Annotated in this window: 52 protein-coding genes, 1 tRNA gene, 2 pseudogenes and 1 riboswitch (3 of these 56 running past the window's edge); of the genes and pseudogenes, 22 read left to right on the top strand and 33 right to left on the bottom strand. The window is 65.1% G+C overall.

The genetic code is table 11. From position 1 onward, the window contains the following. Positions 1-3: the 3' end of an STAS domain-containing protein gene (locus ACIQCN_RS04065; protein WP_400609518.1), read on the top strand. It extends 330 nt beyond the left edge of the window; the window shows 3 of its 333 coding nt (coding positions 331-333); the start codon falls outside the window, past its left edge; it ends in the stop codon at positions 1-3. Further along, positions 1-415, top strand: partial view of an ATP-binding protein gene (locus ACIQCN_RS04060; protein ID WP_400609516.1) — the 3' portion only. It extends 5 nt beyond the left edge of the window; only the last 415 of its 420 coding nucleotides appear in the window; its start codon lies off the left edge, out of view; it ends in the stop codon at positions 413-415. Before ACIQCN_RS04065 ends, ACIQCN_RS04060 begins: the two co-directional genes overlap by 8 nt. A 119-nt stretch (positions 416-534) precedes the next feature. After that, a complete protein-coding gene (locus ACIQCN_RS04055) occupies positions 535-1731 on the top strand; it encodes a glycosyl hydrolase (RefSeq protein ID WP_400604019.1) in 1197 nt (398 codons plus the stop codon). 13 nt (positions 1732-1744) lie between these two features. Here ACIQCN_RS04055 and ACIQCN_RS04050 read toward each other — a convergent pair whose 3' ends face one another. Together ACIQCN_RS04050 and ACIQCN_RS04045 are read right to left on the bottom strand one after the other, a co-directional pair. After that, on the bottom strand, positions 1745-2989 hold the full coding sequence (locus ACIQCN_RS04050) for an ATP-binding protein (protein WP_400609837.1): 1245 nt from the start codon (positions 2987-2989) through the stop codon (positions 1745-1747). A gap of 182 nt (positions 2990-3171) precedes the next feature. Next, positions 3172-3435, bottom strand: coding sequence for a hypothetical protein (locus ACIQCN_RS04045; RefSeq protein ID WP_400609514.1), 264 nt, complete (start codon positions 3433-3435; stop codon positions 3172-3174). Between the two features lie 596 nt (positions 3436-4031). Between ACIQCN_RS04045 and ACIQCN_RS04040 the strand changes: the two genes are divergently transcribed. From ACIQCN_RS04040 to ACIQCN_RS03995, 10 genes are all read left to right on the top strand, one after another. Continuing rightward, positions 4032-4676, top strand: a complete 645-nt coding sequence (locus tag ACIQCN_RS04040; protein ID WP_400609512.1) for a TetR/AcrR family transcriptional regulator — start codon at positions 4032-4034, stop codon at positions 4674-4676. Between the two features lies 1 nt (position 4677). Next, on the top strand, positions 4678-5361 hold the full coding sequence (locus ACIQCN_RS04035; protein WP_400609510.1) for a type 1 glutamine amidotransferase domain-containing protein: 684 nt from the start codon (positions 4678-4680) through the stop codon (positions 5359-5361). A 152-nt stretch (positions 5362-5513) separates the two neighbouring features. Further along, the gene (locus ACIQCN_RS04030) at positions 5514-6671 is read left to right on the top strand and encodes a PucR family transcriptional regulator (RefSeq protein ID WP_400604028.1); all 1158 of its coding nucleotides are present in this window, start codon (positions 5514-5516) and stop codon (positions 6669-6671) included. A gap of 171 nt (positions 6672-6842) precedes the next feature. After that, positions 6843-8147, top strand: a complete 1305-nt coding sequence (locus tag ACIQCN_RS04025) for an MFS transporter (protein ID WP_400609508.1) — start codon at positions 6843-6845, stop codon at positions 8145-8147. Continuing rightward, positions 8144-9724: a class I adenylate-forming enzyme family protein gene (locus tag ACIQCN_RS04020; protein ID WP_400609506.1), complete on the top strand. Its 1581-nt coding sequence runs from the start codon at positions 8144-8146 to the stop codon at positions 9722-9724. The genes ACIQCN_RS04025 and ACIQCN_RS04020 overlap by 4 nt, the downstream gene beginning before the upstream one ends. An 11-nt stretch (positions 9725-9735) precedes the next feature. Continuing rightward, complete coding sequence (locus tag ACIQCN_RS04015; protein ID WP_400609504.1) at positions 9736-10539, top strand: SDR family NAD(P)-dependent oxidoreductase; 804 nt, start codon at positions 9736-9738, stop codon at positions 10537-10539. 64 nt (positions 10540-10603) lie between these two features. Beyond that, complete coding sequence (locus tag ACIQCN_RS04010) at positions 10604-11440, top strand: aminotransferase class I/II-fold pyridoxal phosphate-dependent enzyme (RefSeq protein WP_400609502.1); 837 nt, start codon at positions 10604-10606, stop codon at positions 11438-11440. Further along, entirely contained in the window at positions 11421-11819 is a 399-nt protein-coding gene (locus tag ACIQCN_RS04005; protein WP_400609501.1) for a hypothetical protein, read from the top strand. The genes ACIQCN_RS04010 and ACIQCN_RS04005 overlap by 20 nt, the downstream gene beginning before the upstream one ends. Beyond that, entirely contained in the window at positions 11816-14713 is a 2898-nt protein-coding gene (locus ACIQCN_RS04000; protein WP_400609499.1) for a hypothetical protein, read from the top strand. Before ACIQCN_RS04005 ends, ACIQCN_RS04000 begins: the two co-directional genes overlap by 4 nt. Continuing rightward, a complete protein-coding gene (locus ACIQCN_RS03995; protein WP_400609497.1) occupies positions 14713-15975 on the top strand; it encodes a hypothetical protein in 1263 nt (420 codons plus the stop codon). Before ACIQCN_RS04000 ends, ACIQCN_RS03995 begins: the two co-directional genes overlap by 1 nt. 447 nt (positions 15976-16422) lie before the next feature. Here ACIQCN_RS03995 and ACIQCN_RS03990 read toward each other — a convergent pair whose 3' ends face one another. Beyond that, entirely contained in the window at positions 16423-16623 is a 201-nt protein-coding gene (locus tag ACIQCN_RS03990) for a ribbon-helix-helix protein, CopG family (protein WP_400609495.1), read from the bottom strand. A 278-nt stretch (positions 16624-16901) separates the two neighbouring features. Here ACIQCN_RS03990 and ACIQCN_RS03985 point away from each other — a divergent pair, with 278 nt between their 5' ends. Then, complete coding sequence (locus tag ACIQCN_RS03985; RefSeq protein WP_400609493.1) at positions 16902-17213, top strand: 4a-hydroxytetrahydrobiopterin dehydratase; 312 nt, start codon at positions 16902-16904, stop codon at positions 17211-17213. A gap of 782 nt (positions 17214-17995) precedes the next feature. Here ACIQCN_RS03985 and ACIQCN_RS03980 read toward each other — a convergent pair. Next, positions 17996-18160 carry a hypothetical protein gene (locus tag ACIQCN_RS03980; RefSeq protein WP_400604046.1) on the bottom strand — a complete coding sequence of 55 codons (165 nt, stop codon included), beginning with the start codon at positions 18158-18160 and terminating at the stop codon, positions 17996-17998. A gap of 283 nt (positions 18161-18443) precedes the next feature. Between ACIQCN_RS03980 and ACIQCN_RS03975 the strand changes: the two genes are divergently transcribed. After that, on the top strand, positions 18444-20105 hold the full coding sequence (locus ACIQCN_RS03975) for a phosphodiester glycosidase family protein (protein WP_400609491.1): 1662 nt from the start codon (positions 18444-18446) through the stop codon (positions 20103-20105). A gap of 104 nt (positions 20106-20209) precedes the next feature. Here ACIQCN_RS03975 and ACIQCN_RS03970 read toward each other — a convergent pair whose 3' ends face one another. Further along, on the bottom strand, positions 20210-20509 hold the full coding sequence (locus ACIQCN_RS03970) for a three-helix bundle dimerization domain-containing protein (RefSeq protein WP_400609835.1): 300 nt from the start codon (positions 20507-20509) through the stop codon (positions 20210-20212). Between the two features lie 21 nt (positions 20510-20530). Between ACIQCN_RS03970 and ACIQCN_RS03965 the strand changes: the two genes are divergently transcribed. The 3 genes from ACIQCN_RS03965 to ACIQCN_RS03955 all read left to right on the top strand — a co-directional run bounded on the left by ACIQCN_RS03965 (position 20531) and on the right by ACIQCN_RS03955 (position 24480). Continuing rightward, a complete protein-coding gene (locus ACIQCN_RS03965) occupies positions 20531-21901 on the top strand; it encodes an NAD(P)/FAD-dependent oxidoreductase (RefSeq protein ID WP_400609489.1) in 1371 nt (456 codons plus the stop codon). Positions 21902-21913: 12 nt separating this feature from the next. Continuing rightward, the gene (locus ACIQCN_RS03960) at positions 21914-23032 is read left to right on the top strand and encodes a hypothetical protein (RefSeq protein ID WP_400609488.1); all 1119 of its coding nucleotides are present in this window, start codon (positions 21914-21916) and stop codon (positions 23030-23032) included. A gap of 287 nt (positions 23033-23319) precedes the next feature. Then, a complete protein-coding gene (locus ACIQCN_RS03955) occupies positions 23320-24480 on the top strand; it encodes a low temperature requirement protein A (protein WP_400609486.1) in 1161 nt (386 codons plus the stop codon). 441 nt (positions 24481-24921) lie between these two features. Here the strand turns inward: ACIQCN_RS03955 and ACIQCN_RS03950 are convergent, their stop codons facing one another. The 5 genes and pseudogenes from ACIQCN_RS03950 to ACIQCN_RS03930 form a co-directional block, all read right to left on the bottom strand. Next, entirely contained in the window at positions 24922-25557 is a 636-nt protein-coding gene (locus tag ACIQCN_RS03950; RefSeq protein WP_400604058.1) for a TMEM175 family protein, read from the bottom strand. Positions 25558-25730: 173 nt separating this feature from the next. Next, entirely contained in the window at positions 25731-26042 is a 312-nt protein-coding gene (locus tag ACIQCN_RS03945) for a putative quinol monooxygenase (protein WP_400604060.1), read from the bottom strand. A 1200-nt stretch (positions 26043-27242) separates the two neighbouring features. Then, positions 27243-27773, bottom strand: coding sequence for a YbhB/YbcL family Raf kinase inhibitor-like protein (locus tag ACIQCN_RS03940; protein ID WP_400609485.1), 531 nt, complete (start codon positions 27771-27773; stop codon positions 27243-27245). Between the two features lie 128 nt (positions 27774-27901). Next, positions 27902-28906, bottom strand: a pseudogene (locus ACIQCN_RS03935) (IS481 family transposase). 165 nt (positions 28907-29071) lie between these two features. After that, positions 29072-29218, bottom strand: a complete 147-nt coding sequence (locus ACIQCN_RS03930) for a hypothetical protein (protein WP_400604064.1) — start codon at positions 29216-29218, stop codon at positions 29072-29074. Positions 29219-29309: 91 nt separating this feature from the next. Between ACIQCN_RS03930 and ACIQCN_RS03925 the strand changes: the two genes are divergently transcribed. Beyond that, positions 29310-30155, top strand: coding sequence for a hypothetical protein (locus tag ACIQCN_RS03925; protein ID WP_400609484.1), 846 nt, complete (start codon positions 29310-29312; stop codon positions 30153-30155). Positions 30156-30487: 332 nt separating this feature from the next. Continuing rightward, positions 30488-30583: pseudogene (locus ACIQCN_RS03920) on the top strand (recombinase family protein); the annotation flags it as partial. A gap of 556 nt (positions 30584-31139) precedes the next feature. Here ACIQCN_RS03920 and ACIQCN_RS03915 read toward each other — a convergent pair. Then, positions 31140-31221 (bottom strand) — tRNA-Leu (locus ACIQCN_RS03915). A gap of 205 nt (positions 31222-31426) precedes the next feature. Between ACIQCN_RS03915 and ACIQCN_RS03910 the strand changes: the two genes are divergently transcribed. Further along, positions 31427-32032, top strand: coding sequence for an ANTAR domain-containing response regulator (locus ACIQCN_RS03910; RefSeq protein ID WP_131134321.1), 606 nt, complete (start codon positions 31427-31429; stop codon positions 32030-32032). 72 nt (positions 32033-32104) lie between these two features. Here ACIQCN_RS03910 and pyk read toward each other — a convergent pair whose 3' ends face one another. From pyk to hisI, 11 genes are all read right to left on the bottom strand, one after another. Next, positions 32105-33589 (bottom strand): pyruvate kinase, encoded by a 1485-nt coding sequence (gene pyk, locus ACIQCN_RS03905; RefSeq protein WP_400604087.1) that lies wholly within the window; start codon positions 33587-33589, stop codon positions 32105-32107. Between the two features lie 64 nt (positions 33590-33653). Next, positions 33654-35111, bottom strand: a complete 1458-nt coding sequence (locus ACIQCN_RS03900) for a glutamate synthase subunit beta (RefSeq protein ID WP_400604089.1) — start codon at positions 35109-35111, stop codon at positions 33654-33656. Next, positions 35104-39717 (bottom strand): glutamate synthase large subunit, encoded by a 4614-nt coding sequence (gene gltB, locus ACIQCN_RS03895; RefSeq protein WP_400604091.1) that lies wholly within the window; start codon positions 39715-39717, stop codon positions 35104-35106. The genes ACIQCN_RS03900 and gltB overlap by 8 nt, the downstream gene beginning before the upstream one ends. A gap of 256 nt (positions 39718-39973) precedes the next feature. Continuing rightward, complete coding sequence (lgt, locus tag ACIQCN_RS03890) at positions 39974-41128, bottom strand: prolipoprotein diacylglyceryl transferase (RefSeq protein ID WP_400609482.1); 1155 nt, start codon at positions 41126-41128, stop codon at positions 39974-39976. A gap of 2 nt (positions 41129-41130) precedes the next feature. Beyond that, complete coding sequence (gene trpA / locus ACIQCN_RS03885) at positions 41131-41928, bottom strand: tryptophan synthase subunit alpha (protein WP_400604307.1); 798 nt, start codon at positions 41926-41928, stop codon at positions 41131-41133. Positions 41929-41957: 29 nt separating this feature from the next. Continuing rightward, positions 41958-43289 (bottom strand): tryptophan synthase subunit beta, encoded by a 1332-nt coding sequence (gene trpB / locus ACIQCN_RS03880; RefSeq protein ID WP_400604094.1) that lies wholly within the window; start codon positions 43287-43289, stop codon positions 41958-41960. A gap of 105 nt (positions 43290-43394) precedes the next feature. Beyond that, positions 43395-44216 carry an indole-3-glycerol phosphate synthase TrpC gene (trpC, locus tag ACIQCN_RS03875; protein ID WP_400604096.1) on the bottom strand — a complete coding sequence of 274 codons (822 nt, stop codon included), beginning with the start codon at positions 44214-44216 and terminating at the stop codon, positions 43395-43397. Then, on the bottom strand, positions 44216-44503 hold the full coding sequence (locus tag ACIQCN_RS03870) for an HGxxPAAW family protein (RefSeq protein ID WP_400604098.1): 288 nt from the start codon (positions 44501-44503) through the stop codon (positions 44216-44218). Before ACIQCN_RS03870 ends, trpC begins: the two co-directional genes overlap by 1 nt. Positions 44504-44606: 103 nt before the next feature. Next, positions 44607-45185, bottom strand: coding sequence for a Trp biosynthesis-associated membrane protein (locus ACIQCN_RS03865; protein ID WP_400609480.1), 579 nt, complete (start codon positions 45183-45185; stop codon positions 44607-44609). Next, complete coding sequence (locus tag ACIQCN_RS03860; RefSeq protein ID WP_400609478.1) at positions 45185-46747, bottom strand: anthranilate synthase component I; 1563 nt, start codon at positions 46745-46747, stop codon at positions 45185-45187. Before ACIQCN_RS03860 ends, ACIQCN_RS03865 begins: the two co-directional genes overlap by 1 nt. Before the next feature lie 2 nt (positions 46748-46749). After that, complete coding sequence (hisI, locus tag ACIQCN_RS03855; RefSeq protein WP_400609476.1) at positions 46750-47169, bottom strand: phosphoribosyl-AMP cyclohydrolase; 420 nt, start codon at positions 47167-47169, stop codon at positions 46750-46752. A gap of 111 nt (positions 47170-47280) precedes the next feature. Between hisI and ACIQCN_RS03850 the strand changes: the two genes are divergently transcribed. Then, complete coding sequence (locus ACIQCN_RS03850; RefSeq protein ID WP_400604105.1) at positions 47281-47925, top strand: TIGR03085 family metal-binding protein; 645 nt, start codon at positions 47281-47283, stop codon at positions 47923-47925. Between the two features lie 89 nt (positions 47926-48014). On the opposite strand, the gene hisF is transcribed toward ACIQCN_RS03850, so the two are convergent. The 11 genes from hisF to fmt form a co-directional block, all read right to left on the bottom strand. Continuing rightward, positions 48015-48791, bottom strand: coding sequence for an imidazole glycerol phosphate synthase subunit HisF (gene hisF / locus ACIQCN_RS03845; protein ID WP_400604106.1), 777 nt, complete (start codon positions 48789-48791; stop codon positions 48015-48017). Between the two features lie 42 nt (positions 48792-48833). Beyond that, on the bottom strand, positions 48834-49691 hold the full coding sequence (hisG, locus tag ACIQCN_RS03840) for an ATP phosphoribosyltransferase (protein WP_400604108.1): 858 nt from the start codon (positions 49689-49691) through the stop codon (positions 48834-48836). A gap of 90 nt (positions 49692-49781) precedes the next feature. Then, a complete protein-coding gene (locus ACIQCN_RS03835) occupies positions 49782-50045 on the bottom strand; it encodes a phosphoribosyl-ATP diphosphatase (protein WP_400604109.1) in 264 nt (87 codons plus the stop codon). A 105-nt stretch (positions 50046-50150) separates the two neighbouring features. Continuing rightward, positions 50151-50633 (bottom strand): 6,7-dimethyl-8-ribityllumazine synthase, encoded by a 483-nt coding sequence (gene ribH, locus ACIQCN_RS03830; protein WP_400604111.1) that lies wholly within the window; start codon positions 50631-50633, stop codon positions 50151-50153. Between the two features lie 16 nt (positions 50634-50649). After that, positions 50650-51348, bottom strand: a complete 699-nt coding sequence (gene ribA, locus ACIQCN_RS03825; protein WP_400604113.1) for a GTP cyclohydrolase II — start codon at positions 51346-51348, stop codon at positions 50650-50652. Further along, complete coding sequence (gene ribB / locus ACIQCN_RS03820; protein WP_400604115.1) at positions 51345-52064, bottom strand: 3,4-dihydroxy-2-butanone-4-phosphate synthase; 720 nt, start codon at positions 52062-52064, stop codon at positions 51345-51347. Before ribB ends, ribA begins: the two co-directional genes overlap by 4 nt. Next, positions 52061-52690 (bottom strand): riboflavin synthase, encoded by a 630-nt coding sequence (locus ACIQCN_RS03815; RefSeq protein WP_400609474.1) that lies wholly within the window; start codon positions 52688-52690, stop codon positions 52061-52063. The genes ribB and ACIQCN_RS03815 overlap by 4 nt, the downstream gene beginning before the upstream one ends. Beyond that, positions 52690-53841, bottom strand: coding sequence for a bifunctional diaminohydroxyphosphoribosylaminopyrimidine deaminase/5-amino-6-(5-phosphoribosylamino)uracil reductase RibD (gene ribD / locus ACIQCN_RS03810; RefSeq protein WP_400609472.1), 1152 nt, complete (start codon positions 53839-53841; stop codon positions 52690-52692). Before ribD ends, ACIQCN_RS03815 begins: the two co-directional genes overlap by 1 nt. A 91-nt stretch (positions 53842-53932) precedes the next feature. After that, positions 53933-54082, bottom strand: a riboswitch (FMN riboswitch). Between the two features lie 39 nt (positions 54083-54121). Next, entirely contained in the window at positions 54122-54802 is a 681-nt protein-coding gene (gene rpe / locus ACIQCN_RS03805) for a ribulose-phosphate 3-epimerase (protein WP_400609470.1), read from the bottom strand. 41 nt (positions 54803-54843) lie between these two features. Next, positions 54844-56358, bottom strand: a complete 1515-nt coding sequence (locus ACIQCN_RS03800) for an RsmB/NOP family class I SAM-dependent RNA methyltransferase (RefSeq protein WP_400609468.1) — start codon at positions 56356-56358, stop codon at positions 54844-54846. Further along, a protein-coding gene (fmt, locus tag ACIQCN_RS03795) for a methionyl-tRNA formyltransferase (protein ID WP_400604124.1) crosses the window boundary here: on the bottom strand, positions 56355-56916 show its 3' portion. It continues 359 nt past the right edge of the window; the window shows 562 of its 921 coding nt (coding positions 360-921); the start codon falls outside the window, past its right edge; its stop codon occupies positions 56355-56357. The genes ACIQCN_RS03800 and fmt overlap by 4 nt, the downstream gene beginning before the upstream one ends.

Here is a 56916-nt window from a genome sequence, read left to right as displayed (position 1 = left end):
TGATGTAGTCGCCTCCAGCAGTTTCCGCGGATTGGCCGCTGCGTCCGCTGTCGAGTGCGTCCACGATGACCTGGAGGGGCTGTGGCGTGAGGCCCCCTTCGTGGGCGGCGTAGACCAGATGACCTTTTCGACTGCGGTCATCGAGTCGGTGTCGAACGTGGTGCAGCACGCGGAACCGGCGGGATCGGAACCGGTGGAGCTGGCCGTGGAAATCACGGTAAAGCCCGCCCGCCTTCAGGCCCGTATCAGCGCCCTGCATGCCGAGCCGCCGTTCGGCCTCATGGAGCCGAAAGCGCCCGCTGATGACGACGAGTCCGGCCGCGGGTTGCGACTGATCCAGGCGCTGGTTACCACCGTGACGTTCGAGCGGCAGGACAGTACCAACACTTGGGTGCTGACCCGCCATTCCCATTAGCCGACCCGGGAGGTCCTGTGCCAGTAGCAGGGCCGTTTCTGTTCGCTCATATTGTCTTGCCAACACTGCCGGTACGCTGTCCGCAGAACTCACAGGAGGGTCCTTTGAAGCCGCTACGTTTGTTCCTTTCCATTCTGGCGCTGCTCGCGTGCTGCGGGGTGTGGATAGCCACGCCCGCGCAGGCAGCCTCAGCCATGATTCAGCTAAGCCCCGGCAGCGGACCCGCCGGTACCAAGGTGACCGTCACCGGGACTGCCTTCCCCAAGAAGACCTCGGGCACCGTCAGTGCGGGCAGCACAAGCGTGGCTTTTAAGACCAGTGCCTCCGGCTACTTCACCGCCGATGTGGTTATGCCCGAAGCCGTCGATCCGGTGATAGCGGTGCGGGCAGTCTCCGGGTCTGTGAGCGCTTCGGCGTCGTTTGCTCTGACCTCCAGTTCGCCGTCCGGCACGCCGGACCCTTCGCCGCTGCAGTTCGGGGTCGGCACAGCAGGGGGTCCGCTGGCAGGGGCGGAAATCGACGAGGTCACGGCGCTTGCCGGTGAGGCACCGTCGATCATTCTCTCCTACAAGGACTTTAACCAAGCACCGCCCATCGCCGAGCTCGAGGCCGTTCGCGGCCGCGGGGCGAAGACCCTCCTGACATGGGAACCCTGGTCCTGGGGCGGCGGTGCGGAGCAGCCGAGATATTCCCTGGACCGCATCGTGGCCGGTGACTTTGACCCTTACCTGCGCGAATGGGGCCAGTCGCTGGCTGCCTGGGGGCACCCAGTTCTGCTCCGGTTCGGCCACGAAATGAACGGGAACTGGTATCCGTGGTCTGAGCAGGTCAACGGGAACGGTGCAGGTGACTACGCTGCTGCCTGGCGCCACGTCCATGACGTAGTTCAGTCCACCGGGGCCACGAACATTGCCTGGGTGTGGAACCCCAACGTCCCCTATTGGGGATCGGCACCCCTTGCCGGCCTCTACCCGGGGTCTACATACGTGGACGTGGTAGCCCTTGACGGCTATAACTGGGGAACCTCGGCATCGTGGAGTACCTGGCAGTCTCCAACCCAGCTTTTCGGCGATGGGCTGTCGCAGCTGCGAACTCTGGCGCCCGGCAAGCAGATCCTGATTGCCGAAACAGCCTCAGCAGAACAAGGCGGTTCCAAAGCCGAGTGGAACACCTCCCTCATCAGCTACCTGTCGGCGCAGACTGACGTCGCCGCCGTCATTTGGTTCCACTTCAACAAAGAAACTGACTGGCGCATCAACAGCAGCGTCTCCTCCGCGCAGGCCCTCGCCGCGGCCCTCGCAGGCCGCCCAAAGTAGCTCCTGCCGGGCGCTATGTGTCCAAGGCGGGAAAAGTCATGGACACGGTGGTGCCGCCACCAGGGGTATCGCTGATGACCAGTTGACCGCCGTGGGCCTGGGCGATGCGGCTGCAGGTGGCCAGGCCCAGCCCGGTTCCGGGTCCGTCGCCTGGCTGGTTCAGGCGGCCCAGCGGCTCAAGTGCCTTTTCCCGGTCGGCTGCCGGGATTCCCTTGCCGTTATCTGCAACGGAAAGGGTAATGCCCTGCGGACCAGCGGTGGCTGTGACCTCCACATGCAATGGACGCCAGGGGCTCTGGTAGTTGATCGAGTTGGCCAGCAGATTCTGCAGCAGAGTCCGCACTTGGCCCCTGTCTGCGACAAACACGGCGTCCTCGCAAAAGATACCGGTGACTGGGCCCAGGTCTCTCCCCAGGTCTTGTGCCGCCTCCGCAGTGACGGCCAGCAAAGAAACCGGCTGCTGTTTGAGGGTGCCGCCGGCCCGGGCATAATCCAAGACATCGTCAAGCACTTCAAGCATCCGGCGTCCGCCCCTGCCGATAAGGCGCAGGTACTCGGCCGACGGATGGTCTGACGCGCTGTCTGGATCGTCCTCGGCAAATTCCACATAGCCCAAGATGGTGGTCAGAGGGGTGCGGAGATCGTGGCTGACGCGGCTCGCAAATTCGGCGAGCATCGCGTTGCTCCGCTCCAACTCATCCAAGGCGTCATTGAGCTGAAGGGTGCGGTGCTGAAGCTCTAAAATTTCGACAACCTGGTGTCCAAGAAATGTCAGCAGGCTGAGCTGTTCCTCGTCCGGCATCTCCGCCTTCTCCGAGAAGACACACAAAGAACCCAGGACAAGCCCCGACGAGGTTTCCAGGGGTACGGACGCGTAGAACCGGACGTTGCCCAACTCCCCGATGACAAACGGGCTGGACGCAAACCGTGGGTCCACAGAAGCGTCCGCAACAATGGTCGCTTCTCCCCTGAGAAAGACCCGAGCGCACATCGAGTCATCGCGCGCACAGACGCCCGCGTCAAGACCGAAGGCGGCGATCTGCAACTGCTGATCCGCGGTAATGACGTTGACCACGGCGTACGGGACCCCGCAAACCCTGGCCGCCAGCCGGACCAAGTTGTCCAGTGATCTAAGCGCACTGCCATCAAGCGCCACCGGCACACGGCTGTCCGCGCCCACGGCCAGCCCATACTCACGCAACCCCAAATTGCGCGTCTCATTCCCTTCGGTCAGCATCTGCTTAGCCGTCCCGTCCATATTCATTTTATTTCCGTCAGTACACCCAATCATGGCGTTCTTCGGTCGATAGTATCGGGAAAAAGCGCCTCCGCCGTTTCCGCGCAGCGTGGACCGCTTTTCACCAAACCTGACGAGCGCGGATGCTATCGCCCCGCGGACAACACCCTAGATGTCAGCCACTCCCCTGGCTCTATAGAATCTCAATTACCGCCGATCGAAAAAGTGGGTTGTGAGTCCGTACCCAAGGTCCTGATTGGCGTCAGGGATGTGCCCGCACGCCGTGCAGCGTCGGCTTCCTGGTTTATGGTGGCGAGTCCATCGCGATAGCCGGTTACCCTGAAGTCCGGGAACTGCGCGGTGGACTTGGTTGAGTCAAAGATGTTGTGCTGCCCGTAGCGGGGCAGGAGCTCCGTGAGCTCGCGTACGGGTTTTGAGAAGAGGCCGGCGGCATTGACAAGGACCACGGCAATACGCTGTAGCCGGCGTTACTGCCAAAGGCTTCGCTGGCCATGAGCGCGAATTCCCGGTAGGTGGGGTGGTCCTTGGCGGCCGGAAGATGCCAGGTCTGTCCGATGCGTCGGCCGTGCTGCCCAGAAGGGCCAGTGCCCGGCTCGCGTCGAGGGTCCAGATGAGAGTCCGCCTCGAACTTCGCCCCGGCCGTCCGGGATGCGTCAATCGCGTTCCTCAGCATCCTGGGGAATTGCGCTTCCCACAGCTGCGTATCGGCCGGCAACCCGGCCGTGAAATACACGATGTCACTGCCGGCAACGGCTGCATCCGGCTGTGCAGTGTCGAGCAGGTTGGCCGGCATCAGGGTGTCGGTGTCGTTGACCCCAACCGGGTTGCGGCTCGCGAGCCAGCTTCATTGGTATACCCGCTCCTCAGTTCCCGGGCCAGTTCCACAGGGACCTGGCCGTTTGCGCCCAATACTGTCTGCAAAGTCAACCTTGGATTCCCCCAGGCAGAGATCCCACGCGTGGCTTCATGTGCGCGGGTGACATGGCTTCCTTTGTGCGATATGTTTGCGGTGCTTACATCAGCGGAGGAGGCAAAGTTAGCGGTGTCAACATCGCAAAAGAACTATCACCACGGCGACCTTCGCAGTGCCTTGCTCGCAGCCGCGATCGAAAGCCTGGAGGCCGGCGAGCCATTCTCGCTGCGCGCTGCGGCCCGGAAAGCGGGGGTTTCCCCTACCGCCCCCTACAGGCACTTCGCGGACCGGAAAGCCCTTGACAGCGCGGTTGCCATAGAGGGATTTAAGGATCTCCGAGCGGACCTGACGGCGGCGCTGGCCGGCCAGGCGGAACCGCGAGCGCCGGAGGAGGTGTTCACGGCGCTGGGAGTCGCTTATGTGGCGTTCGCGTTGCGGCGGCCGGCCGTATTCCGCCTGATGTTCGGAAACGAGTGCGACGACGCGGACAGTGAACGGGTTCAGGCCGCTGGGGACCTCCACCAGGTACTGACCCGCGCCATCGAGGGCCTCTTCCCCGACGCGAACGTGCCGGGCCTGTCGACCGCGTTGTGGAGCATGGCGCACGGGCTGGCATTCCTCCATCTCGATGGCAAGTTCCGCCCAGACCCCAATGACGAAGTCGCCGCCCGGGTGCAGTCTGTTGCAGCAGCGGTGTTCGCAGTTGGTCGCCAAACATCACACCCTTCGGGCGGTCGGACGCCCCCGGCTCGATCTGAAACCAAGGAGAATTAACATGCCCAGGCGCATCCTTCACGTTGTCACCAACGTCGGACACTACGCCGGCTCGTCTCATCCCACCGGCCTGTGGCTGTCTGAACTGGCTCATGCCTGGGAGGTCTTCGAGGCACACGGGTTCGAACAAGTCCTCATCAGCCCGAAAGGCGGCCGGTCCCCTTTGGAGCCGCGATCACTGAAATTTCCCAGCAATGACAAGGCAACCAGGTCCTGGCGTGCAGACCCGGCGCGTATGGCCCTCCTTGAGAACACGGCCAGCCCGGATGAGATCAACCCGGCGAACTTTGACGGCATCTATTTCACTGGGGGCCACGCAGTGATGTACGACTTTCCTGACAGCGAAGGCCTGCAACAGATCGCCCGTGCGATCTGGGAGCAAGGTGGAATCGTTTCCTCTGTCTGCCATGGATACTGCGCCTTGCTCAATATCAGGCTTTCCGACGGCAGTCTCCTCGTGGACGGCCGCAAGGTCACCGGCTTCGCCTGGCAGGAAGAGGTCCTTGCCGGGGTCCACAAACTCGTGCCCTACAACACCGAAGAAGAGATCAAGACCCGCGGCGCACGCTACGAAAAAGCCCTGCTCCCATTCCTTCCCTACGCCATTGCCGACGGCAGGCTTGTCACAGGACAAAACCCCGGCTCCGCCAAAAAAACCGCCCGGAAAGTCGCTGCACTCCTATAACCCCCGCCGCGTATCGCGTTCCGGACCTCAACGGAGCGGAAATGCACTCACGGCCGCCTCTCCCCTGCTCCGAAAAGGAGCCCCGCATATTTACGAAAGCGCGAAGGAGCCATCGCATGAGCCTCAAAAAAATGCCTGGTACAAGGTCGCCCGTGGCTAAATACAGTATTGAGTACGTGGCTGATCTGCTGATCAGGGATCTGCAATACCTCAAAACACGCAGCGTGGAGCGCTGTGTCACCGAGGTGGCCGGATACCAGGGGGTAGCGGAAGCGGACATCAGCTCCTCCGTCGAGCAAAACCTGCGAATGGCCATCCAAGCCGTGAAATCCGGGGTCGTCCCGGAGTCGTCGCAGCTGGCACCCGAAGCCAGGGTGGCCCAGGTCCGCTTCCACCAGGGCCTGCGGATTGAGGACGTAATGCGCGGCTACCGCCTGTCCATGGCCGTGATCCAGGACCGCTTCATCGACATCTCCCAAGAGGTTCAGCTCGGCGACCGTGAGGTCCTCGCCGCGCACCGGGTGCTCTGGGGTGTCAGCGACTCCTACACCGCCGCCCTTGTGAATTCATACCGGGAGAGCAGCGTCCAGCAGGCTGTGCGTGATCACGAACTGCGCCAGGGCTACCTGCGCGCGGTACTGGCTGGCACTCTGGCAGGCCCAGAGTTGGTATCCCGGTCCGCCGACTTCGGCATTGATCCGCGGCGCCAGTTCCGCGCCCTGCGCGCCCGCCCCCGCGCCGGGACCTCCCCGGATGAACTCCTCAGCGGGCTGGAAACACAGCTGCGGAGCGGCGACGGTGTTCTCACCCTACAGGTGGGTGACGTCGTCGGCTTCGTTACCGCCAGGCCCCCGGCCAGCCGGGAGACCGCCACAATTGCCGTCGGACCCGCCCGCCCGCTGGCAGAGCTGCCGCAGTCAGACGCCGTTGTCGACCGCGTCTTCGAGGCCGCCTGGCGGCGTCCTGAAGGTGGCTCGTTCTGCCTGGAGGACCTGACCTGGCGCACCGCGGCCGCCGACCCGTATGTCACAGCGGTGTTGCGCGAGCGCTACCTGGCGCCGTTTGCCGACGACGCCGAGTTCGGCCGGATAGTGCTGGACTCGGTCCGGCGCTACCTGGCCAACGACCGCCGGATATCCGTGGCAGCCAAGGCCTTGTCTGTGCACGAAAACACGCTGCGCTACCGGCTGCAGAAGTTTGAGCAGCTCACCGGCACCCGGCTGGATGCAACGGACACCCTTGTGGAGCTCTGCTGGGTCTTCGAAAGCTGCCGGGACGTGCCCGGAATGACCGACGGCGGCTCATTGTAGAAATCCACAAACGCCTGCAGGTTCCCTTTGATCTGACTCCATGTTCGGCACGCGCAGGCCTCCGTAGCGTGGTATGCATCACAGCCGGACGAACTGCTGACCGCCGCGCCCCGGGGCCCGGACCGATGCGGGTCACTAAGTCCGGGCCCATCGGATCTGGGAGTCAACCGGATGAGCGTCATCACCGCAGCACCACCTGTCAGCAGGACCCGCCAACTCGCGGCCGCGACAGTGGGCAACATCGTCGAATGGTTCGACTGGTACGTCTATTCCATGCTGGCGTTGTACTTCTCCAGCCAATTCTTCCCCAAGACCGGCGACCCCGTGGTTCCGCTGCTCAGCGCCATGGCGATCTTCGCCGTCGGCTTCTTCATGCGGCCTCTCGGCGGCCTGCTGGGCGGCATGGTGGCCGACCGCCTCGGGCGCAAGAAGGCACTGACCGCCACCGTCATGCTGATGGGCGTCGGAAGCCTACTGATTGCCGTCGCCCCGACGTACGACCAGGTCGGCGTGCTGTCACCGGTCCTGCTGGTGCTGGCCCGGCTCCTGCAGGGCCTGTCCACCGGCGGCGAATTCGCGGCGTCCTCGACCTTCCTGGTCGAGTCAGCGCCGGAGGGACGCCGGGGCTTCTTCTCCAGCTTCCTCTACATCGGCGCAACCCTCGGAAATTTGGCGGCGATCGCCTCCGTCGCGTTCCTCGTCGCCGTGCTGCCCGACGGTGCAATGCACGAGTGGGGCTGGCGCGTACCGTTTGCCATCGGCACGCTCGGAGCGGTGGCTGGTCTGTTCATCCGCCGCTTCGCCGAAGAAACGCTCGCCCTCAACGACCCCGCTGATCCGTCCGCACCTGCCGGCAACGCCAAGACCGCCCGGCCCTCTGCTTTCGAGTTCATGCGCACCCACCCGAAGGAATGCCTGCTGGTGTTTGCCATCAACGCGGCGCCCACACTGTACTTTTACGTGTTCTCCTCCTACCTGCCCACCTACGCACACATCACGGTCGGATTTGAGATGAAGAACGCCCTCTTCGTCGGCCTGATTTCGCTGACCTACTTCGCCATCCTGCAGCCACTGATGGGCGTCCTTTCCGACCGCATCGGCCGCAAGCCGCTGCTGCTGGCCTTCGGCGGCGGATTCACGCTGCTGACCATTCCCCTTCTCAACGCACTGCAGAACAGCTTCCTGTCCCTGCTGCTGGTGCAAATGGCCGCACTGACGCTGCTCGCCTGCTACACATCCATAACCTCGGCCGTCATGTGCGAGCTCTTCCCGGCCCGCATCAGGGCCGCCGGCATCGGCCTGCCGTACGCCCTGGGCGTGGCCCTGGTCGGCGGCACCGGGCCCTACGTGGCGACCTGGCTGGCAGACGCCAAGATGATCGACGCCTTCGGCTGGTACCTGACCATCCTCGCGGCGATCACCACTGCGGCCTTCCTGCGCCTTAAGGAAAGCTACAAGACGGGACTGCCCCAGTGAGCGCGATTGGATTCTTTGACCGCGGCTGGAACTGCAACCCGCACGGCCTCGCCTACGTGCAGGAAGACACTACCTTCACCTTCACCGAAGCCGGCGAACTGTCCTGCCGCATCGCCAACGCACTGCTGGACGCGGGCCTCTCGTCCGTGGCCAAGGTGGCCGTGCTGTCCCCGAATGACCCTCTTGCCTGGATCTGCGTGCTCGGGATCTGGCGGTCCGGGCTTACCTGGATCCCGGCCAACCCGGCGAGCCCCATGGGCGAAACCGCACAGCTTCTGGCCGGATTCGACGCCGAATTGGTGATCTTCCACGCCGGCCTCGACGACACGGCACGACAGCTTCACGACCGGCTGCCCGGCGTCCGGCAGTGGATCCGGTTTGGCGCAACCACAGAAGGCACCGCCACGGCGCCGTCGTTAGCCGCCCTCCCGTTCAGCCAGTGGATTGCGGACCAACCGGCCACCAAGCCCGACGTCAACGCCGCCCCCGAAGACGTGGTCTCCCTGGCCCCGACCGGCGGCACGACCGGCCTGCCCAAAGGCGTGATGAACACGAACCGCAGCCTGTCCGCCTTCGTGACACACCTGATGATGGCCGCCCACTACGGCTCCGAGGACACCGTGGTGAACCTCGCCGCCGCGCCCATGACGCACACTGCGGGCCTGCTAAGCCTGGCCGCGACGGCCAGGGGCGGGACAGTGGTGGTGCTTCCAAAGGCCCACCCGCACGCCGTCCTCGACGCGATCGAGCAGTACGCGGTAACGGACCTGTTCCTGCCTCCTACCGTGATCTACCGTCTTCTCGAGGTGCTCAAGGAACAGCGGAGGGACCTCTCCTCGCTGCACTACCTGATCTATGGGGCGGCCCCGATGTCCGTCGAAAAGCTGCGCCAGGCGCTGACCACCATCGGGCCGGTCATGATGGAGCTTTACGGACAAATGGAGGCCCCCGCATCGGTGACCTTCCTGCGCCCGGACGAGCACTTCGTGGGCGGCGAAATCGCTCCCGATTCCCGGCTCTCCTCCTGCGGCCGGCCCTATCCGCTGGTCCAGGTCGAGATCCGCGACGAGGACGGCCGGGCTCTTCCAGCGGGGACGCCTGGCGAGATCTGCGTCCGCGGCGACCTGGTCATGAAGGGCTACTACAAGAACCCGGAACAGACCGCGCAGGCGCTGCAGGACGGCTGGCTGCACACCGGCGACATCGGGGTCCTTGACGAGGAAGGCTACCTGCACCTGACTGACCGGCGGCGGGACCTCATTATTTCCGGTGGTTTCAATGTCTACCCCAGCGAAGTAGAACAGGTCATCTGGGGCCACCCGGCGGTGCGCGATTGCGCCGTGGTCGGCTCCCCGCACCCTGACTGGGGCGAGGCGGTGACCGCCGTCCTCGAACTGAATGAGGGCTGCACGGTCACGGAAGCCGAAGTGATCGCCCTGTGCAAGCAGGAACTGGGGAGCATCCGGGCACCCAAGGCCGTCCACCTGGTCCCCGCGCTGCCGCGCAGCGTGAACGGGAAAGTCCTGAAGAAAAACATCCGCGAATCCTTTTGGCGCAACGAAAAATCGAAGATCTAGGGAGAACATCTATGTCGAACCGACTGCACGGAAAAATCGCCCTCGTGGTGGGAGCCGGCTCCAGCGGCCCGGGGATGGGCAACGGCAAAGCCACCGCCCTCGCTTTCGCCCGCGAAGGCGCCACTGTTGTTTGCACCGATGTCAATGAGGCTGCGGCCAAGGAAACCAGCGACCTCATCATGGCTGAGGGTGGCCAAACACGGCATTTGGCCTTCGATATCGCGGATTCCGCGGGCGTAAGCAGCGCCGTGGCGTCGGTAATCGATGAATTCGGCCGCATCGACGTTCTTGATAACAACGTCGGCATCGCCAAGGTGGGCGGCGTTGTTGAACTCGAGGAGACGGAGTGGGACCGGGTGCACGCCATCAACCTCAAAGGCCCCTTCCTGACCATGAAGCATGTCATCCCGCACATGGTTGCCCAAGGTGGCGGGTCCATCATCAACATCTCGTCGCTGGCGGGCATCCGCTGGACCGGGGTGCCCTATTCCACCTACTACTCCTCCAAGGCGGCGCTGAATCACCTGACCCGAACAACAGCCGCGGAGTACGCTGCAAGGAAAGTCCGGATCAACGCCATCCTCCCGGGCTTGATGGAAACGCCGTTTGTCACCGAGTCAGTTGAACTGGCAGGCGCCTACGCTGCCGGGCAACGGGAAGAGATGCTCAGGAAGCGGCACGCCCAAGTGCCGATGGGACACATGGGCACCGCCTGGGATGTAGCCAACGCTGCGGTCTTCCTGGCCAGCGACGAGTCCTCCTACATCACCGGCATTGAACTTCGGGTCGACGGCGGCATTTCGCTGGGCTTCTAATTCAAACTATTCAAAACCGGGGTTAGCTGGGGCCCATTTGGGGGGAGGGCCACCTTGATCAAAGTTGTGCGGCGAAGAGCAACACCCGCAGGTAGCCAGCCCAGGCCCTAAAGCCTACGGTGGGACTCCCGGTGATCACCCGGATCATCACCCATCGCAACGCCTCCACGCCGAAACCAATCCCGGGGTCGAGGACCCGGGCTATCCGACGGCACGCCGAGTCATGAGGGCGGCCGGCACGCAACTGCAGACAGTCCCGGTCGACGAAGACGGCGTGAGAAGTTCGCAACTGGAGGCCATTACGGGCATCCCTGACGCCGTTCTGATTACACCCAGCCACCAGTACCCGCTGGGTGGAAGGATTGCCGTTCAGGAACGGCTGGGGCTCCTGAAGTGGGCAGACCAGCATGGGGTGCTCATTCTTGAAGATGACTACGACAGCGAATTCCGTCACAGCAGAATGCCCCTGCCGGCAGTTGCTTCCCTTCCCGCCAGCGCTGAGGTAGTGCTGCTCGGAACCTTCTCTAAGAACCTCAGCCCGTGGCTGCGGTGCGGGTACCTGGTGGTTCGACGTGAAGCAGGATGCAGGCTCAAAGCTGTACGCGAGGCTCTGGATACTCCAGTCGCCGGGCTGCTCCAGTCCGCGCTGGCGCATTACTTCCAGGCAGGGGGGCTCTCCCGCCACATCCAATTGAAAGTCTCGGCCTCAACGAGCGTGCCTTGCTGTTGGCGGCTCTTCGGAGCCGTGCTCACTCGTGGTGACCGGGATCGTGATCTCACCCGGCGGGCTTTTCCGATGCCCGCTCCGGTCCTAGACAACGCTGATGCGCAGGAGGAGGATTCGTCAGGTAAGACCGACTCTAGGGGCAAGGTTGCGGGGTATGGCGGCATGGATTCATGACAATCAAGACGTTCGTGAAGACATCCTCTCCCAAGGACTAAAGAGGGGCGCCCACCGGCTAACGGGGGGTGTGCTGCACGCAATGGCTGGCGACCCCGGACCGCTTGTGGATTTCGGCAATGAGGTCGCGGTTGAAGCCATCAGGCGCGATGCCCCAGTTCTCGTCGCCGAAGAACTCTTGGCCGTATCCCGTCGTATGGCGACGGGCGAGCTTGCGCTGACTCCTTACATCCATTCCGCTCTCGACGGGCTTCGCGGGTTGCATGATGAATCCGAGATGGTGCCGGCGCTAGAACGTGCGGTTCCGGTGTCGAAGTACGAGTTCAATTTATATGCACGTAGTGAGGATTCTCACGCGAAGCGGAAGGCGCACCAATGATCACGGCCAAGGAACTGGAGCGCCACATCGGCGTTCTGCCTTACGACAGCGAACTCTTCGGCATCTACCAGTCGCTTCTCGGATGGAAGTCCGCGCGAGCCCAAGCCCGGTTCGGACCGGCCCTCACCCGCGACCGACGCCAGGCGATCGATCGGATTGCCGGGCAGTTTATCCCCCAAGTTGATGCCCGGTTCGACGAGGGATGCGGCATTGACTTCCGTGTCGGAGCAGGTGTGTTGGTGGGCGGCGTCACCCTCGGCCACAGCACCCAGCTGATGAACGCCATCGCGGAGTTGCTGCCACCGCTCCGTGATTATGACGAAGCGCAGTGGGATGGTCTGCTGTCGCCGGATCGCGTCGACGAACTGCTGCGCGGCCCCGTGAGTGATCGGCTTCAGAGGGCGTACCGCGAGCTCTGTGACACACCCCTCCAGCTGCGGCGCCACGACGACGAGGACAGCATCCGACTCCTCAAACAGAACAGCCTCCGGACGCAACTCGACGCGGAGTCCGCCGTCGCAGGGGCGCTGCTTCATCTCGTGGCGCAGAAGCAGTTCACCGTCCTGCGCACGCTCTTCTATAACGAGACAGACCACTCGCGCGCGGTGGCAGGGCTCCTCGGACTCGCCGACGCGAACAGCGCGGCCGCCGGCTATCTCGATATCGAGAGCCTCGACCCCACCAATCGCGACCATCTCGCCTCGGTCGGTCTATCCCCGCTCAGCGTCGTGCACCTCTACCGCCAGTACTTCTTCGAGTTCGATTCGTTCTTGGGCACGCCCGTCGGGCATGTGTGGCTGAGTCCACATGCGGAAGTGGAGCTGATCGAGGTCTCCACCCGGCGCAAGTACGAGGAGCGCATCATCGAGCAGGCGATGGAGACGACGGTGAAGAGCGAATCGACAGTGACCGTCTCGGACGAGCTTTCCGATTCGGTGAAGGACAGCAATCGCTCCGACATTGCATTCGGTGCCAACGCTGACGTGAACCAGGGGTGGATCGGAGGAGAGGCCAACGCCTCGACGAGCTTCGACATGAACACGACGCAGGAGAAGGCGCGCGAGACGATGCACAAGCGCTCCCGCCTGCAGAGCGACAAGCTGTCGACCGAAATCCGCAAGAGCTTCAAGTCGACCTTCCGGACCGTCACCGAGACGACGGACGTCTCGAGCAAGCGATACCTCCTGAAGAACGGTACCGACGAACTGGTCAACTACGAGCTGCGCCGCAAGATGCGACAGGTGGGGGTACAGGTGCAGGATGTCGGCTCGTTCCTCTGCTGGCAGACATATGTCGACGATCCGGGCCGATCGCTCGGCCTCGGACAGCTCCTTCACGTCGCGAAGGAACCGGACACGGGTTCCCTGAAGAATCCAGAAGCACAACCGCTGCTGACCCCCTTCACGTCGACGACGCAGATCACGATTCCGTTCACGCAGACGAGCAGCGACGAGGGAGACAAGGACGAGGGCTACCGCTACGGGGTCGAAGTCGACACCGACTTCAATGAGGGCTCGCGTGAGCGGGTGGCTTGGGAATTCCCGCAAGAGGCTTACTGCGATCGCGCTAATTACGTCCTGTCTCAGGTCGACCTCGGTGCCAATGGCGAGTCGGTGGAGTTCGACCTCAGCCGCCTTAATATCCGCACCGAGAACGGCAAATGGCTGTTCGATATCGCTCTGGCCTACGTCAACTTCGGCGGCAAGGATGCGATGACCATCGCTGCGACCCTGCACTGGACTCCGGTCGAGGCGGCCAACACCGCCATCACGGATGCGAACAACGCAAAGGTCAAGGAATACGAAAGCGCCATCCGCGAGGCCTACGAGAAGGAGTTCGTCGAGTCGGCCAGAGAGCGGGTGACACTCGCTTCGAAGATCCGCCAGCGCACGTACGAGGACCTGCGCGAAGAGGAACGGATCGTGGTCTACCGGGCGCTCATCCAGGACCTGCTGACCAAAGACATCCCGCAGCCCGACGATCGCACTCGGCACGTCGTGGCAGAGCTCATCAACTCCATCTTCGACGTCGACAAGATGCTCTACTTCGTGTCTCCGGAGTGGTGGCGGCCCCGCCTGCACCGCAGCGGCCAGGAACTCGGCAAGCCGGCGATGCCGAAGATCGGCGACACGGCTTCGCCAGCGGTCACAGCGGTCACGACGAAAACGGGGATCTCAAAGGGAATCGTCACGCAGATACCCGCGTTCGTCGGAAGCATCGCCGCACTCTCGAAGCCCAAGCCGGATCCGCTGCTCGCTGACAGCGTGGTCGGCTGGGGAGGCGTCAAGCAGTGGCGACAGGACAACTACTACCTGACCGAAGACTCGGAGCCCGCCCGATTGGGGGCCTCACTCGGCTGGTTGATGCAACTCGATGGCGACAACCTTCGAAACGCATTCCTCAACGCACCATGGGTGAAGGCCGTTCTGCCGATCCGTCCCGGAATGGAAGAGGCTGCGCTGAACTGGCTCACCAAGGTGGAAGGGATGAACGGCATCGGGCCGACTGACATTTACCACACCAACAACCCGCAGGAGCAGGACCTCGAAGGCAACCCCCTGGACGGGCAGCCAATGTTCGACGTCCTCCGAGACATGGCACGCCGGGTGCGGATCAAGCACGAGGAGTCCGTGAAGGCAGGGAGCTACCCCGAGGTAGACAACGACGCTGGACCGGCGAATCCGGTGCTCGTGGATGCGGCAAACACCGTCACGGCGACACCGGTGGACCGCGTGTACGAGCACGGCTTCTATCCGCTCGTAGGTGGGTTCCGCAACAACGTCGGCACGGGGCAGTTTCCGGTCATCGATCAGTGGGTCGAGATCCTTCCGACCGACCAGGTCGTGCCGGTACCGGTCACCTACGACCCAATCACCGGCCGGATGAAGCCCTGATGGGTGAGCCGACCTATCGTGGAACCAGCGGGGGCATGCAGTTCGATGCGTTCTACAAGGACGAGTGGGGTGCGGTTAACACGGCAGCAAACACGTCGGTCGACGTCCGCCCGAGGTCCGGCTTCCATAAGAACCGATTCACGCTCGTCGGGACGGGCGGCGCAGCGATATCGGAAGCCGAAGGCGGATGGACCCTCCCCGCCCGCAACCGTGCGAATCCGAACACCAATGCCGGGCTCACGAACAAGTCGAATCCGGTGCCCGCCGGTGAGAGCGACGACTTCATCGTCAAGCTGGCGCCCAGCGCTGAGGTGCTGACACAGATGCGGGCACGGGCGGCGGGCGGCTCATGGGCTGGCGAAGTCTCAGTCACTCTTCTATTCGCGGTCGGCCAGGAGGTCAACCGCCACGGACTGCGCTCCTTCGTCGAGCGCGCCCAGGGCCAGCACGTCGTCATCCACGTCCGCTGCAACGAAGCGACCAAACCTTTCTACGCGCGGGTGATCGACACGGCACAGATCGAGTCGCTGCTTACGACGGCGCTCGGCGGGAAGGTCACCTGGAAGCTGCGAGTAATCGCCGGCTACAGCTTCGGGTCGGCCGGGGTCAACCAGGTGATCCTCAATTCGCTGGTCGACCTCACAACGGTGCGGCGCCTGGTCTTCTACGACTGCCTCTACTCATCGCAATACGGTTCGACGGCCGAGGCCATCAAGCTCGTCAAGAGCAAAGCCGGGCCTGATCTGCGCACCGTGGTCTACAAGACCTCGGACGGCGGAAACAGCTTCGCGGATGCCGGCAAGCTAAAGGTCGTCGCTGACAATCCAGGCCTGCTCGACCGGCGAGGACTGATCGAGAATCTCTACCACTCCCGCGACTTCCAGGCGCTCTGCGTGTTCCGTTCGCTGCAAGGGGGCGTCGATGACGGGGTGGTCACCCTGCCCGCCGATCTGCAGGCGCGCCACGACAAGATGGTGTTGGCGACGGCGTCTCTCGCGCGCGGGACGGTTATCTCAAACAAGGAGGCCTGGTCTTTCGTTCGCGGGTCGATCCCGGCGGGCGCCACGGTGTTCGAGGACTGGGCGAAGGCGAACCAGAAGGCGGTCCGTGCATACGGCGAGAAGCTCGGCGTCGCCAGCAAGAAGGGCACGTTCCGCGGCATCCTCTGGCCCAACCTGCTTCCCGGCTGGTGGCAGGGCGAGGCGGAAGACGTGCACGATCTGGTCATCCCCGAGGTCGGTTGGGAGTACCTCACGTATTGACGAGAGCGGGACCGACTGCAGATAGTTAGGCCGTCTACACACATGCCCTCAGCGAAGCAATTGTCATCGGGGGCGCTGGAGGACCATCGGGGCACCAGATGCCTGGAAATCTGCGCGGCAGAGTCCCGCAAGTCGATAGCGCCTGCGGCGACTCCGACGATGAGGTCGAAGCCTTCATCTGTAGTAAAGGCATGCCGGTGACCGTTGATCCACAGCAGCAGCACCATGAGCGTCCAGGCGGTCCGTTTGTTGCCATCAATGAGTGGATGGAACCGGGCGACCGACTCCAACAGGCTGCCGCCTTCACCGCTAGTTCCGGATAAGCTTCCGTGCCCTTGACAGCCGTCGCCGGCCTTGCCAAGGCCGAGGCCAACAAGCCGACATCACGGATATGGAGGCCGTACCGATCAACTCCCTGAAGTGCGTCCTCAATGTCCAGGTATGCTGTCACGCGTCCTCAAGGCGCTTCAGCAGATCAGCGTCATGATTTATAACAAAATCAAGGCCCTGGCTGATTTCGCGCCGGCGTGCATGGCGCTGCAGAACCAACTCCGCCCCCTGCAACAGAAGCGCGGACTTGGACGTGTGTTCCTCGGCAGCCAACTTCTCCAGCCGGCGATCGAGATCTTCAGGGACACGGAGATTCATAGCCACATCTTCATGGTGCCAAAACGGTACCCGTCTCGTTGCTGGACGCCACTTCGGGCCGATTAGCGTCAGTGGCCGGACGGATCGGACCTCTCTTAGAGGAGAAGGACGCGCCTGACATCGCGACTGGCCTTTTCTCCCGGCTGTCAGGGCTTGACAGCGTTATGCCCGCGCAGTGCGGACGTTTTACCCAGGGCCGCCGGCACCGGTCATCACCTTTGGAGGCGTGGTGCCTCCAGAGGTAGCCCACGGCGGCCCTTCCGAGCCATGATGGCACTATGACTGATCCCCAACGGAAGCTGTCCGCCGCCGAGCTCGCCGAGGCCGGGCTCACAGACTGGCGCCGGACCGGCAATGCCCTCACCGCCACCTTCCGGACCCGGAAGTTCTCTACCGGGCTGGAGCTCGTGAACCGCATCGGAGCTTCCGCCGAGGAGGCCAACCACCACCCCGACCTCACGCTCACCTACCCCGAGGTCGGCGTCACGCTCTCGAGTCACGATGTCGGCGGGATCACCAGCCGCGACATCGACCTGGCCCGCACCATCAGCGGCCACGCCGCGGACCTCGGGGTCACCGCCGCGGAGTGAGTCCGGGCCGTGGGCAGTCGCGAAGGGTCGTTGAGGCGCTCAAGCTGCTACGCCAGAGGCGCGGTCGGCGCCGGCGCCATTCTGGCCGCGGGACACGCCGACGCCATGGAAAAATCCGGTGACGCTGGAATAGGACTTGATTTGCCCTTCACTGATGATTCTTGAGCTCTTCTGAGACCCTGACGTGATGTCTCACTGCCTAGGTCCGACGCAACAACAAGTTGCCGCTGTTGGCTGGCCGGGCGATGGGCTGCCGCCGCGAAAGTATGGAGCAGGTAGAACAGCTGCGCGATTCTCGTTGGAGACCGCGGTATGGATGACCGTTGTCAGCGCGACAACGGCAGGGGTTATCCAGCTCAAACTTCCAATGCGTCAAGCTTTGTCAACACTCGCGGTACAAATGACCTGGCGGCGCACGTGCAAGCAAGCCTCGTAAGCGGAACGCCTGTACGCCACCGCCCGTGACCACAAAACTGGGTCCCGAGCGGTAGGGCATCCCGAAAGACGCGTCGCGGCCGGGACGAAAACCCGACGGCGTCCGCCCTCACCAGGATTCCTCGAAGGCAGCGGAAGGACGGTCTGGGATAGGAGGAAACCTTCGCGTGTCGGGAGCGCGCCGAGCGGCACCAGTTCGTGGCCGTATCCAGCAAGACATCATTGAGAAGTACCAGGCTGCAAGCTAGCTAAACACCCTGATCCGCTGGCTGGCGGAAGTTTGCGTACGGCAGGCCGTCTTTCCGTAGATGTCCACCGGCCGTGAAACGCCACCCGGGCCCGCGGGGTCATCCTCCGCCTACGCCCCACGCACTGAAGTTCCCGCCTCCCCGGTTGCGCTCATCGTCGTCTTTGCCGCACCGCCGACAGCGCTTGTAGACCACCCCGTCGTCGGCATGTTCGAGGTGCCATTCGTGCCGGATGTTGAGCTTGCACAGCAGGGCCTGGATCATGGCAGCCTCCGATTCAAATCGCAGCGCTCTGTACTCCTCATCATGGACCCTGCCGCCCTGCCGGGGAACTGGCCAATCCTGGCCAGGCACCAGCCACAGGCGGCCGATTGCACTTGGCCGCCGGTAGGGGCAGGCCGGATGAAGGCTCTCCGAGGGTTACGGCACCAGGCTGGAATGTCTGGCCACGATCTTCCGAACTGGTGATGAACAGTTGCCGAAGGCATGAATAACCGCGGCGCGTGGGAGCATACTCTGACATCAACCCGATCTAGTGTCGATGACCATGATCACCCCCAATCGTCGTCACCGCCGCGCGGTTATCACTGCTCTGGCCGTGTCCCTCCCCTTCGCCTTCATCACCCCCGCAGGTCCCTCCACCGCGGCGCCCACGGTCCCGACGTCCGACCAGGGCAATGGCGCACCGGCACTGCTCTCTCAGCTGAATCTGGGCGCGCATGACCTCCCCGAGACGCGGAACGTTACAACTCTGGCACCGGGCCTGACCCGGACCACGATCACCCGGGGCACCCCTAATCAGGACTTCTTCTGGACCGCCGAAGTGGCCATCCCGGCGACTACACCCGATGCCACCGCATCCGCGCTGTCCACCGAGGCCCAGGCTCAGGCTGTCGCCGACAAGCTCAGCGCCGCCGGTGTTCCCGCAAGGGTCGAGCCCGTCCAGTCACCTCAGCTGGCCGACTCCGGCGGGGACCTTGGTTACCGGGTACGTGCAGGCCAATTCGACTCCAAGGCCGACGGTTCCGCCACCGTCGATCAGATCAAGGCCGCCGGCTACAAGGCATCGGTGATCTACACCGGCTGGGACGGCGACGCCGGCTCCAGCGAAAATGACCGCGGCCCATGGAACCTGCAGGTACTCACCATTGACCCGAAGGAGTTCCGCGGCGACCTCACTTCCTCCTTCGGACCCAACCTTGAAGACCGCGAAACCACAAGCCAGCTCTCAACCTTCGCCGGCGCCCTGACAGCCGTGAACGGCGGCTTCTTCGTCATGGACCCCGCAGCAGGCGCGCCGGGCGACCCGGCCGGGGCCGCCGTACAGGATGGAAAGATCCTCAGCGAACCGGTCGGTGACCGGCCCTCCCTCGTCCTCGACAAGAACGGCACCTCCATCCAGCGCCTACACTGGCACGGCACGGTGACCGCACCCGGCACCGCAGAACTCCCCCTGGACGGAATCAACCGGGTTCCCGGACTCATCCGCAACTGCGGCGGCACCGACGACACCCCCACAAACCTGCCGCTGCACGACCTCACCTGCACGGACGCCGACGAAATCGTCACGTTCACCCCCGAATTCGGCCCCACCACGCCGTCCGGCCCAGGACTCGAGGCCGTCCTGGACGCCCACGGCACCGTCACCGCGGTCAACCACACCCGCGGCACCACGGTCCCGGCCGGCGGACAGACCCTGCAAGCCATCGGAGCAGACGCGGACAAGCTCGCCGCCCTGGCTGTCCCGGGCGCCAAACTGAAAGTCGCTACGGACCTGCTCGACGAAACCGGCAAGGACCTGAAGACCGGCGCCACCACGGACGTCATCAACGGCGGCCCGACCCTCGTCGAAAACGGCCAGTTGAACATCACCGCCAAACGCGACGGCATGGTCCGCAGCAACGACAGCAACAGCTTCTTCTACGGCTGGGTCCACAAGCGCAACCCCCGCACCATCGCCGGCGTCGACGCCCAGGGCCGCACCCTGCTGGTCACCGCAGACGGCCGCCAGACCACCAGCCTGGGCCTCAGCATCAAGGAATCAGCCGACGTCGCCCGCTCCCTGGGCATGGTCAACGCCATCAACCTCGACGGAGGCGGATCCACGGCAATGGTCCAGGATGGCCAGATCGTGAACTCCCCGTCGGACGCCACGGGCGAACGCCCGGTCGGCGACGCCCTTCTGGTACTCCCCGGCCGCAAGGGCTGACACGGCCCGCAACAACCTGACAAGTAGCCACACCCCAGGAAGCCCCTGCCCTCTGCTGGGGGTAGGGACTTCCTGGCATCCGGGCGAAGCAGTTTTGCCTGTGGCTACTCTCTCAGCCGGTCCCTGACCGCGTGCTCGACCAGGATCGGAACGTAATCCCTCACCCTGCCGCTATCCAGAGAGCGATGTTCCTGCTCGACAATGACTTCGATGTGTTCCCGCGGCAGGTCCGGGTACTTCTCGGCGAGCCGGTCCACGACATGGCCAAGTGCCCGCAATTCTTCGATGACGCCATTGGGAGAGTTTCGGGGCGTCCATCCCCAGATACAAGACTGGATTTGGCAGGACTGCCGCGCTCTGCTACACGATGCGAACCAGTATCGCCTCTGCTCACCGGTTTTCACCACAGCTGTGAGGGCAAGTCGGTGCTCGCCTCCGTCTTTGAACACGGGCGACGGCTACGTGCGGGGGCAGACTTCGGCGATGAGGCGCCGGGCCAGGTCCAGCGCCGGATCCTCCTGATCAGCGTGGGGGCGGGCATCCGCATCGTTGGGTCCCGTTTCAGCCGTGACACGCTTCGCCTCTTGGAATTTGCAGCCGCCAACCGCCTGCCTCACCGACTGGTCGATCTGGAGGCTGACGAGCAGGCACAGGCAATCCTGGACCGGGCAGGGATCCTGGCGACTGACCTGCCCGCAGTGGTGCTAAACGCCTCGCGGGTCCTCAAGAACCCTTCTACAGCGGATCTGGCCCTTGCCTTGGGCCTGCGGGTGGTGAAAGAGCATTCTGCCTCCTACGATCTCATGGTGATAGGGGCGGGCCCGGCTGGCCTGGCGGCGGCCGTGTATGCGGCGTCCGACGGATTGTCGGTCGTCCTCAAGGAAAGCCGTGCGATAGGTGGGCAGGCCGGCACGTCACCACGGATCGAGAACTTTCTTGGCTTTCCCTCCGGAATTTCAGGCGGGGAACTCACTGAAAGGGCGATCCTCCAGGCCCGAAAGTTCAGGGTCCAGATCAACGTAGCCTGCCGGGCAAACTCCATTGTGTTGCGGGACGTTGAGTTCCGCGCCGAGTTCGACGGGAGCGGACCCGCCTCCTCACGGGCCGCCCTGCTCGCAACGGGGGTTCACTACCGCCGCCTTCCGGTTCCCGGGCTGGAGGAATACGAGGGGATCAGCGTCTTCTACGCCGCCACTGTCCATGAGGCAAGGCTCTGCAGGTCACAGCCGGTGGCCGTCGTCGGCGGCGGAAATTCCGCGGGCCAGGCCGCTCTCTTCCTGGCAGGCACGGGAACACCCGTCCGGCTTGTGGTGCGCGGGGAAGACCTCCGCGCGGACATGTCGGGGTACCTCGCGGATCGAATCGAAGAGGACCAGGGCATAGAGGTGTTGCTGGGGGCAAACATCGTGGGCGTTGCCGGTTCAGGCACCCTTGAACGGATCATCGTCGATCTGCGAGCCACAGGCGAACAACGGACCTTCAATTCCCGATACCTCTTCATTTTCATCGGGGCCAAGCCACACACAGAATGGCTGCAGGGCACCCTTGCCCTTGATGACAACGGCTATATCCTCACCGGGGCTGACCTCGAAGACCTGCCTTCCGAGTTCAGCCACCTGGGGCGCACACGACTGCCCCTGGAAACCAGCGTGCCCGGAATGTTCGCGGCCGGCGATGTCCGGCATGGATCGGTGAAACGCGTAACGGCCGCCGCCGGTGAAGGCTCGACAGCAGTGGCAATGATCCACGAACACCTGCGCCTTCTTCGGGATGGACCGGCCCGTGCGCGTTGGTGAGGGACAGCAAAAGTGACTGTCGTGCCGGAAAATTCGAGCGACGTGAACCCCACAACGGCCCGAACGCTGGGCGTGCTCGCCGAACCGGAGGTCACTGCGGAGTTCGCCGAGCGTAACGGCCGCGAAGTGGGCCATCTGCTCAATCTTGTCGACGAGCGCCACGACTGGTCCGTGGTGATCGAGTATCGGGATTTTACGGCCGGTAATGGGTTAGCGCCGATGCTGGGCCCCATGGTGAAGCACCGGAGCCGCCGCGCATGGGATGTCATGGTCTGCCTGACCGATCTTCCGATTCGTTTCGAGGGACGCACTGTGGTCGCGGAAGTTGCGCTTGGAGAGCCAATCTCTTTGGTTTCCCTGCCCGCGCTCGGCGCCGTTAACATCGACCGACGGGTCCGTGCTGCCGTCGCAGACCTCGGCTGGGCGATGCACCGCCACTTCGATCCCGAGGATGACGCCGGGGAATTCGGCCCGCCCTCGCTGCATCAGTCGCGGCAAGTCGAGACCGCTGTTCTGGATGACGGGCCGATTGGGTTTCGCTACGTCTCGGCAACCCACCTCGGCCGCGCGCGGCTGCTGGCGGGCATGTTGCGGGCGAACCGGCCTTGGCGGCTGGTCTTCGGGTTGAGGAGCGCAATGGCCGCCGCGATCGCCACAGGGGCCTTTGCGCTTGTCACGGACACAATCTGGCAACTCGCAGACCTGCTGGGGGCGCCGAGGTTGACGTTACTGATGGTCCTTTCGATCAGTACGATGGTGTTCTGGATCATCACCCAACACGATCTATGGGAAAGCCCCCGGCGCGACGACCTGCTCGAGAGATATAAAGCATCCTTGTATAACCTCTCTACAGTGTGGTCGTTGACGATCGGCGTCGTGATCAGCTACGTGCTGCTGTTCGTGGCCGTGTTGTTGGCTGCAGTATTCACTATCGACGACGGCCTGTTGGCCTTGACCCTGCAACATCCGGTGGCTGTTTGGGACTTCATGGAAGTGACATGGATGACGACATCGGCAGCGCTCATCGGTGGAGCATTGGGATCGGGATTCGAGTCCAAGGACGACATCCTTCGAGCGGCGTACGGCCAACGGGAACGTCACGGCCGCGAGTCAGCGGATGCAGGCGAATAAGCCCCGTCTTGCCGGCAGCCGCGCCCTAACTGCACAGGAAACCTCGCCGGCGCCCGAGATTGACGAAAAGGGGGAGTCCACGGCAGGAGCACCGAGGGATAAAAACGCGAAGGTGGCAGCTGCCAGTCCTCCAGAGCACGCGGGTACGGTCCCGGAGCAAGCAAGCCCTGTCCGCAACGGACAGTGTCCTCCGGCAACTTCCCCCTTGACTTTCCTGCTGACCGTCGTCACTCTTGTCGACAACAGGACGGCGCATCCGTCCGCTCCTGGTCCAGTGGAGGATGCTGATGTTCCGTGCCAGCACGCTGATGCGTTCCGCGACCTCCGGGGATCGGGTTACGCGCCTTGAGCTCTTCTTCGATCTGGTCTTTGTCTTCGCGCTGATGCAACTGTCCCACCATTTGCTGGCCTATCCCTCCTGGGTTGGGGCCGGTGAGACATTTGTGCTGCTTCTTGCGGTCTATAAGGTGTGGGTGTACACCACCTGGTCGGCGACTTTGCTGGACACTTCGCGGCTTGAGGTGCAGTGGATGCTGCTGATCGTCATGCTTGTCACACTGTTCATGAACGCCTCAATCGGCTCAGCGTTTGGCGCCTTCGGCTGGTTCTTTGCTGCAACCTATCTCCTGGTCCAGCTGGGCCGGGGTGCGTGGATGCTAACTGTCGGACTTGACCGCACTACCCACGATCATTTCGTGCGCACTCTGATCTGGGGGTGTATGAGTGCGCCGTTTTGGATTGCCGGTGTCTTCTTCGGTCCGGGGCCACGTTTGATGTTCTGGGGTGTTGCTGCCGCGATCGACCTGGCCGGCCATATGCTGGCGCACCGGTTGCCGGGCCGGAAAACCGAAGGAAGCCGGGTCCCGCTCCCGGGAGAGAGGATCTTTGAGCGGTTCGGATTGTTCTACCTGATCGCGCTCGGCGAGACAATTCTCTCAACCGGCTTGGCGATTGCAGGCAATCTGGAGGACCCCTTGATATTTCTGACCGGGTCCATAAGTTTGGCCGGAAGCGTCGCAATCTGGTGGTGCTACTTCCATGGCCTCGAACAGGACATTCTTAAGAAGCTTGCTTCTGTCGATGATCAGTTCCGGCCCGGCATTTTGGCCGGCAACACCTTGGTCCTGCTACTGGCGGGCCTGATCCTAGTGGCGGTTGGTGATCAGCTCGTGATCAGCGATCCCGCCGCCCGCCCCGATCTGCCCACTGTGCTACTTCTATACAGTGGGCCGGCTCTATTTCTTGCCAGCCGGGGCTTCTTCATTCGACAGGTACTGGGCCGACGCCACCCAACTGATCTTGTTGGCATCGGAGCCTTGGTGGTGCTGGCAAACGTCAGCCTTCTCCTCCCCGCCTTCGTTGCCGCCGTGGGGGCCGTTCTTCCCCTCATTGGCGTAGCAGCCTTCGACACCGTCTACCGCCGCCGAACGCAACAGGGAGCCCGCTGACGGCCAATCAGACGCCAAGGAACGTATCCTGGGGCCAGCCTTGACCCCTGCACCGTTACATCCTTCGGCTCTTCGATCAGTGGACTGAGACATTCCTCTAAATCGTCTGATCCCCCGCCAAATCTGCATGGGGCCGACGGTGCCCACTTCCTTGGCACCGGAGCTCGCCGACGGAACACTCCCCCGCTGCCGACTAGAGCGCGCACGGTGGTCAGTTCCTCCGACATTCCTGCAGTGACGGAGCCTGCTTGCCGCCTGAGGCGAGGCGAAAATCACCGCGGAATCCGCTGTTCATCGACTGGCCAATCCGCCGGTCCTTGTTCAGCGCGGTACGCTTATTGGCCCGGTAACAGAGTCATGGCCCCTAGCATCACATTTCGAGTCCCTGACCCACCGAGTTGGCGGCGTCCGCCCGCCCTACGCGTTTTCCTGCCGTCTGGTCTACCGACCTCGGAGGAAGGCTGGCCGATGGTCGAACCCATGGCTGGTGAGGCCGTAGAAAATGGGCAGGATCACGAAAATCACCGATGCGACCAGCGGGTGGACGAGGACACCTACCGATCCCGCCGCGAGGTACAGCACGACGCCGGCAAGGGCACGCGGCCGCTCGCGTGCGAAGTAGGAATCTTCCACCTCCTCCTCGGTGAGCTCGGGATGCCGTGCCAGGTGCGAGAAGAACACCAGCCACGACAGGCACAGCAGTGCCCCGATGACCGCGTACAGCGCGACCCCGACCTTTTCGTCGGCCAGGTTGCCCGTCTTGGCGGTATCGATGATCACAGCTGTCGGCCACGGTAAAAGCGCGAGCGTCGCGAGGATTCCCAGGTTGGCCCAATGCAGGCCGATGTCCATCTCCCGGATACGGGAGAAGGCGGCCTTATGGTTGAGCCAGATCACGGCCAGGTAGATGTAGGAGGCCGCATACGCCAGGTACGTGGGCCATTGACCCAGCAAGCCAGCCAGCAGCCCCCCGGGCTCGGTCTCCGGCGGCGTGAGCTCAAGTACCAGGAGCGTGATAACGATCGCGATAACGGCGTCGCTGAACGCCTCGGCACGGCTGGTGTCCGAACGTTTCACCCTCTGCTCCTACCGCCTGTGCATGTGGTGGCCCTCCTGCCCGGGCACTTGCTGTCGGGAGACGCCTGAGGAAGCGGCGGCTGATGATTGGACCGGCCCTGGGCCGAGGGCTACGGACGGATGGACGCGGGAACGCAGCAGCCCGGTTGCTATGACGGCGGGGAGGCAGCCATCTACTCGCCCTCACCGGGCAGCTTGTACGCGAGAACGTCCACGTTCTGTATGTTGGGTTCTGCGCTGAACAGCTCCGCTCCCTGAGCGGCAAGTGCTTGCCCCACACCCCCTGACAGGTGGGTCCGGCGGGCCTCGTCATCGGGGAATACGTCGAAGACCCCGAAAGTCGATTCGTCGAACTGGAGAGCGAACCAGGCGCGCGTACCTGGCTCCTGTTCCACGACGGAGCGCGCACTGCGGAGGAAATCCGCGACGTCCTTCTCCTTGCCGGGCTTGGCCTTCAAGATCACTGATAATGCAACCTCAATCATGCTCCCTCACCCGGCCCGGTCTGGCGGATTCCATACTGAACGATAGTTTTCATGGCGAGTCTCCTTGGAACGGTACTGCGGCGGGGATGGTGCGGACCGAGCCGGCCTCGTGGCACCCTCCTCAACCTACCGAGGGAGCGGCGTGACGCACTGCCCAGTCTCCCAGTGATTGCTGGCCACCACAAGACACGATTCCTTCTGCCAAGCTGTGCAGCAGGCCGCTACTTTCGGGCGGCCCACTCCACTGACGGTCAGACAGGCCGTGCCCGCGAGTTCCTCACTGAAAGTGGCATCCAGGCGTAAGAGGGCGAAAAAACTGGTCCGCTACCAACCGAGTCCCCCTGACGCCAGCGGCCGTGACCCGGGGGCACTTGCCACTAGGTGCCGCACCACCGCACTTTCGCCTTCATCTACAGGGCTCATCAGCCAGGACGGGTGGGTGTCGCGGAAGTCGTGAATCCGCGGATTCTTAGTAAGCCCGATTGGCTGGGCCGTTCGAATGGCAGGGACCCAGTAGTGGTGCCAATAACGCTTGTGAGTGATGCGCTCGCCCTTGGGCGTCGTAAACACCTGTCCTTCCCGGGCCTGCTGCCACTAACCCAATCAACAGTTCTACCAGGGCGGGGTTCAGCCCTGTGGTCCGCTTACCGGCGCCTGTCTTCGTCGCCCCAATGCAGCACTCGTTCTGGCCGCCCCGTTTCCAGGCCTTGTTGATCCGGGCCGTGGGCGGTTTGGAGAGCAGGTCGACGTCGGCCACGGTCAGGGCAGGGGCCTCGCCAAAGCGGGTACCGCTCATGACCAGGAAATTGATGAAGGCCTTGTACCGCTTCCCCATCCCTTCCATGATGATGCTGAACTCCGCATGGTCTTCGGCGCCTTTCCCTTCACCATCATCAACTTCACCAGTGGGCGATCAGACGGTAATCGAGCTTGTACACGGGGACGTGGCCGGTGATGTTCCGGATGTGTAGGTCCAGCATGCGTTGGTAGGTCTTGTGGTTCCGCTGGATGGACGGATCGGCAGGTCGAGCGTGGCGACTGTCAGGCCCTGCTGCTCGCGGCTCTTGGGTCGGGCCATAAAACCATGTACAACGGCAGCAACGGCTAAGTAAGGCTCCACTGCCCATCAGTCAAAACATAGAAATACGAGACACCCCTCACGGATTCCGGGCAACCGCCTCAGGGCTTGGGAGACATGCCCTAGCGGCGTTCGAAGGTTCCCGTCAGCCTCGCCCGGCCCAAGGTGTGGGTGGAGAGCGCGGATTGCAGGGCGGCCGGGGTGTCATCAGTGCGAAGGTCCAGCCGCTCAACATCCACGGCATGGATCACCATCAAATACCGGTGCTGACCGTGCCCGGGAGGCGGGGCGGCTCCCACGAAACCGGTAAATCCGGCATCGTTCCTCAACTGCACTGCACCAGACGGTAACCGGGAGTTGTCCCGGGAACCTGCACCGGCCGGGAGGGAGGTGACGTCTGCCGGGATGTTCACCACAGCCCAATGCCAGTAGCCCGCGCCTGGGGCATCGGGGTCAAAGACGGTGACCGCGTAGCTCCTGGTTCCCTCGGGCGCGCCCGACCATGTGAGCTGGGGCGATTCGTCCCGGCCGCCGGCTCGCAGGACAGCGCTGCGTTGGGCTTCCGGAAGAACCTGGCCATCCTCGAAGGATTCGCTGATGACTTCGAAGGATTCGATCTCGGATGTTGGTGGAAATGGATAATGCGTTTTCATGGCTGCCTTTCAGGTACTGTCAAGCTCCGCCCCGGTCAGTTCGACGGCAGGAGCGTCCTCTGCGGCGGTTTCAATGCAGTTAGGTCGGGACAACCGCCTCAGGGTTTGGGAGACACACCCTAGGTGTACTAACCCGGTTGGTTGGTGACGCGGCTGGCGGGTGAGGCGCCTTTGAGTGCGGTGTGGGGCCTGCGATGATTCTAGTACTCGATGAAGTCCGGGTAGCAGGATTGCGGTTCGGCTTCTGAGCTGTAGGCCTTGGCGTAGGCCCATTCCTCTTGCAGGATGCGGCTGAACCGTTCGACCTTGCCGTTAGTTTGGGGCCGGTACGGCCTGGTGCGTTTGTGCCTGATCCCGGCTTCGGCCAGGACAGCGGCAAAAGCGCGGGAACGGTAACAGGAGCCGTTGTCGATCAGCACCCGGTGGATTTTCACACCCCGGGGGGCGAACGCGGCGATGGCATTGCGCATGAACACCAATGCGGTCTCTTTGGTCTCGTCAGGCAGAATCTCGGAGTAAACGAACCGGGAATGGTCATCCACCGCGTGGTGCAGGAAAGTGTAGCCGCGGACCTGGCCGCGGTCCCTGGGCCGGCCCTCCGCGAGGTTCCGGGCACGAGAGTTCGCTTCGTCCTGCACCCGCCCGTGAATGCCGTGGCCGCCACCGTTGGGGATCCGGCCGAGCTTCTTGATGTCCACATGGATCATCTCGCCCGGTTAGGCATATTCGTACCGGTTGGCGCGGTTCCTGCCGCGGACCCTGATCCCGGTTGCCGGGTCGGTGAACCGCAGCGGCGGACACAGGTAGCGGCTCAGGATGCGGTGAACCGTGGAGACGTTCAGGTGTAGGTGGTAGGCGATCCGTGCCGGACCCCAGCGCCGGTTCACCCGCAGCCCCAGCACGCGGCGCTCGGTGCGCACCCGGGTCCTGTGCGGGCAGGTCAGGGGCCTGCTCCGGCGGTCCTCCAGCCCAGCCTCGCCCAGCTCCCGATAACGGCGGGACCAGCGTGCCGCCGTCGGCACAGAGACATTGAACCGCTCTGCAGCCCTGCGCAACGGCCACCCATCCACCACAATGCACCGGGCCAACTGCAGACGACCCGAATGAGCCAAAAACGCGTTACGGTGGGACACGAGGACCTCCTGGTTTGTGTTCGCTCTCGACAAGCACCACACAACCCCCGGAGATCCTCTTATTGCGTCAAATCCGTCCCCGAGTCACCAACCTGCCGGGACAGTACACCAAAAAGGCGCTTCCCGGACCCGTGATGAGCGTCCCTGCAAGGGCAGCTCATTGGCCTACCCAGGGAGACTGAAGAAGCTCTTCGGGTCATCGGCGCCCAGCAGGTCGTGATGAAAGACGATGGCGTCCACCGGCCGGGTGTCCACGAACAGGACCGCAACCGTCCGGGAGTGGACCACCGTGTACCGAGTCAGGTCTTCCACCCAGGAATGGAGCTATTGGACCGGCCGTTCACCTTGATTCACGGAATGATGCAAAACTGGCGGTTCAGATCAGCAGCAGGGTAGGAAAACGATGAAAAACCACGGGCAGGCCGGGGAGCTTGTCGTGACCGGAGCCTGGATAGCGCAATCGGCAAGAATTTTTGAAGAGGGTCGCGCCCACAGGCTGGTACTGAACTACGCCCTCGGATTCGACGAGCCAAATCTCGATTTCCTTCGCGGGCTTCCAATCCGTGAACTGGAGATTATCGACCGGCGCCTGGACACCCTGGAGCCAATCTATTCGCTTGCCCCTACCTTGGAGTCGCTGCGCGTGACCACCCATCCCGATCTGACGATCAGGCTCAGCGAACTCCCCAAGCTCCGCAATCTCGGGGCATCCTGGTCCCAGGTAAGTGACACCATCGGCCAAGTCTCCGGGCTCCACAACTTATTCCTACTGGCCTACACGCCTGAGAATCTCGAACCGCTATCTAAACATGCTGGTCTTCAAACCCTCCGGATGAAAGATCGCCCGCGACTGCGCTCTCTGGCTGGCCTGTCCTGCTTGCCCAGGATCGAGCGCCTCGGCATATATCTCGCCGCGCGGCTTGACGACATCTCTGAGCTCCGCGGCCGCTCCGAGATTCGAGAGCTTGAGCTGGACTCGTGCAAGAAACTGAGGAATATCAACGACCTCGCAGAATGCGTAGGACTACGCCGGCTTAACATCGCCGAGAGCGGCGACATTGAGTCATTGAAGCCAGTGGCGGGGCTGACTGAGCTTGAGGAACTGTACCTATACGGATCCACCAAGATCCTGGATAACGACCTCACTCCCATCGCAGGCATTCCACGACTGAAGACCCTCGCATTGATGAACCGGCGCGGTTACTCGCCGTCAGTGAAGGAACTCCGACAAATCGCAGGACTCGCCTAAGCTCGCTACCCCGAAAGCAGCGACAGCCCGAGGGCAGGCATGCCGCCTCTGGATAGAGAACCAGGGCCTAGGACACCCCGAGAAACAGCTCTTCCTTCCCTCTGGGAAGTCAGTTCGCTGTCCCGGCGCCACCGCGGCGAGAGCACTGACAAACTATCTGGTTGAGCTGCTGATGTCTTAGAAAGCAAAAGCCTTTCAAGACACCCCTTTACGGCCAATCAAAGGAATAGGGTTCTGCGTCATACCGTGTTTCCTGACGTCTCGCTATGCCGTCTCAGCGAGGGAGGTCTCAGCCGTGCCTTCAAGAGGCCTTTTCGAGCCCCAGTGGCAACGTGAGACACCTTGGCTATACACGGGTCAGTTCATCCAGCCAGGACGCGCAGCTGCAGCTCGACGCGCTTGTCGCGGCCGGGGTCTGTCGCGTCGACAGGCTCGGCCTGACAACGACAATCACGCTGAGTGCCGGCACGTACTCTGGCTCGGTTCGCAATAATTAAAGGCTCTGCGAACTAAAGGCCCTAGCTGTTCATGAGCTGGACGGCATGTGCAGTCATCAGAACTGTCAGGGATTGCGCAAGCTCAAAAACTTCGTCCTCGAAAAAGCAGATATAGGTGTGGACACTGTACACATTCCGTTTGACAGGACAAAAGCACGCGGGCCATCCTTTCTACCGGTCCTTCAGACCGGCCTGCGGCAGCACAAGAGAGCAGGTGCGTACAGGTCATGTTGTCCCCACTCCCCCGCGGCATGAATAGATGTAGGCCACCACCGCCAACCCGACAGAATCCAAAGAAGGTTACGCAGGAACCCAACCCCAGCAGGCGGAAGGCCCACTAGCCAGGGTCTTGATCCCGCCACCCACACACCTGAATAGGCCACCGCGGCGGCCAGGCTACAGCCCGCGCACCTAGCGTCAGAGGGACGCCACCACAAGCCATGTCCACACCTTAAAGCAAAAATCCCTCTGACGAGGGAATGTGCTGTGCCCGAGGTGGGACTCGAACCCACACACCTTTCGATACCGCATTTTGAGTGCGGCGCGTCTGCCAATTCCGCCACTCGGGCGCGGATTTACGGGAGGCGAGGAAGTACGCCCACAGCTTACTGTGAGGAACGCGATCGCTTCACGTACGCGCAATTACTCTACATGCAGATAGGCTGAATTCCAGAATCGCGCCGCTGACGCCGCAATCGACCATGCAGGCCAAGTACAGCCGGGCGCGGCACCTAAGATGGAGCTGTCCCGCCGTACCTTTTCCAAGGAGATCCCGTGACTGAACAGACGGAGTCAAAACCCACGTCCCAGCCGGCGCGCCGCGTCATCGTTGCCGAGGATGAAACCCTCATCCGCCTCGACATCATCGAGATCCTGCGCGGTGAAGGGTACGAGGTGGTCGGCGAGGCGGACAACGGCGAGAAGGCCGTCCAGCTCGCCGAAGAACTGAAGCCGGACCTGGTCCTGATGGACGTCAAGATGCCGGTAATGGACGGGATCTCCGCTGCGGAGAAGATCGTCAAGGCCCGCATCGCCCCCGTGGTCCTGCTGACCGCGTTCAGCCAGAAAGAACTCGTGGAGCGTGCCCGGGACGCCGGCGCCATGGCCTACGTGGTCAAGCCCTTCACGCCGGCGGACCTCATCCCCGCCCTGGAAATCGCCCTGTCCCGCCACGAGGAAATCAAGGCCCTCGAAAGCGAAGTCTCGGACCTGCAGGAGCAGTTCGCCACCCGCAAGCTCGTCGAGCGTGCCAAGAGCCTCCTCACCACCAAGATGGGCCTCACCGAGCCCGAGGCCTTCCGCTGGATCCAGAAGACCTCCATGGACCGCCGCCTGAGCATGCGCGAGGTCGCCGAGACCATCATCAACCAGGTCAACTGACGGGCCCTGACAGCAAAAGGGAGGGTTCCCGCCAACCGGCGGGAACCCTCCCTTTTCGTTCCTGTCTAAGGCCTACTTCTTCTTCTTTTCCGGCCACGGGCCGAGCTTCTCGCGCGCCGCAGCGGACTCGCCGCGGGTGGAGTCGGCGAGGTCGCCCACCTTGTGGACCTTCAGCGAGTTGGTGGAACCGGCCTTTCCGGGAGGGGAACCGGCGGCGATAACCACCAGGTCGCCGTCTTCCACCAGTCCCATTTCCTCCAGGCTGCGGTCAACCTGCGCCGTCATCTCATCCGTGTGGTCCACCATCTGCACCAGCACCGGCTGGATGCCCCAGGTCAGGGCCAGCTGGTTCCAGACCTGCTCCACCGGGGTGAACGCGAAGACCGGCTTGACCGGCCGGAGGCGGGACAGGCGGCGTGCGGAGTCGCCGGACTGCGTGAATGCACAGATGTACTTCGCATCCAGCTGGTCGGCGATTTCGACGGCGGCACGGGTGATCGCGCCACCGCGGGTCTTGGGCTTCGTCCCCAGCGGAGGGACGCGCTCCAGGCCGTGCTCCTCAGTGGATTCGATGATGCGCGCCATCGTCTTGACCGTCTCGATGGGGTACTTGCCCACACTGGTCTCACCCGAGAGCATGACTGCATCCGCACCGTCCAGCACCGCGTTGGCGCAGTCCGAAGCCTCAGCACGCGTGGGGCGCGGGTTGTCGATCATGGATTCCAGAACCTGCGTGGCGACGATGACCGGCTTGGCCCAGCGGCGGGCCAGCTCGATGGCGCGCTTCTGCACGATCGGCACTTCCTCCAGCGGAAGCTCCACGCCCAGGTCGCCACGGGCCACCATAATCGCGTCAAACGCGTCGACGATCTCATGCAGCTGGTCCACTGCCTGCGGCTTCTCGATCTTGGCGATCACCGGAACCCGGCGGCCTTCCTCGTCCATGATCTCGTGCACGCGGACAATGTCCGAGGCGTCACGGACGAAGGACAGCGCGACCAGGTCCACGCCGCGGCGCATGGCCCAGCGGAGGTCGTCCTCATCCTTCTCGCTCAGCGCCGGAACATTCACGGCCACGCCCGGGAGGTTGATGCCCTTGTTATTGGACACCATGCCGCCCACAGTCACTTGAGCGACAACCTTGACGTCATCAACCTCGATGGCGCGCAGGGCCACCTTGCCGTCGTCGATCAGCAGGGCGTCGCCAACGTTGACGTCCTCGGTGAGGCTCTTCAGCGTGGTGGAACAAATGTCCTTGGTGCCGGGAACGTCCTCGGTGGTGATGGTGAAAGTGTCACCCACGGCGAGGGCGTGCGGACCGTCCACGAAACGGCCCAGGCGGATCTTGGGGCCCTGCAGGTCGGCCATGATGGCCACTGCCTTGCCCAGGTCAGCTGCTGCCTTGCGCACGTTCTCATAGGTGTTGTCATGCACGGAGTAGTCGCCGTGGCTCATGTTCATGCGCGCGACGTCAACACCTGCTTCCAGCACTGCGAGGGTGTTTTCGTAGCTGGCAATTGCCGGGCCGAATGTGGCCACAATTTTTGCGCGTCTCATATACCTACCCTATTGGTCTCTTGCATTGGTTAAGTTGTCGTGCAGGTGAACCCCCGGTGCACCGTTACAGGACGGCGATGGCCCGGTCTGTCGGAGCGACCGGCGCGGGCAGGATCGTTGTGCCCATCAGGTACTGGTCCACGGCAGCGGCAGCGGCGCGGCCTTCCGCGATGGCCCAGACGATGAGCGACTGGCCCCGGCCGGCGTCGCCTGCCACGAACACGCCCTCGGTGTTCGTCATGTAGTACCCGTCGCGGGACACGTTGCCGCGGCCATCGAATTCGGCGTGCACCTGTTCGGTGATGCCCGCCGGCTCGGCCCCGGTGAACCCCAGGGACAGGAACACCAGGTCCGCCGGAATGACCCGCTCGGTTCCGGCCTTGGGCAGGCGCTTGCCGTCCACAAACTCCGTCTCGGCCACCTTCACGCCGGTGAGCCTGCCATTCTCGCCCACGAACTCGACGGTGGACGCAAGGTACGTCCGCTCGCCGCCCTCCTCGTGCGCGCTGGCCACCTCAAAAAGCGTGGGGAACGTCGGCCACGGCTGGTGGCTGGCACGCTCAGCCGGCGGCTGCTTGCCAATGGCCAGGGTGGTCACCGATGCCGCACCGTGGCGGTGTGCAGTGCCCAGGCAGTCCGCGCCTGTGTCGCCGCCGCCAAGGATGACAACGTGCTTCCCCTGCGCGTGGATCTGGTTCTCCACCGTCTCCCCCGCCACGGCGCGGTTGGCCGGCACCAGGTAATCCATCGCGAAATGGACACCCTCCAGATCGCGGCCCGGGATGGGCAGGTCGCGCGGCACGGTGGCGCCGGTGCAGATCACGACGGCGTCATAGCGCCTCCGCAGCTGCTCCCACGTCACGTCCGTGCCCACGTTAACGCCGGTCCGGAAGCGGGTGCCTTCCGCCTTCATCTGCTCGATACGGCGGTCCACCTGCTCCTTCTCCATCTTGAAGTCGGGGATGCCGTAGCGGAGCAGGCCGCCGATCCTGTCGTCCCGCTCGTACACCGCAACGGTGTGGCCCACCCGGGTCAGCTGCTGCGCCACGGCCAGGCCGGCAGGGCCGGAACCCACCACGGCAACGGTCTTGCCGGTCAGGCGGGCAGGCGGCAACGGGTGGACCCAGTTGTTGTCCCACGCCTCGTCGATGATCGAGACCTCCACCTGCTTGATGGTCACCGCGGGCTGGTTGATCCCCAGCACGCAGGACGCTTCACAGGGTGCCGGGCACAGCCGGCCGGTGAACTCGGGGAAATTGTTGGTGGCGTGGAGCCGCTCGATCGCTTCCTCGCCCTTGTCCCGCCACATGAGGTCGTTCCACTCGGGAATGAGGTTGCCCAACGGGCAGCCCTGGTGGCAGAACGGCACACCACAGTCCATGCAGCGTCCCGCCTGGGCCTTGAGGGTGCCCTTCTCCTGTGCCTCGTAGACTTCCTTCCAGTCCATGATGCGGACGGGAACGGGACGGCGTGGCTGGGTTTCACGCTGGCGTACTTTCAGAAATCCGCGTGGATCAGCCACCGGTCACCTCCAGGATTCGAGACCATACTTCTTCGCCGTCGGGGTCCAGGCCCTCTTCGATGGCGTCGAGACGGGTTTGCAGCACCGCCGCGTAGTCGCGCGGCAGCACCTTGGTAATGCGGGCAGCGGTGTCATCGAAGTTCTCGAGGAGCCGGGCGGCCAGCTGGGAATCGGTTTCTTCGACGTGCTTGACCAGGAGGCCGTGCACGATGTCGCGGTCTTCTGCGTCCAGCTCCAGGAGCTGGAGCTCGCCGGACTGCAGGGCTTCCTTGTTGACACGGGTGGTCCGCAGGTCCAGGACGTACGCGGTTCCACCGGACATGCCGGCGCCGAAGTTGCGGCCGGTGCGGCCCAGGATCAGCGTCTGGCCGCCCGTCATGTACTCGCAACCGTGGTCGCCGATGCCTTCGACGACTGCCGTGGCGCCGGAGTTGCGGACAAGGAAGCGTTCGCCCACGTGGCCGCGCAGGAACAGTTCGCCGCTGGTTGCGCCGTAGCCGATCACGTTGCCGGCGATGACGTTGTCCTCGGCCTTGAACACGTTGGTCCGGTCCGGGCGCACCACTATGCGGCCGCCGGAGAGGCCCTTGCCCACGTAGTCGTTGGAGTCACCGTAGAGCCGCAGGGTGATGCCGGCGGGCAGGAACGCGCCCAGCGACTGCCCCGCCGTGCCGCTCAGCGTGACGTCGATGGTGTCCGTCGCCAGCACATCGGTCCCGAAGGTCCTGGTGACGACGTGCCCCAGCATGGTGCCCACGGAGCGGTCCGTGTTGATCACGTCAACAGCGATCTTTACGGGGCTGCGGTCCGTCAGCGCCTCGGCGGCCATGGTGATCAGCCGCTGGTCGAAGTGCTTGTCCAGTTCGTGGTTCTGGCCGGTCAGGTTGCGCAGCGGGGCGTCGTCGTCGAACTCCAGGCCGTGCAGGATCGGGTCCAGGTCCAGCCCTTCGGCCTTCCAGTGGTCGATTGCCTCGCGGGTATCCAGCACCTCTGCGTGGCCGATGGCCTCTTCGAGACTGCGGAAGCCAAGCTCCGCCAGGATTTCGCGGACCTCCTCGGCCAGGAATTCGAAGAAGTTGACCACGAATTCGGGCTTGCCGGTAAACCGTGCGCGCAGTTCGGGGTTCTGCGTCGCCACGCCCACTGGGCAGGTGTCCAGGTGGCACACGCGCATCATGATGCAGCCTTCCACCACCAGCGGAGCCGTGGCGAAGCCGAATTCCTCGCCGCCCAGCAGGGCGGCAATGACAACGTCGCGGCCGGTCTTGAGCTGCCCGTCCACCTGCACCACCACGCGGTCCCGCAGGCCATTGAGCATCAGGGTCTGCTGCGTCTCGGCCAGGCCGAGCTCCCACGGAACGCCGGCGTGCTTGAGCGAGTTCAGCGGGGATGCCCCGGTGCCTCCGTCGTGCCCGGAGACAAGTACGACGTCGGCCTTCGCCTTGGTCACGCCGGACGCCACGGTGCCGATCCCCACTTCGGACACCAGCTTCACGTGCACGCGCGCCGAGGGATTGGCACGCTTTGCGTCGTAAATCAGCTGGGCGAGGTCCTCGATGGAGTAGATGTCGTGATGCGGCGGAGGGGAAATGAGCCCGACGCCGGGGGTCGAGTGACGCGTCCGGGCCACCCAGGGGTAGACCTTCTGCGCCATCAGCTGGCCGCCTTCGCCGGGCTTGGCGCCCTGGGCCATCTTGATCTGGATGTCATCCGCGTTGGTCAGGTACAGGCTGGTCACGCCGAAACGGCCGGACGCTATCTGCTTGACCGCGGAACGGCGCTCCGGATCGAGCAGGCGCTCCACGTCTTCGCCGCCCTCACCGGTGTTGGACTTGCCGCCCAGCCGGTTCATGGCGATGGCCAGCGTCTCGTGGGCTTCCTTGGAGATGGACCCGTAGCTCATCGCGCCGGTGGAGAAACGCTTGACAATGCTGGAGACGGGCTCCACTTCCTCAAGGGGAACCGGAGGCCGCTCATTCTTGAACTTCAGCAGCCCGCGGAGCGTCATCAGGTTCTGCGACTGGTCGTCCACGCCCTTGGTGTATGCCTTGAAGATGTCGTAGCGGCGTTCGCGGGTGGCATGCTGCAGCCGGAAAACGGTCTCGGGGTTGAACAGGTGCGGCTCACCGTCGCGGCGCCACTGGTACTCGCCGCCGCCCAGCAGTGGACGGTGCGGCTGTTCGATGCCGCCCTCCGGGTAGGCCATCTGGTGGCGAGCGGAAACTTCGGCTGCGATGACGTCCAGGCCAACGCCGCCCAGCTGGGAGTGGGTGCCGGCGAAGAATTCGTCCACCAGTTCCTGGCCCAGGCCCAGCGCCTCAAACGTCTGGGCGCCGGTGTAGGAGGCCACCGTGGAGATGCCCATCTTGGACATGATCTTCAGGACGCCCTTGCCCAGGCCCTTGATGAGGTTGTAGACGCCGTCCTGCGGGGTGACGCCCGTGACGTCGCCGGCCGCAATCAGCTGTTCCACGGACTCCATGGCCAGGTACGGGTTCACGGCGGAGGCACCGTAGCCGATCAGCACGGCCACGTGGTGGGTCTCGCGGACGTCGCCGGCCTCCACCACGAGCGCGGTCTTGGTGCGGTTGGCGCTGCGGAGCAGGTGGTGGTGCACGGCGCTGACCAGCAGCAGGGACGGGATGGGCGCCCACTGTGCGTTCGAGTCGCGGTCGGACAGCACCACGTACTGCACGCCGCGGTTGATGGCGCCCGAAACCTGTTCGCAGATTTCGGTAAGGCGTGCGCGCAGGGCGTTCTCGCCGCCCTCGGGACGGTACAGGCCCCGGACCTTCATGGCGACGCGGTTGCCGTCGGCGTCCTCGATGTTGGCTATCTTGGCCAGCTGGTCATTGTTGATGACCGGGAACGGCAGCTGGACCTGCGGCTGCCGGACCTGCTTGGTGTCCAGCAGGTTCCCGTTGGGGCCGATGGCGCACGTCAGCGAGGTGACCAGCTCTTCGCGGATGGCATCCAGCGGCGGGTTGGTGACCTGCGCAAAGGACTGAACAAAGTAGTCGAAAAGCAGGCGGGGCCGCTTGGAGAGCACCGCCACCGGGGTGTCGGAGCCCATGGCGCCCAACGGCTCGGCACCTGTGCGGGCCATCGGGCCCAGAAGGATCTTCAGTTCCTCGGTGGTGTACCCGAACGTGCGCTGGCGGATGTTCACGGAGGCAGCGGTATGCACCACGTGCTCGCGCTCGGGCAGCTCGTTCAGGTCGATCAGGTTGTCCTTGACCCATTCGGCCCACGGGTTCGCCGCAGCGACTTCTGCCTTAACCTCTTCGTCGTCAATGATGCGGCCGGCCCCTGTATCCACCAGGAACATCTTGCCGGGAGAGACGCGGCCCTTCTTGACTACCTTGGCGGGTTCGACGTCGATCACGCCCACCTCGGAGGCGAAGACGATCAGTCCGTCCTCGGTGATCCAGTAGCGGCCAGGGCGGAGCCCGTTGCGGTCCAGGGTGGCACCAACCAGGTTGCCGTCGGTGAAGGAGACCGCCGCGGGGCCGTCCCACGGTTCCATCAGCAGGGAGTGGTATTCGTAGAACGCGCGGCGGGCGGGATCCATCGTGGCGTGGTTTTCCCACGCCTCGGGGATCATCATCATGATCGAGTGCGTGATGGGGCGGCCGGACAGCCACAGCAGCTCCGCGACCTCGTCGAAGGAGGCGGAGTCGGAAGCGCCCGGGGTGCAAATGGGGTAGAGCTCTTCGGGGGAATCGCCCAGCAGCGGGTTGGCAAGCTGGGACTGGCGGGCCCGCATCCAGTTCCGGTTGCCCTTGACGGTGTTGATTTCGCCGTTGTGCGCGATGGTGCGGAACGGCTGCGCCAGGGGCCACGACGGGAACGTGTTCGTGGAGAAACGCGAGTGGACAATGGCCAGCTTGGTCTTGAACCGCTTGTCCGAAAGGTCCGGGTAGAACGGCTCCAGCTGGGCGGTGGTGAGCATGCCCTTGTACACGATGGTGCGCGAGGACAGCGAGGGGAAGTAGACGCCGAACTTGTTCTGGGCCCGCTTGCGGATCCGCCAGGCGCGGGAGTCGAGCTCGTTCCGGTCCAGCTCCTCGCCGGTGGCCGATGCCAGGAAGGGCTGGGAGAAGTACGGCATGCAGGCTCGGGCCATGGCACCGACGAGGTCGGCGACGACCGGCACCTCGCGCCAGCCAAGGACCTTCAGGCCCTCGTCCGCGGCCAGGCCCTCGATGCCGGCGCGGGCGGCGTCGGCTTCGCGCTGTTCCGCGGGCAGGAACGCCGTGCCGGCCACGTACTGGCCGGGGGCGGGCAGTTCGAACTCCGTGACGGCGCGGAAGAATTCGTCCGGGATCTGCATGAGGAGGCCGGCGCCGTCGCCCGTTCCCTCATCAGCACCCACGGCGCCGCGGTGTTCAAGGTTGCGCAGGGCGGTCAGGGCCGCATCCACGATGTCGTAGCCCGGTTCGCCCCGCAGGGTGGCGATGATCGCCAGCCCACAGGCGTCCTTTTCCTGCTCGGGGTTGTACAGTCCGCCCGCGTCAGGGAGGGCCGCGAAGCGCTTGAAGGGCGACATGGCAGCCTCAGGCTGATCCGGTTCGGACCAGCTGGGAGTGTGAAGAGTTTGGGTCATGGGAGACGTCCTTCCTCCTGATCGTGCGTATGGAAGGGACACCGTTGGCCCCACTCGTGGGCCCCGTGTGATGGGCACAACAAAGTGTTATTTACAGGAAATTGTAGGTCAGCTCGGCCTGCTGAACGAAGAGTTACGCAGGCCCCTGCCCCGGGCCGCACCGGAGAGCAGCTGTACGCTGATCCGGCGGATCCCATGCCACGACATTGTGGTTGGTGGGCTGTTCGAGCGGTGGCTCACATGCCCTTCCGGCCGGCTACTTCCTGTCGCCGGCCTCTGGAGCGGATCCCGTGGCTGTGCTGCCGGAAGTTCCGGCGGCAGGTGCATCCGTGCCGGGCCTGGGGCCGGACGGTGCCGCCGCGGCTTCTTCCGTGGGGTCGGAAGCAGGCCGGGAACCGCTTTGGTTATCACGGAGATTATCACGCGATTCACTATCTGAGACAACAGAGTCCGGATCACGGACGTCATTTGCGGCAGAGGCATCTTCCGCGCCTGCGGCCACCGGCGCGGGCTCCCTGCCCGGCAGGTAGGGCGTGTCCGGCTGCGGACGGCCCTTCAGCCCGAGCAGCACGAAGGCGGCCAGGGCCACCACGAAGACGAAGATGCTGGTCCAGACGTTGAGCCGGGTGGTGATGCCGAACAGGGAAATCTGCTCAGCATCATCGATGCGCATCGCCTCGATCCAGACGCGGCCCAGCGTGTAGTACATGGCGTACAGCCAGAACAGACGGCTGCGGCGGAAGTTGAACCGGCGGTCCAATGCGAGCAGGATAATGACGCCCGCAACGTTCCACAGGGACTCATACAGGAACGTGGGGTGGAACAGCGTGCCCTCGGCCATTCCCGCCGGGAAATTGGGATTGTCCGCGTCCACTTCCAGGCCCCAGGGCACCGTGGTGGGGCCGCCGAACAGTTCCTGGTTGAAGTAGTTGCCCCAGCGCCCGATGGCCTGGGCCAGCAGCAGCCCGGGAGCAGCCGCATCGAGGAACGCGGTGAGCTTGACTCCGCTGCGGCGGCAGCCGATCCAGGCACCGATCACGCCAAGCAGCACCGCTCCCCAGATACCCAGCCCGCCCCGCTGGATCTGCGGTATCAGTGAAAGGTCACCCGTCCCGTCAAAACCCGGGCCGAAGTATGCGTCCGGGGACGAGAACACGTGATAGAGCCGTCCGCCGATAATCCCGGAGGGGATGGCCCAGATGACGATGTCCCACACGCTGCCTTCGGGTGCCCCCCGCTTTGCCCAGCGGACCGACGTAAGCCACAGGCCGGCAATGATTCCGGCGAGGATGCACAGCGCGTAGGCGTGGATGCGCAGCGCGCCCCATGGCAGGGGGATGTCGAAACCGGACCAGTCGGGGCTGGGGATACTGGCCGGCACCAGGGCGGCGGCCTGCAGGAGTGTTTGCATTGCTAGGCTTCTTCTTTCCTGGCCAGGCCGGTGCTGAGGTCTTTGGTGAGCGCGCCCACTGCGTCGACGCCGCCGTCACCCAGGCTTTTGACCAGGGCCGTGCCTACGATGACGCCCTCGGCGTACGCGGCGATCTCGCGGACCTGGTCTGCGTTGGACACGCCCAGGCCCACGCAGACACGTTCCGCTCCGGCAGCATGTGCGGCCGCCACCACGTCCTTGGCAGCCGTGCTGACGGACGTCCGGGCTCCCGTGACGCCCATGATGGACACGGCGTACACGAACCCGCGGCTGGCATCCACGGTGCGCTGCATGCGCTCTGCCGTGGAGGACGGGGCCACAAGGAACACCCGGTCCAGGCCGTACTTGTCAGAGGCCGCCATCCATTCGGAAGCTTCGTCCGGGATGAGGTCCGGGGTGATGAGTCCCGCCCCGCCGGCCTCTGCGAGGCGGCGGGAAAACTCCTCCACACCCATCCGCACCACCGGGTTCCAGTACGTCATGACCAGGACCGCGGCATCGGTCTGGCTGGTAATCCCGGCCACGACGTCGAACACCTGGCCCACCTTGAAGCCGTTGGCAAGGGCCTGCGTGGTGGCAGCCTGGATGACCTGGCCGTCCATCACGGGGTCGGAGTAGGGGATGCCCACCTCGATGAGGTCTGCGCCGTTGCGCGCGGCGGCGACGCCGGCGGCAATCGACTCCTCCACGCTGGGGTAGCCCGCGGGCAGGTAGGCGACGAGGGCGGCACGGCCCTCGGCGCGGGCCCGGTCGATCGCGGCCGCCGCCTTGCTGGTCATCTGTACCCCGTTTGCCGTCTCTGCGCCGCTCACAGCTGCTCACCCTCTTTACCGATTTCCGACTCGGCGGAACCCTTGTCCAACAGGTTGAACCATTCAGCCGCGGTAGCAACATCCTTGTCGCCACGGCCGGACAGGTTCACGATCACGATCTTCCCGGCAGCGGCGGCGGGGTCCTCCGCGGCAAGCCGCTGGCCCACCTTGATGGCTCCGGCCAGTGCGTGGGCGGACTCGATAGCCGGAATGATGCCCTCTGTCCGGCACAGGAGCCGGAAGGCGTCCATGGCTTCGCTGTCCGTGATGGGCTCGTAGCTGACTCGGCCGATATCGGCCAGGTACGAGTGCTCCGGGCCCACCCCCGGATAGTCCAGCCCGGCGGAGATGGAGTGCGATTCGATGGTCTGGCCGTCGTCGTCCTGCATGAGGTAGGAGCGGGCGCCGTGGAGCACGCCGGGCTTGCCCAGGGTAATGGTGGCCGCGTGCCGGCCGGTGTCCACGCCGTCGCCGCCTGCCTCGAAACCGTAGATCTTCACCGACGGATCATCCAGGAAGCCGTGGAAGATGCCGATGGCGTTGGATCCGCCGCCAATGCACGCGCATACAGCATCAGGCAGCCGGCCTTCCTGCTCCAGGATCTGGGCGCGGGCTTCATCGCCAATGACCTCATGGAAGTAGCGGACCATGGCCGGGAAGGGGTGCGCGCCCGCGGCGGTGCCCAGCAGGTAGTGGGTGTGGTCCACGTTGGCAACCCAGTCGCGGAGCGCGTCGTTGATGGCGTCCTTGAGGGTCTGGGAACCGCTGGTCACCGGGATGACCGTGGCGCCGAGCAGCTCCATGCGGGCCACGTTCAGCGCCTGGCGGCGGCAGTCCTCGGCACCCATGTACACCACGCACTCAAGGCCCATCAGGGCCGCCGCGGTGGCGCTGGCGACGCCGTGCTGGCCCGCACCGGTTTCGGCGATGACGCGGGTCTTGCCCATGCGTTTGGCCAGGAGCGCCTGGCCCAGGACGTTGTTGATCTTGTGCGAGCCGGTGTGGTTCAGGTCTTCGCGCTTGAGGAAGATCCGGACTCCGCCGGCGTGGCCGGAGAACCGCTTGGCTTCGGTCAGCAGCGAGGGGCGGCCCGAGTAGTTCTTGTTGAGGTCCGCGATCTGGGCCCGGAATTCAGGATCGTCCTTGGCCTGGTTGAACGTCTCTTCGAGTTCGTCCAGGGCGGCGATGAGGGATTCCGGCATCCAGCGCCCGCCGTAGTTGCCGAAGTACGGCCCCGGTGCGTGCCGGAGGGAGCCGCCCTGCAGGAAGGCTTCCGTGGCATTGTGATCGGCATCGTTGTGGGCTTCGCCGGAGGGTGCGTGGGCCATCAGTCCGTCCTGTTCCAGTTGTTCGGGCAAAAGTGGGTTCCCCGGGGCGTACTCCGGGGCGGCAGTCAATGCCGGACCCCCGCGCCGGGGACCGGACCGCTGCCGTCAGCCGCGGGCGGCGATAGCGGCGGCCCCTGCGGCGGTGAATTCGGCGATGCGGTCCGCCGGCGTGGAGTGGCTGACCAGGGCCTCGCCCACCAGCACGGCGTTGGCGCCGCTGGCGGCATAGTGGGTGACGTCGGCGACGTCGCGGACGCCGGATTCGGCGACCACCAGCGCGCCGGCCGGAACGCGGCCTGCCAGTGCGGCAAAAACTGAACGGTCGACGTCGAGCGTCTTCAGGTTGCGGACGTTGACGCCGATGATGCGCGCCCGGGCGGCGGCGGCCCGCTCGATTTCCTCTTCCGTGTGTGTCTCCACCAGCACGTTCATGCCGAGTTCGTGGCTCAGCGCACTGAAGTCCTCGAGCTGGGCATCGGAAAGGGCGGCGACGATGAGCAGGATGAGGTCCGCGCCGTGGGCGCGCGCCTCCCAGATCTGGTATTCGTCCAGCGTGAAGTCCTTGCGCAGCAAGGGCACGTCGACGGCGGCCCGCACCGCGTCGAGGTCCGCCAGGGACCCGTTGAACCGGCGCTGCTCGGTGAGGACGCTGATCACGGAGGCACCGCCGTCGGCATACTGCCGGGCAAGCGACGCGGGATCCGAGATGCCGGCCAGGTCACCCTTGGAGGGGCTGCGGCGCTTGATCTCCGCGATCACCTTCAGCTGGTCCCGGACCGGCGAGGTGCCGCCGAGGGCGGCCCAGGCATCGCGGGCGGCCGGCGCGGCCTGCGCGCGGTCCTTCAGCTCGGCGAGGGAAACGAGCCGTTTCCGGGCTTCCATATCCTCCCTGACACCAGCGTTGATGTCATCGAGAACAGTTGCCATCAGTGGCCGGAGTTCTTCAGCTTGCTGCCTTCGACGCCGTAACCTGCCTTGCGCATGACGTAACCGAGGATCAGGCCGAGGACCATGATGGCGCCGCCCACGATGAAGATGGGGGTGCTGGCAATGACGAAGGCAATGGAGGCAATGAGCGCGCCGACCAGCATCACGATGACGCAGGTCCAGGCCGCGGGGCTGTTGCCGTGGCCGAGTTCCTGGCTGTGGTCGATGGCGCCGGGGGCCACAACGCGGGTGCCGGAATTGGAAACGGACGCGGGTGCTTTGCTCATTGAAATCTCCTCAGGGGTAAATACTGCTTACATTCTGCCATTTTTGGCCACCGTCCGCGTATCCGGGTCCGGCGGCGGTGACCGCTTCCCGGCCCGGCGCCGGTCAGGTGGGGTCGTCGCCGCGGGAAAGCCGGTCCCAGCTGTCGATCTCGTCCACGGGCCCGGCTGTTGCCGCTGCCGGTCCGCGGCCCGCGACGTCATACTTGGTCCGCGCCTTCCAGTACCGGCCGGCGGGCACCACCAGCAGGCCCGCCTGGGCCAGAAGGCCGCCGCAGCCCACCGCGATGAACGGAAAAGCGGTGGCCTCCACCCGGGCCTGGCCGCCCGACACTCCCGTGGCAGCAGCGATGGACCCCTGGGCGGCGGCCAGCGGGTCGGCCAGCACGGTGGCGGCGGCGGCCACAATGCCCGCCGCGGCCAGCACAATGATCACGGTGATAACCCAGCGCGCGATCCTGCCGGCGATCGACGCCGCGAGGCCGCCGGCAAGGGCTACCAGCGCCAGTGCCGTCACCGCCGTCGCGGCCTTGCTGCCCTGCACTTCAAGGGCATCTCCCCCGGCGCCGGACTGCGCCGGATCCAGCGAGACGGACAGCCAGGTCTGGGTGGTGGTGCCGAAGACCGCCAGTGCGAGGACGGCAATCAGCAGGACCACCGTGGACTTGCGGGCCCACGCTGGCATCAGGACTCTTTCCCGCCGGGAAGGGACTCGGCGGAGACATTGTGCAGCGAGCCCGCGGTGTGCACGGCGCGGAGCGGGGCCGCGGCTTTGTTGACTGTTTCCAGCGCTTCGGTGGGATTGACCGAATCGGCCACGATGCCGCCACCGGCCTGTACATAGGCCCGGCCCTCGCGGAGCAGGGCTGACCGGATAGCGATGGCCATGTCCATGTCCCCGGCGAAGTCCAGGTAACCTACTACTCCGCCGTAGATGCCGCGGCGGTGCGGTTCCAGTTCATCCAGGAGGCGCAGTGCGCGCGGCTTCGGTGCGCCTGAGAGAGTGCCTGCCGGGAAGGTTGCCTTCAGCACGTCATAGGCCGTGGCGTCGGGGGCGAGCCTGCCCACCACCGTGGAGACCAGGTGCATGATGTGGCTGAAGCGCTCCACTTCCATGAACTGGGTGACGTCCACGGTCCCTGCGACGCACACCTTGGAGAGGTCGTTGCGGGACAGGTCCACCAGCATGAGGTGCTCGGCACGTTCCTTCTGGTCCGCCAGGAGTTCCTCCGCCAGGGCCTTGTCGGCCTCGACGGTCTTGCCGCGGGGGCGGGAGCCTGCGATGGGATGGGTGATGACCTCTTCACCTGTGACGGTCACCAGGGCCTCAGGGGACGATCCGACGATCGAGTACTCGCGCCCTTCGGCATCGGCGAGGCTGAAGATGTACATGTACGGGCTGGGGTTGGTATTCCGCAGGACCCGGTAGACGTCCAGCGGCGAGGCGCCGCAGTCCATTTCGAAGCGGCGGGAAATCACCACCTGGAACACTTCGCCGTCTACGATGGCTTCCTTGCCGCGGTCCAGGGCCGCCAGGTACTCGGACTCGTCCCATCGTTCCTGGACGCTGGAGGCAAAGTCCAGGGCCGCCGGTTCAAGAACGGAGACCGGGTGGGCAATGGGGGTGCTGATCCGGTTAAGCAGGGCCTTGACCCGGGCAACGGCGTCCTCCCATGCCTCATCGACGCGCTCGGAGCTGTCATCGAAGTTGATGGCGTTGGCGATCAGCAGCACGGTGCCGTCCACGTTGTCGTGCACAGCCATGTCCGTCACCAGGTTCAGCGCCATCTCGGGCAGGTGCAGGTCGTCCTCCGGCGGGCTGACCAGCCGCTCCCAATGCCGGACGGTCTCCCAGCCGAGGAACCCGACCAGGCCTGAGGTGAAGGGCGGGAGCCCCTCGAAACGGTCGGTGCGGAGGGCTTCAACCGTGTCCCTGATGGCATCGACCGGGCTGCCGTCCACGGGCACCCCGGCCGGCGGTTCACCCAGCCAGTGCGCCTGGCCGTCCTTGGTGGTCAGGGTTGCCCGGGACTTCGCACCGATAAAGGAGTACCTGGACCAGGCACCGCCCACCGCGGCGGATTCCATCAGGAATGTTCCGGGCTGGCCCTGCGCGAGCTTCCGGTACAGGCCGATGGGCGTTTCAGCGTCCGCGAGCACCTTGAGCGTGACGGGGATGACCCGCCGGTGCCGTGCCAGCTCGCGGAACTCGTCCAGTCCGGGGCTGATGATTCCAAGGTCCTGCATGGTTAAGCTGTTCCGCCTGTCCTTGTTCCTGTGGTGGCACTGAGTTCCCGGCCGTCAAAGCAGGTCCGGGTGCCGGTGTGGCACGCGGCGCCTACCTGGTCCACGCGCACCAGGAGGGCGTCGCCGTCGCAATCCAACGCCACAGACTTGACCCATTGCACGTGCCCGGAGGTGTCGCCCTTGCGCCAATACTCCTGCCGGGAGCGCGAGTAAAAGGTCACGCGGCCGGTAGTGAGCGTACGGTGCAGCGCTTCGTCATCCATCCACCCGAGCATGAGCACCTCATTGGTGTCGAACTGCTGAACGACGGCGGCCACCAGGCCTGCGCCGTCACGCTTCAGGGCGGCGGAAAGCTCCGCCGGAAGGGGGCTCCCGGGCACGGCGGATCCGGACATGTGCGTGGAGGTGGGCTGCTCAGACATCGGGTCCAGTCTAGTGCCTTCCGCCCGGCCGGACCGGATGTGAACAGCCGCGGGCGAACCGCTGCGGTCATGGTGCCCAAGTGCGCGAGTGTCGTGCTAGTTTCACAAGTGATGCATTTCGTCGAACCGTCCCGAGAAGTCCTGGCCGAAACCCTGCTGGCGGCCGGCCCTGACGCGCCCACGCTATGCAAGGGCTGGCGTACCAGGGACCTCGCCGCGCACCTTTACCTCCGTGAGCGGAAAGCCGCCGTGGGACTCGGGCTGATCTTCAAGCGCCTGGCCAAGGCCTCGGACCAGGCTACTGCCCGCCTCGCCGGGCGGCTCAAGACCGCCGAGGACTACGCCGACCTGGTCAACGCGTTCCGGGCGGGGCCGCCGCCCCTCTCCCCCATGAACATCAAGGCCCTGGACGAAAGCTCCAACCTCATCGAATACTTCGTGCACACTGAGGACGTCCGCCGCGCGGTGGACCGGTGGGCGCCAAGGGCCCTGGATGAGGGCTACTCGGACGCGTTGTGGGATGAGCTCGTCAAGCGCGCAGCCATCCTGTACCGCGGGGTGGATCTGGGCATTGTCCTGGTCCGGCCCTCGGGTCCCCGCCACGTCGCCAAGCGCGCTCCCGTCTCGGTTGCCATTGTGGGCGAGCCGGGCGAATTGCTGATGCACGCGCACGGACGGACCCGCCACGCCCTCGTCACCTTCGAAGGCCAGCCGGACGCCGTCGCGCTTCTCCAGTCAGCCGAAGTAGGCCTCTGAGTCCTCTTCCAGGGCCTGTCCGCGCATCAGAACCTTGAAGGCCCTGATGCGAGGACGGGCTTAGGTTCCGGCAGGCTCAACCACCAGCGTCAGCGGACCTCGAAGCCGGCAGCGCGGATCTCGTCCTTGACCCGGCTGATCATGTCGTCGGGACCCCAGTGGAAGATCGAGGCAGCCAGCACGGCATCCGCGCCTGCCGCCACGGCCGGCGGGAAGTGCGCCGGTTCGCCCGCGCCGCCGGAGGCGATCAGTGGAACCTTGACCGCCGCGCGCACCAGCCGGATCAGTTCCAGGTCGAAGCCGTCCTTGGTGCCGTCGGCGTCGATCGAGTTCAAGAGGATCTCCCCCACACCCCGGTCTGCCGCTTCCCGCGCCCATTCGATGGCGTCGATGCCTGTTCCGGTCCGCCCGCCGTGGGTGGTCACTTCAAAGCCCGACGGCGTCGGCTGCGACCCGGGACGGGTGCGCCGGGCGTCGACGGACAGGACAAGCACCTGGGATCCGAAGTGCCGGGTGATTTCGTCGATGACCTCCGGCCGGGACACGGCGGCGGTGTTGATGGCTGCCTTGTCCGCACCGTACCGGAGGAGCTTGTCCACCTCCGCAACGCCACGGACGCCGCCGCCCACGCACAGCGGGATGAAGACTTCTTCCGCGGTGCGCCGGACCACGTCGAAAGTGGTCTCGCGGTTGCCGGAGGACGCCGTGACGTCAAGGAAGGTCAGTTCGTCGGCGCCGGCGTTGTCGTAGCGGTGGGCCAGTTCCACGGGGTCGCCGGCGTCGCGGAGGCCCTCGAAGTTGACGCCCTTGACGACGCGGCCGGCGTCGACATCAAGGCAGGGAATGACGCGGACTGCTACTGCCATGGAAAACTCCTGGAATGCTTGCGGTAATGCGAAGAGAGCGGGTCAGATGCGGCAGGCGTGGATGCTGCTGACCAGGATGGCGCGGGCGCCCAGGTCGTACAGCTCGTCCATGATGCGGTTGGTTTCACGCTTGGGCACCATGGACCGTACCGCGACCCAGTCGGAGTCCCGGAGCGGGGACACGGTGGGCGATTCCAGCCCGGGCGTCAGGCCTGCGGCCTTCTCCACGAGTTCCTTGCGGATGTCGTAGTCCATGAGGACGTACTGTCGCGCCACCAGGACGCCCTGCAGGCGCCGGATCAGGACCTCGATTTCCTTAGCCGTGCCGTTGGCCGACCCGTTGCCCGTGCGGCGGATCAGCACGGCCTCGGACTTCAGGATGGGGTCGCCGAAGATTTCCATTCCGGCGGCCTTGAGGGTGTTCCCGGTTTCCACCACATCGGCGATGGCGTCGGCCACGCCGAGGCGCACGGAAGACTCCACTGCGCCGTCCAGGCGGACCACCTTGGCGTTGATGCCGCGCTCGGCCAGGTAGCCCCGCAGCAGCCCGTCATAGCTGGTGGCCAGGCGCTTGCCCTCGAGCTGCTCAGCCGCGGAGAAAACACCCACCGGACCGGCAAAACGGAACGTTGAGGCCGCGAAGCCCAGCGGAAGCAGTTCCTCTGCCTCCACCTCCGCGTCCAGGAGGAGGTCGCGGCCGGTGATGCCGACGTCGAGTGTTCCCTGCCCCACGTATACAGCGATGTCCCGCGGGCGGAGGAAGAAGAACTCGATGTCGTTGTCCGGATCCACCATGACCAGCTCGCGCGAGTCGCGGCGCTGGCGGTAGCCGGCTTCGGTGAGCATTGCGGAGGCGGCTTCGGACAGGGATCCCTTGTTGGGGACGGCTACTCGCAGCATGGAAAGTCTTTCTGGTTCAAGAGGTCTTTTGGGGTCAGGCAAATGCGGGCCACTGCGGGCTCGGCGGCTGGTCGGCGCGCCGGCCGGTGGCTACAGATGCTTGTAGACGTCTTCCAGGGTCAGGCCCTTGGCGAGCATGAGGACCTGCAGGTGGTACAGCAGCTGGGAGATTTCCTCGGCCGCGGCTTCATCGGACTCATATTCGGCAGCCATCCAGACCTCGGCCGCTTCCTCCACGACTTTCTTGCCGATGCCGTGGACGCCGGAATCCAATTCAGCGACGGTGCCGGAGCCTTCCGGGCGGGTGGCTGCCTTCTCGCTGAGCTCAGCGAACAGCGTCTCGAAATTCTTCACGCCTTCCAGACTACTTGGTGCGGCCCGCGGGGCGCTCACCGGGCCCGGACGTGACGGGCGCGATGTGAGGGATTACACACCGCACCCGCCCGGTCCGTGGGGTCGTCAGTACTGCCTGAGTACGACGGCGGCAGCCAGGGCCGCGGTCACGGCCTCGTGCCCTTTGTCTTCCTTGGATCCGGGCAGGCCCGCCCGGTCAAGTCCCTGCTGTTCGTTGTCGCACGTCAGCACGCCGAAGCCCACCGGCACTCCGGTTGTCACGCTGACGTCGGTGAGTCCCGCCGTCGCGGCCTGGCAGACGTATTCGAAGTGCGGGGTGCCGCCGCGGATGACGACGCCGAGCGCCACCACCGCGTCAAAGTGCGGTGCCAGACGAGCGGCGGCAACGGGCAGCTCAAAACTGCCGGGCACCCGGAGCACTGTGGGCTCGCTGATGCCGGCGTCCTTGGCGGCCCGGAGGGCGCCGTCCAGGAGGCCGTCCATGATCTGGGTGTGCCAGCTGGCCGCGACGATGGCCAGCTTGAGCCGGGAGGTCTTTTCGGGGTCGAGGGTGGTCAGGTCGATGCTGGGGGCGCCGTGTCCGCTCATGGGTGGTTTGTTCCGTTCAATCTTGTTCGTGGCTAAAGGTATCGGGGGCAGTGACCGGCAGGGCGGCCACGTGGGTATCCAGCTGCAGCCGGTGCTCCATGCGGTCCTTCTTGGTCTGCAGGTAGCGGATGTTCTGTTCCCGCGACGGAACTTCGGTGGGAACCATTTCCACCACCGTCACACCGGCACTGGCCAGCCTGTTCTGCTTGTCCGGGTTGTTGCTCAGGAGGCGGACCTCGTGCAGCCCCATTTCGGCGAGGACCTGTGCGGCTGCCTTATAGCAGCGGGCATCCACGGGAAGGCCCAGCTGCTCGTTGGCTTCCACGGTGTCAAAACCGGCTTCCTGGAGGGCGTAGGCCTTGATCTTATTGGCCAGCCCGATGCCACGGCCTTCCTGTCCGCGCAGGTACAGCAGGGTGCCGCCGTGTTCCTGGATCAGTTCCAGCGCATAGGCCAGCTGTTCACCGCAGTCGCAGCGGTAGGAGCCGAAGACGTCCCCTGTGAGGCATTCCGAGTGCAGCCGCACCAGCGGCGCCTTGCCATCCTTGGGCGGGTTCGGTGAGCTGACGGCGAGGTGTTCAACGCCGGTGACCAGGTCCGTCCACGCCTGCGCCACGAAATCGCCGAAAGCGGTGGGCAGCTGCACCACCGGGCCCCCGCTGACGGGGTGGACACCGTCCTGCTGCCTGCCGTTGCCGGATACAGATGCCGTCATGAATTCTCCTTCATTCCACCCGCAGCCGCTGGGCTGCCGTCCGGGCGCTCCCCCGCGGCGAGATAGGCTGCCAGTTCCTCGATGGACACCAGCGGGCACCCGTGTTCCGAGGCAAACGCCCGCAGTCCGTCCAGGCGCATCATCTCACCGTCGTCGTACACTACCTCTGCAATCACGCCTACCGGCTCCAGACCCGCCAGGCGGCACAGGTCCACCGCGGCCTCGGTGTGGCCGGGACGCTCCCGCACACCTCCGACAACTGCGCGCAGCGGGAAAATATGCCCGGGACGGGTCACGGCCGCCGGTCCTGCCTGCGGGTCCGCCAGGACGCGTGCCGTCACGGCACGGTCCGTGGCCGAGATCCCGGTGCTGACTCCCGCTGCCGCGTCGCAGGAAACCGTGTAGGCGGTGCCCTTGGAGTCCTGGTTGACGGCGGTCATGGGCGGCAGGTCCAGCGCATCCGCGCGGCTGCCGGGCAGCGGCACGCAGATCACGCCCGAACTGTACCGGATGGTCCAGCCCATCAGCGCGGGTGTGGCGTACTGCGCGGCGAAGATGATGTCGCCTTCGTTTTCGCGGTCCTCGTTGTCCACCACCAGAACCGGCCGGCCGGCGGCAATGGCACGCACGGCATCCTCGATCGTGTCCAGGAGCTTCTCCCCCGCGGCCCCGGGCACAACCCCTGCCCCGGCTTCCATGCGGACGGCGGCGTTCATCGTGCTTCTCCTGCCGTGCCGCGGAAGGCCAACAGCCGTTCCGTGTATTTGGCCAGGACGTCCACTTCCAGGTTCACCCTGCTGCCGGTTGCCTTGGCGCCCAACCCCGTTTCCGCCAGTGTGGTGGGGATAAGACCCACCTCAAACCAGGGGTTCTGTTCGCCGGCATCACTGACAGCGGTGACCGTCAGGGAGACACCGTCGATGGCAATGGAGCCCTTCTCGGCGATGTAGCGGGCCAGGTTGGCGGGTACGCCGAAGCGCAGCCTCTCCCAGTTCCCCTGGGGCTCTCGCTCCAGCAGGGTGCCCACGCCGTCCACGTGGCCCTGGACCACGTGGCCGTCCAGCCGGCCTCCGGCCGGAACGCAGCGTTCCAGGTTGACGGCGTCCCCTGGCGCCAATTCGCCGATGGTGCTGCGGACCAGCGTCTCGCCCATGACATCCACGCTGAAGTCGCGTCCGTCGATGGCGGTGGCCGTGAGGCAGACCCCGTTGACGGCGATGGAGCCGCCCAGTGCCAGTCCGTCGGTGCTGCCGGGCGCGTGGAGGCGGACGGTGGCGCTGGCATCGCCGTCGCGCTCTACGGAGAGCACCCGTCCCTGTTCGGCAATAATTCCGGTAAACATCAGTAGCCTTCCTGGGCTTGCTCCGCAGTGGCGCGGGATGGTTGTGGATCAAGGGCAACAATGCGCTGCGGCCTGAGGTGCAGGCGGAGGTCCCGGCCCAGCGGGCGCACGGCGCCGCCGTCGGATTCGTCCCAGTCCCAGTGCTGGGCGTCGGCCAGCGTGGTAATGCCCAGTCCGTCCAGCGCGGGTGTGCCGGAACCGAGAAGTGTGGGGGCCAGATAGACGATCAGTTCGTCCACCAGTCCGGCGGTGAGGAACGTGCTCAGGATGCGCGAGCCGCCTTCCACCATGAGGTGACGGATGCCCTGGCCGTACAGGAGGGACAGCGCTTCCCGGGGATCGCGGGTGGGCAGGTGAACCATGAGTCCGTCGTCGCCCCGTACGGCGGCGTCTTCCGGGACGTCCCGCAGTCCCATCACGGCGCGTACCGGCTGTTTTCCGGCGGGGTTGCCGTCCGCGTCCCGGGCGGTGAGCCGCGGATTGTCCACAAGCACGGTCTGGGTTCCCACCAGGATCGCGTCAATGCGGTTCCGCAGCCCGTGGTTGTCGGCCAGCGATTCGGGGCTGGAGATCCACTGGCTGGTGCCGTCCTCTGCCGCAATCCGGCTGTCCAGCGTCTGCGCGATGTGGAGGGTAACGAACGGACGCCGTGCCGTGACTGCTTCGAACCATTGGCGGTTGAGGTCCAGGGCTTCATCGGCGCCAAGGCCGCTGCGGACGCGGATACCGGCAGCGCGCAGGGTGGCTGCCCCGCCGGCGGCGGGGTCGTGGGGGTCGTCCACCGCGTACACCACGTCCGTGATGCCGGCGGCGATGATCGCCTGGGCGCAGGGTCCGGTGCGGCCCACATGGTTGCAGGGTTCCAGCGTCACCAGCATGGTGCAGCCGGTGAGGTCCAGCCCTGCCGCCGAGGCCTGGGTGATGGCGTCCGCCTCGGCGTGCGCGGTGCCGGCGCCGCGGTGGTACCCGGTCACCAGGTGCCGTCCTTCGGAGTCGACGACGACGGCGCCCACCAGGGGGTTTGCTCCCCGGGGCCCCCGCCGGGCTGCTTCGAGGGCGGCGTCCATCGCGCGCGTCTCACCGGCGCTGAAGGCAGTAACTGCCCCTGGGGCGGGAGTTTCGGCTGCCGCCGGCCACCGCGTGGGGTTCATCCCGTGTCGTTCCTTCCCTCTAGGGCCAAGATGGCTCCGGGGTATACGACAGCAGAAGGCTGCGGCACCGCCAGGCGCCGCAGATACAGCTGTACGTGCTTCTCTCATCCAGACTTTAACTGTCGGTACCGGAATTCCACCGGTTCAACCGTCTGCCGGAGTCTTCCTGGGAAGCTTGCCGGCTCGCGGGTCGCGGACTGTCACCGCCGGTTCGGACTTACACCGACCCCGGAGCACGTATGTGTGTTGTTATTGTGCCACAACCGGCAGCAGCCTCCGGCTATTCCCCCGAGGCAGTGCGTAACGTCCGGTTGCCGGCGGCGCGGAGCCGGTCGATGGCCGCTGCGGGGTCGTCCGCTCCATAGACGGCGGAACCGGCCACGAAGACATTGGCCCCGGCTTCCGCAGCCCGGGTGATGGTTTCCTCCGTAATGCCGCCGTCCACCTGGAGTGCCACCCCGATGCCGGAGCCGTCGATCGCGGCGCGGGCCCGCCGGATCTTGGGCAGCGTGATGTCCAGGAAGGCCTGGCCGCCGAAGCCGGGCTCCACGGTCATGACCAGCAGCACGTCCAGTTCCGGGAGCATGTCCAGGTAGGGCTCCACTGGAGTAGCGGGACGCAGCGCCATGCCTGCCTTGGCGCCGCGGGCCCGCAACTCCCGCGCAAGCTTGACCGGGGCGATGGAGGCTTCAGCGTGGAAAGTGACGGATGCGAGGCCGGCGGAGGCGAAGTCGGGGGCCCAGCGGTCCGCGTCCGAGATCATCAGGTGCGCATCCAGCGGCACCGGGCTGACTTCCTGGATCCGTTTGACCACCGGAAGCCCAATGGTCAGGTTGGGAACGAAGTGGTTGTCCATGACGTCAACGTGCACGGCGTCGGCCGTGGCGATGCGGTGCAGTTCCGCCTCGAGGTTGACGAAGTCGGCGGACAGGATGCTCGGGTTGATGCAGCACTGCGTCACAGGGTGCGCCTTTCACTGGTACTGGCAGGGTTCGGGGACTGTCAGGCCTTTTTCCGGATGAGCGCCAGGAACATGGCGTCCGTGCCGTGGATGTGCGGCCAGAGCTGGGCAGTGGATTCGTATCCGGCGCCAAGGTCCCCGGTGAGGCTCACGGCGTCCAGCGCAGCGCCGGCGTCCAGGAGTTCCAGGTCGTCGCGCTTGCGCAGCGCGTCTGCCACCACTGCGGTGGTTTCCGCGGGGTGCGGAGAGCACGTCACGTAGGCCACGACACCGCCGGGACGCACGGCGGCAATCGCGGAAGCCAGGAGTTCGCGCTGCAGTGGACCGAGGTCCGCCAGGTCCTTGGGCGAACGGCGCCAGCGGGATTCGGGGCGGCGCCGCAGGGCACCGAGTCCGCTGCAGGGCACGTCCGCCAGCACGCGGTCGAACCTCTCCGGCTGTTCTGTTCCCAGGTCCCGGCCGTCGCCGGTACGGACCTGCCAGGCGCTGCGCGGCACGGCCGCCAGGGCCTGCCCCACCAGCTTTGCACGGTGCGGTGCGGGCTCGTTGGCCAGCAGGGTGGCGCCGCGTTCACTGGCGAGGGCGGCCAGGAGGGCCGCCTTCCCGCCGGGGCCGGCGCAAAGGTCCAGCCAGGATTCGGTGCCTCCCCCGTCAGCGCCGCCGTCCAGCCGGAGCCCGGCCATGGCGCGGGCCACCAGCTGGGAGCCCACGTCCTGGACCCGGGTGGTGCCTTCTCGGACCGATGCGAGCCGGCCGAGGTCTCCGCCGCTGGACAGCGCGGATCCCTCCACGAGTTCGCCCGGGGCTGCTCCGGCTTCAAGCGCCTCGTCCAGGTTGCCCAGGCCGGGCAGGGCCACGAGGTTGACCACCGGCGCTGCGTTGTCCGCTTCGAGCAGGCTGTCTATCTCCGTGGCAGGGCGGCCGTGCGCCACCAGGGACTGGCGCATGGCGCGCACAATCCATTCCGGGTGCGCGTGGCGCAGCGCGGCGATCCGTGTCTGGTCCGTTTCGCCGGCCACCAGGGTGTCCAGCCATTCGTCCAGGCTGTGCGCGGAAACTTTGCGAAGCACGGCGTTAATCAGGGCCGACGGGCCGGCGCCGATGACCGCGCGGGCCAGGCCGACCGTCTGGTCCAGGGCGGCGTGGGCGGGAACGCGCATGGCAAGCAGCTGGTGGGCGCCGATGCGCAGGGCGTCGAGGATGGCAGGGTCAAGCTGGTCCAGCGGGCGGTCCACGCAGCGGGCCAGGATGGCATCGTACGTTCCCTGGCCGCGCAGGGCGCCATAGGTGAGTTCGGTGGCAAACCCGGCGTCGCGCCTGTCCAGGCCGTGGTGCCGGATCCGCGCCGGCAGCACCAGGTTGGCGTAGGCGTCCTCGGAGGCTACTGCCCGCAGCACTTCGAAGGCCACCAGCCTCGCCGGATCGGCCCGCCGGGTGCGCTGGGAGGGTGCCTGGCCGGTGTAAGTGCGCGGTCCGCGGTTGCGTTCCCTGCCCTGGGCATTGCGCCGGCCGGTGTCCTTGGGACCGCCCTTGCCGCGTCCGCCGGTGCTGCTCATTCGAATACCACGCCTTCCAGTGAAGCCATGCCGCGCGCCCAATCGGCTGCGGCCATCATTTTCTTTCCGGCGGGCTGGATCCGGGTCAGTTCCACGGCATGCGATGCGGTGCCCACCAGGACGCTCTTGCCGCGGAGCTCCACCGCCCCCGGCGCCAGGCCTGCCACGTCCGGGCGGAGGCGGACGGGTTCAAGCTTGATCCGCTGGCCGGCCAGCATGGTCCAGGCGCCGGGCTCCGGAGTGGCGCCGCGGGCCTGCCGCCCAACAGCCAGAGCCGGATGGCTCCAGTTGAGGTGCCCGTCCTCGAGGGTCAGTTTGGGCGCCAGTGTGACGTTCCCGGACTGTGGCACGGCCACGGCCTTGCCGGTTTCGACAGCGGAGAGCGTCTGGGCAAGGAGCACGGCGCCGCTGTGGGAGAGCCGGTCCAGCAGGTCGCCGGCGGTGTCCTCGGGTCCGACGGTTTCCGTGAGCGTCCCGAACACCGGGCCGGTGTCCAGGCCTTCCTCGAGCTGGAAGGTCACGGCGCCGGTCACATCATCGCCGGCCATGACTGAACGC

The sequence above is a fragment of the Pseudarthrobacter sp. NPDC092424 genome (assembly GCF_044754925.1).
Taxonomy (GTDB): Bacteria; Actinomycetota; Actinomycetes; order Actinomycetales; family Micrococcaceae; genus Arthrobacter.
The sequence above is the reverse complement of the archived record's forward strand: the minus strand, read 5'-3'. Positions and strand labels throughout refer to the sequence as shown.

Coding starts and splice junctions, on each gene's coding strand:
- ACIQCN_RS04050 (WP_400609837.1), bottom strand. CDS start 2,989: ATGGACGGGACGGCTAAGCAGATGCTGACCGAAGGGAATGAGACGCGC.
- ACIQCN_RS04035 (WP_400609510.1), top strand. CDS start 4,678: ATGCCCAGGCGCATCCTTCACGTTGTCACCAACGTCGGACACTACGCC.
- ACIQCN_RS04025 (WP_400609508.1), top strand. CDS start 6,843: ATGAGCGTCATCACCGCAGCACCACCTGTCAGCAGGACCCGCCAACTC.
- ACIQCN_RS04015 (WP_400609504.1), top strand. CDS start 9,736: ATGTCGAACCGACTGCACGGAAAAATCGCCCTCGTGGTGGGAGCCGGC.
- ACIQCN_RS04005 (WP_400609501.1), top strand. CDS start 11,421: ATGGCGGCATGGATTCATGACAATCAAGACGTTCGTGAAGACATCCTC.
- ACIQCN_RS04000 (WP_400609499.1), top strand. CDS start 11,816: ATGATCACGGCCAAGGAACTGGAGCGCCACATCGGCGTTCTGCCTTAC.
- ACIQCN_RS03995 (WP_400609497.1), top strand. CDS start 14,713: ATGGGTGAGCCGACCTATCGTGGAACCAGCGGGGGCATGCAGTTCGAT.
- ACIQCN_RS03990 (WP_400609495.1), bottom strand. CDS start 16,623: ATGAATCTCCGTGTCCCTGAAGATCTCGATCGCCGGCTGGAGAAGTTG.
- ACIQCN_RS03985 (WP_400609493.1), top strand. CDS start 16,902: ATGACTGATCCCCAACGGAAGCTGTCCGCCGCCGAGCTCGCCGAGGCC.
- ACIQCN_RS03980 (WP_400604046.1), bottom strand. CDS start 18,160: ATGATCCAGGCCCTGCTGTGCAAGCTCAACATCCGGCACGAATGGCAC.
- ACIQCN_RS03975 (WP_400609491.1), top strand. CDS start 18,444: ATGATCACCCCCAATCGTCGTCACCGCCGCGCGGTTATCACTGCTCTG.
- ACIQCN_RS03955 (WP_400609486.1), top strand. CDS start 23,320: ATGTTCCGTGCCAGCACGCTGATGCGTTCCGCGACCTCCGGGGATCGG.
- ACIQCN_RS03945 (WP_400604060.1), bottom strand. CDS start 26,042: ATGATTGAGGTTGCATTATCAGTGATCTTGAAGGCCAAGCCCGGCAAG.
- ACIQCN_RS03940 (WP_400609485.1), bottom strand. CDS start 27,773: ATGAAAACGCATTATCCATTTCCACCAACATCCGAGATCGAATCCTTC.
- ACIQCN_RS03925 (WP_400609484.1), top strand. CDS start 29,310: ATGAAAAACCACGGGCAGGCCGGGGAGCTTGTCGTGACCGGAGCCTGG.
- pyk (WP_400604087.1), bottom strand. CDS start 33,589: ATGAGACGCGCAAAAATTGTGGCCACATTCGGCCCGGCAATTGCCAGC.
- gltB (WP_400604091.1), bottom strand. CDS start 39,717: ATGACCCAAACTCTTCACACTCCCAGCTGGTCCGAACCGGATCAGCCT.
- lgt (WP_400609482.1), bottom strand. CDS start 41,128: ATGCAAACACTCCTGCAGGCCGCCGCCCTGGTGCCGGCCAGTATCCCC.
- trpA (WP_400604307.1), bottom strand. CDS start 41,928: ATGACCAGCAAGGCGGCGGCCGCGATCGACCGGGCCCGCGCCGAGGGC.
- trpB (WP_400604094.1), bottom strand. CDS start 43,289: ATGGCCCACGCACCCTCCGGCGAAGCCCACAACGATGCCGATCACAAT.
- trpC (WP_400604096.1), bottom strand. CDS start 44,216: ATGGCAACTGTTCTCGATGACATCAACGCTGGTGTCAGGGAGGATATG.
- ACIQCN_RS03870 (WP_400604098.1), bottom strand. CDS start 44,503: ATGAGCAAAGCACCCGCGTCCGTTTCCAATTCCGGCACCCGCGTTGTG.
- ACIQCN_RS03865 (WP_400609480.1), bottom strand. CDS start 45,185: ATGCCAGCGTGGGCCCGCAAGTCCACGGTGGTCCTGCTGATTGCCGTC.
- ACIQCN_RS03860 (WP_400609478.1), bottom strand. CDS start 46,747: ATGCAGGACCTTGGAATCATCAGCCCCGGACTGGACGAGTTCCGCGAG.
- hisI (WP_400609476.1), bottom strand. CDS start 47,169: ATGTCTGAGCAGCCCACCTCCACGCACATGTCCGGATCCGCCGTGCCC.
- ACIQCN_RS03850 (WP_400604105.1), top strand. CDS start 47,281: ATGCATTTCGTCGAACCGTCCCGAGAAGTCCTGGCCGAAACCCTGCTG.
- hisF (WP_400604106.1), bottom strand. CDS start 48,791: ATGGCAGTAGCAGTCCGCGTCATTCCCTGCCTTGATGTCGACGCCGGC.
- hisG (WP_400604108.1), bottom strand. CDS start 49,691: ATGCTGCGAGTAGCCGTCCCCAACAAGGGATCCCTGTCCGAAGCCGCC.
- ribH (WP_400604111.1), bottom strand. CDS start 50,633: ATGAGCGGACACGGCGCCCCCAGCATCGACCTGACCACCCTCGACCCC.
- ribA (WP_400604113.1), bottom strand. CDS start 51,348: ATGACGGCATCTGTATCCGGCAACGGCAGGCAGCAGGACGGTGTCCAC.
- ribB (WP_400604115.1), bottom strand. CDS start 52,064: ATGAACGCCGCCGTCCGCATGGAAGCCGGGGCAGGGGTTGTGCCCGGG.
- ACIQCN_RS03815 (WP_400609474.1), bottom strand. CDS start 52,690: ATGTTTACCGGAATTATTGCCGAACAGGGACGGGTGCTCTCCGTAGAG.
- ribD (WP_400609472.1), bottom strand. CDS start 53,841: ATGAACCCCACGCGGTGGCCGGCGGCAGCCGAAACTCCCGCCCCAGGG.
- ACIQCN_RS03800 (WP_400609468.1), bottom strand. CDS start 56,358: ATGAGCAGCACCGGCGGACGCGGCAAGGGCGGTCCCAAGGACACCGGC.